Annotated in this window: 50 protein-coding genes, 1 tRNA gene and 1 other RNA gene; 24 read left to right on the plus strand and 28 right to left on the minus strand. The window is 65.6% G+C overall.

All coding sequences use genetic code 11. From position 1 onward, the window contains the following. The first annotated feature begins 428 nt into the window (after positions 1 to 428). Complete coding sequence (locus AC5Y49_RS22940; RefSeq protein ID WP_499891605.1) at positions 429 to 764, plus strand: hypothetical protein; 336 nt, start codon at positions 429 to 431, stop codon at positions 762 to 764. Positions 765 to 783: 19 nt separating this feature from the next. Here the strand turns inward: AC5Y49_RS22940 and AC5Y49_RS22945 are convergent, their stop codons facing one another. Both AC5Y49_RS22945 and AC5Y49_RS22950 read right to left on the minus strand, forming a co-directional pair. Next, the gene (locus AC5Y49_RS22945; RefSeq protein ID WP_499891607.1) at positions 784 to 1,104 is read right to left on the minus strand and encodes a DUF4333 domain-containing protein; all 321 of its coding nucleotides are present in this window, start codon (positions 1,102 to 1,104) and stop codon (positions 784 to 786) included. 483 nt (positions 1,105 to 1,587) lie between these two features. Then, a complete protein-coding gene (locus AC5Y49_RS22950; RefSeq protein ID WP_499891708.1) occupies positions 1,588 to 3,027 on the minus strand; it encodes a neutral zinc metallopeptidase in 1,440 nt (479 codons plus the stop codon). 231 nt (positions 3,028 to 3,258) lie between these two features. Here AC5Y49_RS22950 and AC5Y49_RS22955 point away from each other — a divergent pair, with 231 nt between their 5' ends. From AC5Y49_RS22955 to AC5Y49_RS22970, 4 genes are all read left to right on the plus strand, one after another. Then, the gene (locus tag AC5Y49_RS22955) at positions 3,259 to 4,632 is read left to right on the plus strand and encodes a DUF7159 family protein (RefSeq protein WP_499891709.1); all 1,374 of its coding nucleotides are present in this window, start codon (positions 3,259 to 3,261) and stop codon (positions 4,630 to 4,632) included. A gap of 113 nt (positions 4,633 to 4,745) precedes the next feature. Continuing rightward, positions 4,746 to 6,104 carry a WS/DGAT/MGAT family O-acyltransferase gene (locus AC5Y49_RS22960; protein ID WP_499891609.1) on the plus strand — a complete coding sequence of 453 codons (1,359 nt, stop codon included), beginning with the start codon at positions 4,746 to 4,748 and terminating at the stop codon, positions 6,102 to 6,104. 4 nt (positions 6,105 to 6,108) lie between these two features. Further along, positions 6,109 to 6,594, plus strand: a complete 486-nt coding sequence (locus AC5Y49_RS22965; protein ID WP_499891611.1) for an NUDIX hydrolase — start codon at positions 6,109 to 6,111, stop codon at positions 6,592 to 6,594. Positions 6,595 to 6,615: 21 nt separating this feature from the next. Beyond that, positions 6,616 to 7,518 carry a haloalkane dehalogenase gene (locus AC5Y49_RS22970; RefSeq protein ID WP_499891615.1) on the plus strand — a complete coding sequence of 301 codons (903 nt, stop codon included), beginning with the start codon at positions 6,616 to 6,618 and terminating at the stop codon, positions 7,516 to 7,518. A 21-nt stretch (positions 7,519 to 7,539) separates the two neighbouring features. On the opposite strand, the gene AC5Y49_RS22975 is transcribed toward AC5Y49_RS22970, so the two are convergent. Then, on the minus strand, positions 7,540 to 7,908 hold the full coding sequence (locus AC5Y49_RS22975; RefSeq protein WP_499891618.1) for a hypothetical protein: 369 nt from the start codon (positions 7,906 to 7,908) through the stop codon (positions 7,540 to 7,542). A 62-nt stretch (positions 7,909 to 7,970) separates the two neighbouring features. Between AC5Y49_RS22975 and AC5Y49_RS22980 the strand changes: the two genes are divergently transcribed. From AC5Y49_RS22980 to AC5Y49_RS22990, 3 genes are read left to right on the plus strand one after another with little or no spacing between them, the layout of a single operon-like run. After that, on the plus strand, positions 7,971 to 8,999 hold the full coding sequence (locus tag AC5Y49_RS22980; protein ID WP_499891621.1) for an ATP-dependent DNA ligase: 1,029 nt from the start codon (positions 7,971 to 7,973) through the stop codon (positions 8,997 to 8,999). Beyond that, a complete protein-coding gene (locus AC5Y49_RS22985) occupies positions 8,999 to 10,027 on the plus strand; it encodes a DNA polymerase domain-containing protein (RefSeq protein ID WP_499891624.1) in 1,029 nt (342 codons plus the stop codon). Before AC5Y49_RS22980 ends, AC5Y49_RS22985 begins: the two co-directional genes overlap by 1 nt. A 33-nt stretch (positions 10,028 to 10,060) precedes the next feature. After that, positions 10,061 to 10,519, plus strand: coding sequence for a DUF5078 domain-containing protein (locus AC5Y49_RS22990; RefSeq protein ID WP_499891626.1), 459 nt, complete (start codon positions 10,061 to 10,063; stop codon positions 10,517 to 10,519). Positions 10,520 to 10,527: 8 nt separating this feature from the next. Here the strand turns inward: AC5Y49_RS22990 and AC5Y49_RS22995 are convergent, their stop codons facing one another. The 3 genes from AC5Y49_RS22995 to AC5Y49_RS23005 are packed head-to-tail and all read right to left on the minus strand — an operon-like array spanning position 10,528 to position 14,603. Continuing rightward, positions 10,528 to 11,211: a TetR/AcrR family transcriptional regulator gene (locus tag AC5Y49_RS22995; protein WP_499891628.1), complete on the minus strand. Its 684-nt coding sequence runs from the start codon at positions 11,209 to 11,211 to the stop codon at positions 10,528 to 10,530. 57 nt (positions 11,212 to 11,268) lie between these two features. Continuing rightward, a complete protein-coding gene (locus tag AC5Y49_RS23000; protein ID WP_499891630.1) occupies positions 11,269 to 14,175 on the minus strand; it encodes an MMPL/RND family transporter in 2,907 nt (968 codons plus the stop codon). Beyond that, the gene (locus AC5Y49_RS23005; RefSeq protein WP_499891632.1) at positions 14,172 to 14,603 is read right to left on the minus strand and encodes an MmpS family transport accessory protein; all 432 of its coding nucleotides are present in this window, start codon (positions 14,601 to 14,603) and stop codon (positions 14,172 to 14,174) included. The genes AC5Y49_RS23000 and AC5Y49_RS23005 overlap by 4 nt, the downstream gene beginning before the upstream one ends. Before the next feature lie 335 nt (positions 14,604 to 14,938). Here AC5Y49_RS23005 and AC5Y49_RS23010 point away from each other — a divergent pair, with 335 nt between their 5' ends. Beyond that, entirely contained in the window at positions 14,939 to 15,277 is a 339-nt protein-coding gene (locus AC5Y49_RS23010) for a DUF732 domain-containing protein (protein WP_499891634.1), read from the plus strand. Between the two features lie 18 nt (positions 15,278 to 15,295). Here AC5Y49_RS23010 and AC5Y49_RS23015 read toward each other — a convergent pair whose 3' ends face one another. The 3 genes from AC5Y49_RS23015 to AC5Y49_RS23025 form a co-directional block, all read right to left on the minus strand. Next, the gene (locus tag AC5Y49_RS23015) at positions 15,296 to 16,354 is read right to left on the minus strand and encodes an NAD(P)H-dependent amine dehydrogenase family protein (RefSeq protein ID WP_499891635.1); all 1,059 of its coding nucleotides are present in this window, start codon (positions 16,352 to 16,354) and stop codon (positions 15,296 to 15,298) included. A 41-nt stretch (positions 16,355 to 16,395) separates the two neighbouring features. Then, complete coding sequence (lucA, locus tag AC5Y49_RS23020) at positions 16,396 to 17,184, minus strand: lipid uptake coordinator LucA (protein ID WP_499891637.1); 789 nt, start codon at positions 17,182 to 17,184, stop codon at positions 16,396 to 16,398. Positions 17,185 to 17,246: 62 nt separating this feature from the next. After that, positions 17,247 to 17,332, minus strand: a tRNA-Ser gene (locus tag AC5Y49_RS23025). Positions 17,333 to 17,399: 67 nt separating this feature from the next. Here AC5Y49_RS23025 and ffs point away from each other — a divergent pair. The 3 genes from ffs to AC5Y49_RS23040 all read left to right on the plus strand — a co-directional run bounded on the left by ffs (position 17,400) and on the right by AC5Y49_RS23040 (position 20,675). Next, positions 17,400 to 17,494, plus strand: an RNA gene (gene ffs / locus AC5Y49_RS23030) — signal recognition particle sRNA small type. Positions 17,495 to 17,554: 60 nt separating this feature from the next. Then, positions 17,555 to 18,850, plus strand: a complete 1,296-nt coding sequence (locus AC5Y49_RS23035) for an aspartate aminotransferase type Ic (RefSeq protein WP_499891711.1) — start codon at positions 17,555 to 17,557, stop codon at positions 18,848 to 18,850. Between the two features lie 103 nt (positions 18,851 to 18,953). After that, complete coding sequence (locus AC5Y49_RS23040) at positions 18,954 to 20,675, plus strand: DNA polymerase III subunits gamma/tau (RefSeq protein ID WP_499891639.1); 1,722 nt, start codon at positions 18,954 to 18,956, stop codon at positions 20,673 to 20,675. A 7-nt stretch (positions 20,676 to 20,682) separates the two neighbouring features. Here AC5Y49_RS23040 and AC5Y49_RS23045 read toward each other — a convergent pair whose 3' ends face one another. Then, on the minus strand, positions 20,683 to 22,005 hold the full coding sequence (locus AC5Y49_RS23045) for a class I SAM-dependent methyltransferase (RefSeq protein WP_499891640.1): 1,323 nt from the start codon (positions 22,003 to 22,005) through the stop codon (positions 20,683 to 20,685). Continuing rightward, positions 22,002 to 23,375 carry an FAD-binding oxidoreductase gene (locus AC5Y49_RS23050; RefSeq protein ID WP_499891642.1) on the minus strand — a complete coding sequence of 458 codons (1,374 nt, stop codon included), beginning with the start codon at positions 23,373 to 23,375 and terminating at the stop codon, positions 22,002 to 22,004. Before AC5Y49_RS23050 ends, AC5Y49_RS23045 begins: the two co-directional genes overlap by 4 nt. Before the next feature lie 92 nt (positions 23,376 to 23,467). Here AC5Y49_RS23050 and AC5Y49_RS23055 point away from each other — a divergent pair, with 92 nt between their 5' ends. Next, positions 23,468 to 23,905 (plus strand): SRPBCC family protein, encoded by a 438-nt coding sequence (locus AC5Y49_RS23055; protein WP_499891643.1) that lies wholly within the window; start codon positions 23,468 to 23,470, stop codon positions 23,903 to 23,905. A gap of 13 nt (positions 23,906 to 23,918) precedes the next feature. On the opposite strand, the gene AC5Y49_RS23060 is transcribed toward AC5Y49_RS23055, so the two are convergent. Further along, positions 23,919 to 24,614: an Rv3717 family N-acetylmuramoyl-L-alanine amidase gene (locus AC5Y49_RS23060; RefSeq protein WP_499891715.1), complete on the minus strand. Its 696-nt coding sequence runs from the start codon at positions 24,612 to 24,614 to the stop codon at positions 23,919 to 23,921. A gap of 166 nt (positions 24,615 to 24,780) precedes the next feature. On the opposite strand from AC5Y49_RS23060, the gene AC5Y49_RS23065 reads away from it, so the two are divergent. Both AC5Y49_RS23065 and recR read left to right on the plus strand, forming a co-directional pair. Further along, positions 24,781 to 25,116 carry a YbaB/EbfC family nucleoid-associated protein gene (locus AC5Y49_RS23065; RefSeq protein WP_499891647.1) on the plus strand — a complete coding sequence of 112 codons (336 nt, stop codon included), beginning with the start codon at positions 24,781 to 24,783 and terminating at the stop codon, positions 25,114 to 25,116. A gap of 11 nt (positions 25,117 to 25,127) precedes the next feature. Continuing rightward, on the plus strand, positions 25,128 to 25,739 hold the full coding sequence (gene recR, locus AC5Y49_RS23070; RefSeq protein WP_499891649.1) for a recombination mediator RecR: 612 nt from the start codon (positions 25,128 to 25,130) through the stop codon (positions 25,737 to 25,739). 16 nt (positions 25,740 to 25,755) lie between these two features. Here the strand turns inward: recR and eccCa are convergent, their stop codons facing one another. The 11 genes from eccCa to AC5Y49_RS23125 form a co-directional block, all read right to left on the minus strand. Then, positions 25,756 to 29,835: a type VII secretion protein EccCa gene (gene eccCa / locus AC5Y49_RS23075; protein WP_499891651.1), complete on the minus strand. Its 4,080-nt coding sequence runs from the start codon at positions 29,833 to 29,835 to the stop codon at positions 25,756 to 25,758. Positions 29,836 to 29,837: 2 nt separating this feature from the next. Then, positions 29,838 to 31,334, minus strand: coding sequence for a type VII secretion protein EccB (eccB, locus tag AC5Y49_RS23080; RefSeq protein WP_499891653.1), 1,497 nt, complete (start codon positions 31,332 to 31,334; stop codon positions 29,838 to 29,840). 2 nt (positions 31,335 to 31,336) lie between these two features. Continuing rightward, the gene (locus AC5Y49_RS23085; protein ID WP_499891658.1) at positions 31,337 to 32,260 is read right to left on the minus strand and encodes a transglycosylase SLT domain-containing protein; all 924 of its coding nucleotides are present in this window, start codon (positions 32,258 to 32,260) and stop codon (positions 31,337 to 31,339) included. Then, a complete protein-coding gene (locus AC5Y49_RS23090; protein WP_499891660.1) occupies positions 32,257 to 32,574 on the minus strand; it encodes a DUF2710 family protein in 318 nt (105 codons plus the stop codon). Before AC5Y49_RS23090 ends, AC5Y49_RS23085 begins: the two co-directional genes overlap by 4 nt. Positions 32,575 to 32,610: 36 nt before the next feature. Further along, positions 32,611 to 33,759 (minus strand): DUF5631 domain-containing protein, encoded by a 1,149-nt coding sequence (locus AC5Y49_RS23095; protein WP_499891664.1) that lies wholly within the window; start codon positions 33,757 to 33,759, stop codon positions 32,611 to 32,613. Between the two features lie 215 nt (positions 33,760 to 33,974). Continuing rightward, on the minus strand, positions 33,975 to 35,282 hold the full coding sequence (gene ltrA / locus AC5Y49_RS23100; RefSeq protein ID WP_499891667.1) for a group II intron reverse transcriptase/maturase: 1,308 nt from the start codon (positions 35,280 to 35,282) through the stop codon (positions 33,975 to 33,977). An 801-nt stretch (positions 35,283 to 36,083) separates the two neighbouring features. Continuing rightward, positions 36,084 to 36,395 (minus strand): DUF2694 family protein, encoded by a 312-nt coding sequence (locus tag AC5Y49_RS23105; RefSeq protein WP_499891669.1) that lies wholly within the window; start codon positions 36,393 to 36,395, stop codon positions 36,084 to 36,086. Further along, entirely contained in the window at positions 36,392 to 36,709 is a 318-nt protein-coding gene (locus AC5Y49_RS23110) for an ESX-1 secretion-associated protein (RefSeq protein WP_499891671.1), read from the minus strand. The genes AC5Y49_RS23105 and AC5Y49_RS23110 overlap by 4 nt, the downstream gene beginning before the upstream one ends. A 44-nt stretch (positions 36,710 to 36,753) precedes the next feature. Beyond that, positions 36,754 to 37,923, minus strand: a complete 1,170-nt coding sequence (locus AC5Y49_RS23115) for a DUF4226 domain-containing protein (RefSeq protein WP_499891673.1) — start codon at positions 37,921 to 37,923, stop codon at positions 36,754 to 36,756. 59 nt (positions 37,924 to 37,982) lie between these two features. Then, complete coding sequence (locus tag AC5Y49_RS23120; RefSeq protein WP_499891675.1) at positions 37,983 to 38,801, minus strand: C40 family peptidase; 819 nt, start codon at positions 38,799 to 38,801, stop codon at positions 37,983 to 37,985. A gap of 8 nt (positions 38,802 to 38,809) precedes the next feature. Then, a complete protein-coding gene (locus tag AC5Y49_RS23125) occupies positions 38,810 to 39,580 on the minus strand; it encodes a helix-turn-helix domain-containing protein (RefSeq protein ID WP_499891677.1) in 771 nt (256 codons plus the stop codon). A gap of 141 nt (positions 39,581 to 39,721) precedes the next feature. Here AC5Y49_RS23125 and AC5Y49_RS23130 point away from each other — a divergent pair, with 141 nt between their 5' ends. Beyond that, positions 39,722 to 40,135 carry a WhiB family transcriptional regulator gene (locus AC5Y49_RS23130; protein ID WP_499891679.1) on the plus strand — a complete coding sequence of 138 codons (414 nt, stop codon included), beginning with the start codon at positions 39,722 to 39,724 and terminating at the stop codon, positions 40,133 to 40,135. Positions 40,136 to 40,228: 93 nt separating this feature from the next. Next, the gene (locus AC5Y49_RS23135) at positions 40,229 to 41,608 is read left to right on the plus strand and encodes an acyl-CoA dehydrogenase family protein (RefSeq protein ID WP_499891681.1); all 1,380 of its coding nucleotides are present in this window, start codon (positions 40,229 to 40,231) and stop codon (positions 41,606 to 41,608) included. A 10-nt stretch (positions 41,609 to 41,618) separates the two neighbouring features. Here AC5Y49_RS23135 and AC5Y49_RS23140 read toward each other — a convergent pair whose 3' ends face one another. After that, a complete protein-coding gene (locus AC5Y49_RS23140; protein ID WP_499891682.1) occupies positions 41,619 to 42,299 on the minus strand; it encodes a hypothetical protein in 681 nt (226 codons plus the stop codon). A gap of 1 nt (position 42,300) precedes the next feature. After that, positions 42,301 to 43,134: a type VII secretion target gene (locus AC5Y49_RS23145; RefSeq protein ID WP_499891684.1), complete on the minus strand. Its 834-nt coding sequence runs from the start codon at positions 43,132 to 43,134 to the stop codon at positions 42,301 to 42,303. A 137-nt stretch (positions 43,135 to 43,271) separates the two neighbouring features. Here AC5Y49_RS23145 and AC5Y49_RS23150 point away from each other — a divergent pair, with 137 nt between their 5' ends. The 6 genes from AC5Y49_RS23150 to AC5Y49_RS23175 all read left to right on the plus strand — a co-directional run bounded on the left by AC5Y49_RS23150 (position 43,272) and on the right by AC5Y49_RS23175 (position 49,420). Then, positions 43,272 to 44,267 carry a pirin family protein gene (locus AC5Y49_RS23150; protein ID WP_499891686.1) on the plus strand — a complete coding sequence of 332 codons (996 nt, stop codon included), beginning with the start codon at positions 43,272 to 43,274 and terminating at the stop codon, positions 44,265 to 44,267. After that, on the plus strand, positions 44,257 to 44,598 hold the full coding sequence (locus AC5Y49_RS23155) for a GNAT family N-acetyltransferase (RefSeq protein ID WP_499891687.1): 342 nt from the start codon (positions 44,257 to 44,259) through the stop codon (positions 44,596 to 44,598). Before AC5Y49_RS23150 ends, AC5Y49_RS23155 begins: the two co-directional genes overlap by 11 nt. 144 nt (positions 44,599 to 44,742) lie before the next feature. After that, positions 44,743 to 46,092: a type VII secretion-associated serine protease mycosin gene (gene mycP / locus AC5Y49_RS23160; protein WP_499891690.1), complete on the plus strand. Its 1,350-nt coding sequence runs from the start codon at positions 44,743 to 44,745 to the stop codon at positions 46,090 to 46,092. Beyond that, entirely contained in the window at positions 46,089 to 47,477 is a 1,389-nt protein-coding gene (gene eccE, locus AC5Y49_RS23165) for a type VII secretion protein EccE (RefSeq protein WP_499891694.1), read from the plus strand. The genes mycP and eccE overlap by 4 nt, the downstream gene beginning before the upstream one ends. A gap of 39 nt (positions 47,478 to 47,516) precedes the next feature. Continuing rightward, positions 47,517 to 49,079 (plus strand): PPE domain-containing protein, encoded by a 1,563-nt coding sequence (locus AC5Y49_RS23170; RefSeq protein WP_499891697.1) that lies wholly within the window; start codon positions 47,517 to 47,519, stop codon positions 49,077 to 49,079. After that, a complete protein-coding gene (locus AC5Y49_RS23175) occupies positions 49,076 to 49,420 on the plus strand; it encodes a YbaB/EbfC family nucleoid-associated protein (RefSeq protein ID WP_499891699.1) in 345 nt (114 codons plus the stop codon). The genes AC5Y49_RS23170 and AC5Y49_RS23175 overlap by 4 nt, the downstream gene beginning before the upstream one ends. A gap of 24 nt (positions 49,421 to 49,444) precedes the next feature. On the opposite strand, the gene AC5Y49_RS23180 is transcribed toward AC5Y49_RS23175, so the two are convergent. Continuing rightward, entirely contained in the window at positions 49,445 to 50,212 is a 768-nt protein-coding gene (locus tag AC5Y49_RS23180; protein ID WP_499891702.1) for an EspK C-terminal domain-containing protein, read from the minus strand. Between AC5Y49_RS23180 and AC5Y49_RS23185 the strand changes: the two genes are divergently transcribed. Next, positions 50,211 to 50,756, plus strand: a complete 546-nt coding sequence (locus AC5Y49_RS23185; RefSeq protein ID WP_499891704.1) for a hypothetical protein — start codon at positions 50,211 to 50,213, stop codon at positions 50,754 to 50,756. The genes AC5Y49_RS23180 and AC5Y49_RS23185 overlap by 2 nt on opposite strands. 1,001 nt (positions 50,757 to 51,757) lie before the next feature. Here the strand turns inward: AC5Y49_RS23185 and AC5Y49_RS23190 are convergent. Next, a complete protein-coding gene (locus AC5Y49_RS23190; RefSeq protein ID WP_499891706.1) occupies positions 51,758 to 52,684 on the minus strand; it encodes an ESX-1 system-associated protein in 927 nt (308 codons plus the stop codon). A gap of 656 nt (positions 52,685 to 53,340) precedes the next feature. Next, positions 53,341 to 53,526 (minus strand): ESX-1 system-associated protein, encoded by a 186-nt coding sequence (locus tag AC5Y49_RS23195; protein WP_499891719.1) that lies wholly within the window; start codon positions 53,524 to 53,526, stop codon positions 53,341 to 53,343. Between the last annotated feature and the right edge of the window lie 20 nt (positions 53,527 to 53,546).

The following is a 53,546-nucleotide window of genomic DNA, read 5'->3' on the forward strand; positions in this document are numbered from 1 at the left end:
CAAGGATAATCACTCGGGATTTGGACACCCACGACAGCGTCAACGATGACGCGACTCACCGTGTCAACAATCACTGTCAACGATCACCCGACTCATCAGTCAACGATGTCGTGAAACCAGACACCTCCGCCACCGCCAACTTCTCAAATCCCCCGCGCTGGTAGCAGCGCGCCTTTGCGCGCTTTCGGCGTAGTTGGAATCGCTTTTCTTGCGGTCCGCCCGGTGCATTAGCCATAACGTCTAGCCAACTGGATGTCTGTGTAATAAAGTGCGCTTCTATTCGCGTCAAGGTGGCTAGCAGGGGTGACGCTGTTACAGACGGAGGAGCCCACATGCCCGCGAGCCGCCCTGGACCTGACTGCTATCCGCCTGCTGGTCCTCCGGCATCCCGGCGGCTGTACCCGCCAGGCAGGTCTGATGTCGCCGGCATGCCACGGATCACCGAGCAGCAGTTGGCGCTGCCACGCGAACCGAGCATCGCGGTCAGGGTTTCGACGGACACGTTTTTCGCCGCCCGACTCGACGTCGGCAGTGAGATTTCGCTGGTGTTGGGTCGCCCGCTATCCGACGGCAAGGGGCGTTTCGATTACGGGCGGCTGCCTGTCAGCCTGGCAGAGCGGCTGGTCGGCCATCTCGAAACGGTAGCCGGGAGCCTGGAGAGCATCGGCAACCCGAACTGGGACGACAAGACCGTGGCGCTGATGATCGCGGCCGTCCGCGACGACCAGCAGCGCATCGACAAGCAGATCGCCGAACAGTCGTGAGGCAGTTGCTGCCAACGTGTCACCGGGGCCGGTCGACCTCGTAGGTTCCGTTGTCGTCGCGGAACACCACAGTCACTTCGCGTTTGGTCCCGGCGATACTCACCTGACAGGTGAAGGTGCCGCCCTTCTGCACGACCGGGTTACGGCCGCCGTTGCAGGTGACTGCCGAGACATCGCTGCGCCCGTAGCCGTAGACGGGATCGGTGAGGATCTGCCGGACACCGGCCTGCGCTTTTTTGACATCGAGTTGGTTGGCGTGCAAAGACCCGGGCTGTCGCAAGACCAGAATCAGCGCCACCCCAAGGCACACAACGAAAACGGCGGCTGCTATCAGCAACATTCGCTCGGAGTACTTGTGCTGCCAGATCCAACTGCTAGGAACCTGCCTGTGCGGCAAGCGTCTTGGCTGTTCTGGCGAAACCTCGTGCCCGGCGGGCCGGGCAGCTGGTTGGCCGGGGGCGGGTTGGCGGTAGTCGCGAGGTGGCGCAACCGGCGGCGGGGGCAACGGCCCGCGGCGGATATCGTGCTGCGGCGGCCGCGGGCTGCTCGGCACGGCGGGCCTGCGCGGGTTTACTTCATGCCACTTCGGCGCGTTCTGACGTCGAGGCGGCATCGGCCGCTGTGGCGGGCCCTCTTTCGGTCTGCCGCTTGGTCTTTCGTCTCGGCGCGGCGGCTGCGTGGGCTGCTGCCAGCGGCGAGGAGGCGGCGGACGAAAAGGTTCGGTCGGGTCTGACCCGTGCGGACCGCTCATTGCCCCTCTTCTCTCGCGCCACCAACCATTATTGAACTGGCGCGCGGCACCGAAGGCACCAGAACCACCCCCTCAGGAGAACCGCTGGTAGCACTGCTCGGCACGGCTGAGCAGTCCGGAGTGAAACGCGAAAATGCGCGAGAAGCCAGCCGGCACCGGGGTGTTGTTCACATCGCTGGCGGCCAGCCCGTTGGTCAGCAGGCCGGAGATGGCTTCGTCGAGATCACCGGCGCCCAGCACGAGCATCTTGCCCGACGACAGCGAAATCGGCTCGGCCATATTGCGCTGCGCAACCCCGGTCAGACAGGCTGCGCGCATGCCCGCCAGGGCCGAATCCACCGGTAGCCCATGCTCACGCTGCAGCGCCAACGCATACCGTGAGGTGAAAACAGACAGGGCGGTGTTGTCTCCTTGCGGCAATCCCAGCTGTGATTCGTCGGACGGCGCTCCGATCCGCTGGAGCACAGGCATATTGACCGAGATGGTGTTGTCCGAGGGGCAGTAGACCACGGGCTGGGTCCCGTCTCCGCTGCAACCGGTGCCGGCCGTCGACAGCGTCGGCGGGTCGGACGGGGCGAAGATCTTTCCCAACAGCTCCATCAACGTCGACAGGGTGTCGTCGTCAATCGCGACGTCGCTTTGCTGGCTCTCGGACTCGAACAACGAACTCGGCAGGTCACCGCGACGCTGTTGAATCTCGTCAGTGTCGATCTCACCGCAGGCTTCGGCACCGCTGTCGAAACCGCGCTGCAACGCGGTAACGCGGTCAAGGGCGGTTCCATGCGGGTCTTCATTTGACGACGCCTCGGTCGGCGACGAAATCGGATCACGTATGACGATCGCGCCGGCCAGAATATGACCGAGATCGTCGCCAGTGCTCAACTGAAAACGCGGTGACTCACCACCAGCGACCCAACGGAGATAGACCCCCGACAGGCAGTCGGCCTGCTGTTCGCGGACCAGCGTCGGCGTCCAGTGGTGGATCAACTTCGCCTTGCGCTGGACGGCGTGCCCGTATTCGTGCGCGAGCAGCGCGTTGACGGCCATATCCCCGAAGTACTTGCGGGCGGTGGGGATCAAGCTGCCGCGGTCCCATGCCAGCGCATCTTGGCGGTGGCAGTACATCGCGTTGGTGAAGCCGTAGGCCTGGTTGCCGCACACTCGGGGACCGAACCGGTCGTTCGAGTCGTACGACAGCAGTGTGGAGACCGGGCGGAAGGCGCCGGAAAACGAATCGGAGTAATGCCGTCCCCAAAAGTCTTCGATGTCCTCGATCGCAAACAGCGCGAGTCGGTCGTCAGCACCGCCGTCCGTGTTTTGGACCCGATCGGTGACCGGCGGTAGTGCGCCGCGCGGACCGCTGGGACCATCGGATACGGCCAATCCCCCGACGCGGTGTGGGTCGTAGAGCATCGATACGGCGCGGCCGGACAAAACCGCATGACCGCAGCCTGCCAACAGCAGAGCCGAGAGCGCCGCACAGATCGCCGCTCTAAGTGTGATTGCCAACAGATCCTCGGCGGTCCTCGATGAAGCTGGTTTTGCGCCGCGTCCAACGGTTGCTGCCTGAACTTTACAATCCGTGTCCTCGACCAGGCTCTGCCCATTGAAGGTCTGTCGTGGCGGCCCCTCCCCGGGCTTGCTCGACCGAGTAGGGTCGAAGCACCGGGGGCCTGCGCGCGGTGGATTGCTCCCCGCGCAGACTCCTCAGCGGCCGGCAAACTGTTTGGAGGCGCTGTGGACATGGTGTTGGGCATGTCGATGGCCCCGCAGACCGTCCGCATGGTGCTGGTCGAGGGCGAAAGCGGCGAGGGTGCCACCGTCGAAGAAGACAACTTCCCGGTCGCAACCGGCGGAGACGCCCAAAGTCCCCCGACCCCCAGCGCAGCCGATCAAGTGGTCGCCGCCATCGTGGGCACCCGCGAAAGCGCCACCGAGGGCGGTCACCGGTTGGCGTCGACGGGTGTGACCTGGACCGATCCCATCGAGGCCAGCGCGCTTCGCGATGCACTGGCCTCCCGCAAAGTCGAGAACGTCATGTTGGTTTCGGCTTTCCTGGCTGCGGCCGCGTTGGCCCAAACGGTCGGCTCCAACCTTGGCTACGCCCATACCGGCCTGCTGTTCGTCGAGCCGGATTGCGCGACGCTGGCGGTCGTCGATACTTCTGATGGTTCGGTCGGCGACGTCCATCGCGAACGGTTACCCGACGATGACACCGACGCTGTCGCCCGGCTAACCGCGATGACCGGGTCCGCCGCCGGCCTCCAGTCGCGTCCGGATGGATTGTTCGTCGTCGGCTCCGGTGTGGACATCGCAATGATCAAGTCCGAGTTGGATGCCGCGACAACGCTGGCGGTCAGCGCGGCTGACGACCCGGAAACAGCACTTGCTCGCGGGGCCGCGTTGGCCTCCGCACACTCGCCGCTGTTCGACTCGTCCACCGCCGCGCTGGCATATGCCCAAGATCCGGGCACCGGTGCCGTGCACCCGGAAATGGCCCTGGCTGCCGGTCTGGCCGCGCCGGAGCCGGCCGGCGGCGATCAAGCTCTGGCTTACAGCGCCGACCCCGACTATGACGCCAACGCGTACACCGCGGATGCGCTCGCCGCTGACCCCGCCAGCCCGGAGCTTTTCAGCGACGAGGGCCGGCCCGAACGCAAACCGTTCCTGGTGGCTCTGGGTGTGCTGACGATCTTCGTCGTCGGTGTGGCCGCACTGGCGATCGCCCTGGCGCTTGAGATCCGTCCGCACGTCGACCAGCGGCCGAACCTGGGGCAAAGTGTCGTCGCACCAACCCAAAAGCCGCCACCACCGGCACCCCCACCGCAAGCGCCCACCCCGGCACCCGCAGCTCCGGCACCCGCACCCGCGGCACCCGCACCCGCGCCCGCCCCCGCACCCCCGCCGGCGCTTCCGCCACCTCCGGCACTCCCCGCACCTCCGATACCGGCGCCGCGGGTACCGGGTCCGGGAATTCCGGGTCCGGGGATTCCCGGGCCGAAGCTCCCGGGTCCGAAGATTCCGGGTCCGGGCATCCCGGGCATCGGCGGCGGCCACGGCGGCGGCGGGCCGCACGTACCCGGCCTTCCCGGCATCCCGGGCATCCCCGGGCTCTGATGCCCTGGGCCAGTTACGGTTTGGCGCTCCACCACTTGGCCCGGCTTCAACCCTGATACTGCCGGGCCGCTGAATCCGGCCGACGCTGCTGCGTGCCGCGCTTTAATGGGTTGATGGAGCTGATCACGCCCACCGACTCAATATTCTTGCTGGGCGAATCCCGCGAGCACCCCATGCACGTCGGCGGGCTGGCGTTGTTCGAACCGCCGGAAGGTGCCGGACCGGATTTTCCGCGGGAGACCTACGAGGCTCTCGTCGCCAACCGGGAATTCCAACCAACTTTCCGCAAGCGTCCGGCCAGGCTTCTCGGGGGCATCGCCAACCTCGGCTGGTCCTACGACGACGAGGACGACATCGACATCGACTACCACCTGCGGCGTTCGGCGCTGCCGGCACCCGGGCGGGTGCGGGACTTGCTCGAGCTGACCTCGCTACTGCACGGCAGCCTGCTCGACCGGCACCGGCCGCTGTGGGAGGGCCAGTTCATCGAAGGCCTGAACGACGGCCGGTTCGCGCTGTACACCAAGTTCCACCATGCGTTGGTCGACGGTGTTTCGGCGCTGAAACTCATGCAACGCTCGCTGTCCAACGATCCGAGCGACCTGGAGATGCGGGCGATCTGGAATCTGCCCCGCAGGCGGCACTCGAGCAGCCGGTCGCGTTGGCAGATGGTCAGTCAAATCGCGGGATCCATTGCAGCGCTTGGCCCGTCGACGTTGTCGTTGGCCCGCGCGGCGCTGCTCGAACAGCAACTGACACTGCCGTTCGCCGCCCCGCGCACCATGCTGAACGTACCGATCGGTGGGGCCCGCCGGTGCGCAGCGCAATCGTGGTCGCTGGACCGCGTCAAAAGCATCAAGCAGGCCACCGGGGTGAGCTTCAACGACGTCGTCCTGGCGATGTGCGCCGGCGCGCTGCGCCACTACCTGGCCGACCAGAATGCACTGCCGGACACGCCGCTGATCGCGATGGTGCCGGTGAGCCTGCGCAAAGCGGACGAGGCCGACAGCGGCGGCAACTTGGTCGGCACCATCCTGTGCAGTCTGGCCACGGACATCGACGATCCCGGGAAGCGGCTCGCGGCGATCAGCGAATCGACGCGCGGCAACAAGAAGGTGTTCTCCGAGCTGCCCCGGCTGCAAGCTTTGGCGCTGTCGGCGTTTTTGATGTCGCCGTTGGCGTTGGCCGTAGTCCCGGGGGTGGGCACGTCGGCCCCACCACCGTTCAATATCGTCATCTCGAACGTGCCCGGGCCCACCGAACCGATGTACTGGCGTGGCGCCCGCCTCGACGGCAACTACCCGCTGTCAATCGCCCTCGACGGGCAGGCGTTGAACATCACCGTGGTCAACAACGCCGGCAACCTCGACTTCGGTCTGGTCGGCTGCCGGCGCAGTGTGCCGCATCTGCAGCGACTGCTCGGAGACCTCGAGACCTCCCTCAAAGACTTGGAACGCGCGGTCGGGGTCTAGCCCGGTGACCAAGCTGAGCGCCGGGTTGCTGCTGTACCGCGTGCGCGACGGCATGGTGGAAGTCCTGATCGCACATCCAGGCGGCCCGTTTTGGGCTCGAAAGGACGAGGGCGCCTGGTCGATCCCCAAGGGGGAATACACCGACGGCGAAGACCCCTGGGTTGTCGCACAGCGCGAATTCGCTGAAGAACTGGGGCTTTCGGTGCCGGTCGGTGCGCGCACCGAATTGGGTTCGGTGAAACAGCCTGGCGGCAAGGTTGTTACGGCCTTCGCTGTGCTGGCTGATCTCGACGCCAGCGACACCCGCAGCAACACCTTCGAGCTGGAGTGGCCCAAAGGTTCCGGGATCACCAAAGAGTTTCCCGAAATCGACCGGGTCGGCTGGTTCACGGTGGCACAAGCCCGAGCCAAGCTACTCAAAGGCCAACGGCCCTTCCTGGACCGGCTGCCGGCGCAGCCCGCGTTGGCGAACCCACCCGAAGACACCTGATCCGGCGGTATGTTCGCACCCATGCAGACATTGCGAACCCCCGACAACCGGTTTGTCGATATTCCCGAATTTCCTTACCCGCCAAGGTATTGCGATATCCCCGACGATGACGGCGGCACGCTACGGATGGCCTGGGTTCAAGACGGGCCCGAGGACGCCGACCCGGTTCTCATGCTGCACGGTGAGCCGTCGTGGTCTTTTCTGTACCGCAAAATGATTCCGGTCCTGGTCGAGGCCGGGCATCGCGTCGTGTGTCCCGATCTGGTCGGGTTCGGTCGTTCGGACAAGCCGACCCGGCGTGAAGACCACACCTATGCCCGCCACGTCGAGTGGGTGCGCGCCCTGGCGTTCGACGTGCTGGATTTGCGGCGGGCGACCCTGGTGGGCCAGGACTGGGGCGGGCTGATCGGGCTGCGACTGGCGGCTGAACATCCCGACCGGTTCAGCCGGATCGTGGTGGCCAACACCGGACTGCCGACCGGTGACATCCCGATGCCCGAGATCTGGTGGCGCTTTCGCGAGGCGATCCAAAACCAACCCGCACTGGACATCGGCGGGTTCGTGCGGTCGGGCTGTCGCCGGCCGCTGAGCGATGCCGTTCGGGCAAGCTACGACGCGCCGTTTCCCGACGACACCTACTGCGCTGCGCCGCGCGCCATGCCGGGCCTGATCCCGACCTCGCCCGACGATCCCGCCGCCCCGGCTCAGCGGTCTGCGTGGGCGACGCTGTGTGCCAGTGAAACACCGATGCTGGTCGCATTCAGCGACGGAGATCCGATCACCGGAGCGATGGGCCCGATCTTTCAACGTGAAATGCGCGGTGCTCAGGGAATCGAGCATCCGGTGGTGCACGATGCCGGGCACTTTTTGCAGGAGGATGCCGGCGAAGAGTTCGCCGGTTACATCGTCGACTTTCTACGCTGACGCCCGGTAGCAGCGGAATCCTCAGTCACGCTCCCACGGCGCGGTTTCGTCCATTTTCTTGTAGTACTTCGCCAGGTGACTCTTGACCCGCTCGACGTCAGCTTTCGGCAGGTCGATGCCGCCTCGCGCGCCGTCCATGATCGCGCCGGCGATCATCACGCCCCGCGGCACCGCCTTGAGCTTCCCCCCGATCACGTCGGCAATCAGCAGCTTGTAGGCGGTGAAGTTGTCCTTCTTGCCGCTGTCGTACCAGACGTGGGCATCGCGATACTTCTGATTTGGCTCGTCCTGCGCGTCGGCCCACTTGCGGACGCGCTTCTCAGCGGCATCGCCATCCCATTTGCGATCGCGGTCTGCCAACGGCAAATCCTGAAACGCAGTCACAGACATGATTCTCGCGTGCCCGCTGCCGCCATCCGGTAAACGCCCGCCGCGGGTGCCAAGATGAACGCGTGGATCTTCCCGTCCAGCCGCCGATCGAGCCGATGTTGGCCAAGGCCGCCAGCAAGGTTCCCGCCGAGGCCGGTGTGTGGTCCTACGAACCGAAGTGGGACGGGTTCCGCGCACTGGTGTTCCGCGACGGCGACGAGGTGATACTGCAGTCCCGCAATGGCAAGGATCTCGGTCGCTACTTCCCGGAGCTACTGGAGGCGCTGCGCAACGAAGTGGCGTCGCGCTGTGTGCTCGACGGCGAGATCGTCGTTCCCCGTGACGTCGACGGACGGATCCGGCTGGATTGGGACTCCCTGTCCCAGCGCATCCACCCTGCGGCCAGCCGCATCAACATGCTGGCCGAGCAGACCCCGGCGCACTTCATCGGCTTCGACGTACTGGCCACCGGTTCGGCGTCGCTGCTTGGCGAACCATTTCGCATTCGCCGTGCGGCGCTGGCAGAGCTCGTCGCCGCGAAGGACTGGTGTCATGTCACCGGCGCCACCGAGGATCCCGAACTCAGCGCACACTGGCTGACCACTTTCGAGGGCGCCGGGCTCGACGGTGTTGTCGCCAAGCGACTCGACGGCCCCTACCTGCCGGGCAAGCGGGAGATGGTGAAGATCAAGCACGCCCGCGACGCCGACTGTGTAGCAATGGGCTACCGCATCCACAAAAGCGGCGAAGGCATCGGGTCGATTCTGTTGGGTCTGTACCGCGATGGCCGATTGCACATGGTCGGCGGCGCAGCGTCGTTCACCGCCAAAGACCGGCTCAAGCTGCTTGCCGAGCTGGAACCGCTGCGCGTCGGCGACGACGTGGTCTACGACGGGGAGCCCAGCCGGTGGAATGCTGCGGCCGACAAACGCTGGGTCCCGATCCGGCCAGAACGGGTGGCCGAGGTCGCCTACGACCAGATGGAAGGGGATCGCTTTCGCCACACGGTCCGCTTCGTGCGCTGGCGCCCCGACCGCGACCCGAAAAGCTGCACTTTCGACCAGCTCGACGTGCCGCTGAACTACGACCTCTACGACGTCTTGGAGTCGTGATGCCAAGTCCCGCTGAAGAACTCGACGTCGACGGGGTCGCGGTCCGGCTGACCAACCCGGACAAACCGTACTTTCCGAAGCTGGGCTCCGCCGGTACCAAACGCAAGCTCGTCGAGTACTACTTGACGGTGGCTCGCGGCCCGATGCTGACTGCGCTGCGAGACCGGCCCACACACCTGCAGCGGTTCCCGGAGGGCATCGACGGCGAGGAGATCTATCAAAAGCGGATACCGCAGCGCCATCCCGACTACTTGCACACCTGCCGGATCACGTTCCCGTCCGGACGAACCGCCGACGCACTCAACGTCACTCACCCGGCGGCCATCGTGTGGGCGGCCCAAATGGGCACGATCACCCTGCATCCGTGGCAGGTGCGCTGCCCCGATACCGAGCATCCCGATGAGTTACGCGTCGACTTGGACCCACAACCAGGCACCGGTTTTGCTGAGGCGCGCACCGTCGCGGTCGATGTGCTCAAGCCACTGCTCGACGAACTCGGCCTGGTCGGCTACCCGAAAACGTCCGGGGGCCGCGGCGTACACGTATTCCTACGGATCCAAACGGACTGGGATTTCATCGCCGTCCGCCGGGCCGGGATCGCGCTGGCCCGCGAGGTCGAGCGCCGCGCGCCGGATGCGGTGACAACGTCGTGGTGGAAGGAAGAAAGGGGCGCCCGCATCTTCGTCGACTTCAACCAGAACGCCCGCGACCGCACGTTCGCGTCGGCGTACTCGGTGCGGCGCACACCGATCGCCACTGTGTCCACGCCGCTGACCTGGGACGAACTCGCCGGCGCCGACCCCGACGACTACACCATCGGCACGGTGCCCGACCTGGTGGCCCGCCGTGACGACCCGTGGGCCCAGATGGATTCGGTCAAACAGTCGATCGCTTCGCTGCTGGAGATGGCTGCCGCCGACGAGCAACGCGGCCTCGGTGATCTGCCCTATCCGCCCAACTATCCCAAGATGCCCGGCGAGCCGAAACGGGTCCAGCCCAGCCGGGACGCCGATTATAAGTCAAACTAACCACGATCGTTACGAGCGCGTTATAGTGTCCGCATGCTTCGTTCTCGTCTGAGCCCTGTGGTCCGCGCCGGTGTCGCGGTACTCGCGCTTGCTGCTGCTGCGACGGCCTTTCCGCGGGTCGCCGCGGCCGACTCCACCGAGGACTATCCAATACCGCGGCGGATCATCAACACCACCTGCACCCCTGAGCAGCTGCTGGCCGCCGCCCGCGATTACGCTCCGGTGTATTACGAGCGGTACATGAACGACTACCACAATCACGCCAACTTCCACCAGGCAGTTCAGGACAAGGCGCACTGGTTCTTCTCGCTGTCACCGGCAGAGCGCAGGCAATACTCCGACCACCTCTACGAGGGCGACGTCGCCGACCCGATGACCAAAGCATGGGTCAACAACTTCAAGATCTTCTTCAACAACAAGGGCGTCGTCGCAAAGGAAACTGACCATTGCGCGGACTATCCCCCGAACGACATGTCCGTGTGGGATTGGTGAGCAGTAGCTCAGCCTGATTGCGCGATCAGCCCGACGCAGGTAGCGGTGAGCAGCCGGGTCAGCGCGGATACGAAGTCGATGTTCCACTCTGGCGAGATTTGGGTTTCCTCGGCATAGGCGTCGCTGAGTCCTTGTGGCGGGTGGGCGATCTGCCACAACGGAGCTGCCAACGAATAGGCCGCCAGCAAAACGTCGAGTGCGCCAGAGTGTCCCAACGCCGGTAAGGCTTGCTCGATGGCAGCTGCGAGCGACATCACGGCGCCGTCGCTGATGCGCTTGACCTCGATGACCCGGTCGATGTCCACCTCATGCTCGAGGTGCAGATGCAGATTCGCCAGCAGGTCGCAGAACAGCGGATCGGCGGCAAGGCCTTGGGCCAGCGTCTCGGCCACCCGAGCCGGTGACATCGGGCCCGGCTGGCGCAGTCGCTCGGCTACCGTGGCCGACCACCTCACCCAGCCTTCCGCCGCCAGGTGCAGCAGCACCTCCTTGTGAGAGGTGAAGTAACGACGCACGGCCGAGTAGTGGATTCCGGCACGTGCGGCCACGGCGGTCAGCGTCACCGAGGCGACACCGATTTCGAGCGCCAGGGAGCGCGCGGCCTCCACCAATGCGTCCGCACGCTGGCGTTTCTTGGCTGCGGTGCGGGCGCGCTGGAAGGTCAGTTGCGCCACGGCCAGAGGATAACGCACATCACGTGATTTCCGGCCCGATCGGCAGAGGTCAGGCGGGCGCGTGCACGATCCTGGTCAGCGCCGTTGATCCACCAATTCGCGTACTACCGGACGAGGCGGGTACGGCCGAAGCAGACCGCTGGCCGGTCGGGTGCGTACCCGTTGCGGCCACCAGAACCAGCGGCCGAGCAGCGCGGCGATCGAGGGCGTCATGAACGAGCGCACCACGAGGGTGTCGAACAGCAGGCCCAGCCCGATGGTGGTGCCGACCTGACCAACCACGGCCAAATCGCTGACCGCCATCGTCATCATGGTGAAGGCGAACACCAGGCCGGCGGAGGTCACCACCGAGCCACTGCCGCCCATCGCCCGGATGATGCCCGTCTTGAGTCCGGCGTGGATCTCCTCTTTGAACCGCGCCACCAGCAGCAGGTTGTAGTCCGATCCTACCGCCAACAGGATGATGACCGACATCGCTATCACCATCCAGTGCAGATTCAGCCCGATGAGGTGCTGCCAGATGAGCACCGACAGGCCGAAGGCACTGCCCAGCGACAGCGTCACGGTGCCCACGATGACCGCGGCGGCGATGACGCTTCCGGTGATGATCAGCATGACGATGAAAATCAGGCACAGCGACGCGATCCCGGCGATGATCAGGTCATAGGCGGACCCGGTAGCCAAGTCCTTGTACATCGGCGCCGTACCACCGAGGAACACCTTCGAACCCTCCAGCGGGGTGCCTTTGATGGCCTCGTGCACGGCATGTTTGACCGGCTCGACGCGCGAGATGCCCTCGGGCGAGGCGGGGTCGCCCTCGTGGGAGATGATCATCCGCACCGCGTGGCCGTCGGGCGACAGGAACATCTTCAGGCCGCGCTTGAAGTCGGGGTTGTCAAACGCTTCCGGGGGCAGATAGAACGAGTCGTCGTTTTTGGCCTCGTCGAAGGCGTGGCCCATCGCCGACTGGTTCTTCATCATTTCTTCCATCTGATCCTGCAGCCCGCCCATGGTCTGCTGCATGGTCAGCTGCATGATCCGCATGCTTTTCATGGTGGCGATCATCGGCGGCATGACCTGCAGCATCTGCGGGATCAGCGTGTCGAGCCGGTCCATGTCGGGCATCAGGTTCTGGATGTCATCGGTCATGATGTCGACACTGTCGAAGGCTTCAAAGACCGAGCGCAGCGACCAGCAGATCGGGATGTCGAAGCAGTGCTTTTCCCAATAGAAGTAGCTGCGGATCGGGCGCCACATGTCTTCGAAATCGGCCATGTGGACCCGCAAGTCCTGGATGTGGGCTTCCATGTCGTGCATCTTGGTGACCATGCTGTGAGTGGTCTCGGCCATGCCCCGGGTGATTTCGAGCATCTGTTCCATGCTGTCGATGGTCCTGGCCATGTCGTCGCCCATCACCAGCATGTCTTTCATGCGGTCTTGCATGTATTGCATGTTCAGTTGTTGGGTGGTGCCCTGCATGCTGATCGCAAACGGGATCGACGCGTGGTTGATCGGGGTGCCCAGCGGCCGGGTGATCGCCTGTACCCGGCCGATGCCTGAGGTGCGGAACACTGCTTTGGCGATTTTGTCGATGACCAGGAAGTCGGCGGGGTTGCGCATGTCGTGGTCGGTTTCGACCAGCAACAGGTCGGGGTTCATCCGGGCCTGGGAGAAATGCCGGTCGGCGGCCGCATACCCCTCATTGGCCGGGATATCGGTCGGCAGATAATCCCGGTTGTCATAGCCGGGCTTGTAGCCGGGCAGCGTGATCAGCCCGACCAGCGAGACCAGCACCGTCGCGACCAACACCGGGCCGGGCCAGCGCACCACGGCCGCGCCGATCTTGCGCCAGCCCCGAATCCGCATCGCCCGCTTAGGTTCCAGCAGTCCGAAGTGGCTGCCCACCACCACGACAGCAGCTCCCAAGGTCATCGCGGCAGCGACCATGGTGAGCATGCCGATCGCCAACGGGACACCCAGGCTCTGGAAGTACGGCAGCCGGGTGAAGCGCAGACAGAACGTTGCACCCGCAATCGTCAACCCTGAGCCCAGGATCACGTGACTGGTTCCGCGATACATCGTGTAGAACGCCGATTCTCGATCCTCGCCGGCGCTGCGTGCCTCCTGATATCGGCCGATCAGGAAAATCGCGTAGTCGGTCGAGGCCGCAATTGCCAGTGTCACCAGCAGGTTGGTCGCGAACGTCGAAAGCCCGATGAGGTTGTGGTAACCCAGGAAGGCCACCACGCCGCGGGCGGCGGCCAATTCCACAAAGACCATTCCCAGCACCAACAGCACCGTGCCGATGGACCGGTAGACGAACAGCAGCATGACGATGATCACCAAGAAGGTCATCCCGGTGATCAGCTTCAGGCTGCGGTCCCCGGCGATGTGCTGATCGGCCAGCAGCGGGGCCGCCCCGGTCACATAGGCCTTCACCCCCGGCGGTGGCGGGGTGTCCTTGATGATTTTCTGGACCGCCTCGACGGACTCGTTCGCCAGGCTCTCACCCTGGTTACCCGCGAGATAGACCTGGACGTAGGCGGCCAGGCCGTCCGGGCTTTGCGAGCCGGCCGCAGTCAGCGGGTCACTCCAGAAGTCCTGGACGTTCTCGACATGTTTGGTGTCCGCCCGCAGCTGAGCGACCAACTCGTTGTAGTAGTGGTGGGCTGCGTCGCCGAGTGGCTGCTGACCCTCCAGCACGATCATGGCCGAACTGTCGGACTTGAATTCTTTGAAGTCAGAACCGACGCGCTTGATCGAGATCATCGACGGAGCGTCCTTGGGGCTCATCGACACCGTGCGCATCTGGCCCACCACGTCCAATTGGGGGACGACGACATTCAGGACCACCGTGATCGCGATCCACGCCAAGATGATCGGGACCGCCAAGCGGTGGATCCACAGCGGCAAGCGCTCCCGCACCGCTTGGACCGGGGCGGGCAGGGCGTCGGTCGGCGCCTCGGTGACGTCGGCACTCATGCGGACTTCACCAAGCAGAAGGTCTGGGCGTTCACGCCGCTGCGAATCCTTTCATCTTTGACAACCCCGTCGACGGTGATACGGCAGCCGATGGTGTCGCTATGCCCCTGCGCCACGATGTTGGGGCTCACCGCAGGGTCAGTCGTCGACAACTTCAGCGACCACGGCAGGGGCGCGGAGTCCACCCGCTTGGGGTCGGCGTTGAGGTCGAGATAGTTGATGTCGGCCACGGTGCCGTTCGGGCTGAAGATCTCGTAGATCACGACCTTCGGGTTGAACGGCTTGGTGTCTTCGAAGACTTGGGACGTGCCACCGGCGTTGCCGTGCGCGCCGAAGTAACCGTGCACCCGGTAGACCGCGAACCCGCCGACGGCGATGACCACCACCACAAGCAACGGCAACCACACGCGTTTGAGAAGCTCAAACATCTGAAAACCTTGACCCTCTTTTCGTTACCGGCCCGCTGGTGATTTCCTTCGCACCTGGGCCAATCAATGACACGGTGCAGCGGTACGCGGCGGGTGGGTCATCGGCTCGGTCATCGTCATGGGTGCCTCCATCCTGAACGGGGGCCAAGAAACTCAACTAATTAGCTTGTGTGTAACCTTAGCTACTCTAATCGGAATAGACGATAGACAAAAACCGGGTGGGAAAGGGCATCGCAATGAGGTGGACAAGCTGGCGAATCGGTGGCGTCGACCGAGCTTGTCGGCCTATCCCAGATCGGTCTCAAAGTCCGAGAAGGGGCGGTACGATCCAGCGCATGAAGGTAGCAAGGTTCGCCTCGATCGCCGCCGTCGCCGTCGCCGCCGCAGTCGGCCTGGCCGCCCCGGCATACGCGGACATCGACACTGATTTCGACAACCAGCTCAACACCTACGGTCTTTACGGCGCGCACGACTACAACCCGTATCTGGCCAAGATCGCCTGCCGACGGCTCGGCGATGGGGTCGACCCCGATGCTGCCGCGTCTGCTCGGTTCGTGAAGAACAACCTGGCCAGGGGTACCAGCCAGGTGCAGGCGTACCAGTTCCTCGGCACCGCCGTCAGCTTTTACTGCCCCGAGCTGGCGCCCAAGCTGCAGAACATTCCCGCCAGCTAGCATTTTGCTCCCCGCCGGCTAGGTCGCTGGCACGACTCTGCGAGGCAGCGTCAGCGGCAGATCGGTGTAGGTCGCGATGCCCGGCGCCGCAGCGACCACTGCCGGGATGGCGTTGATGGTGGGCATCGCCGTCATGATGTGGCCCAGTGTCATGAAGTCGGCGATCGTCTCGGCCTGGAAATCCGGTGGCGGCAGAAAGCTCACAGTAGTTTTGACGCTCGGCCGACCGTCGACCTGAATCACCCAGCCGTCCTGGTCGATCTTCCAGTCCGGTTCCAGTGTCTGGCCCTTGCGCCAGCGGACATTGAGTTCCACGACGGTTTTGTCGCCGATGACGCCTTGCCAGCTGGCGTAGACGCCGGCGACGCACCCGGCCGGGATGGTCCAGGAACCCAGGTCGAGGTCTGCAGTGGTCTGGGCGTATTCAGCCGCACAGCGCACCTCGTCGAGTTCGACGCCCAGCGCATCGGCAACCAGCCGCACCGCCTCGCCGAATACCGCGGTGCCCTGAGCCGTCATGGTCGGCAGCTCGGGGTCGCCGATCGGTTTGCCGAAGCCCACCGGAATCTCGGTTGCCGGTGAGTCGTAAAAGGTGGTGTCGGCGGCTTCGTTGACGGTGATCTTGTCGACCCGGTCGCACACCATCGCCGAGACCACCGCCAGCAACTCGGCGAAGCCCGGGCTGACCCCGGACCCGAACATCGTCGACCCGCCTTTTTGGCACGCCTCGGCGATGCGGTCGCGGCCGGCACCGAGGTTGTGCCCGGTGATGAACGACGCGGTCGCGACGACGTTGGCGCCCGCGGACAAGATCCGCACCAGCTCGTCGACGTCGACCCACATCGGGTTGTAGACCACGCAATCGGGTTTCAGTGCGAGCAGCGCGTCGACGTCGTCCGTGGCGGCTACCCCCAGTGGCGCGATGCCACACAGCTCGCCGACATCACGGCCCACCTTGTCGCCCGACCAGGCGTAACACCCTACGAGTTCCAGCGTGGGGTTCGCGGCGATGGCCTGAACCGAGCTCTTACCGACGTTTCCTGTTGTCCATTGGACGACCCGATAGTTGTTTGGCACTCGCTCAGCATAGGAAACGACTGCCGCGGTTGATAGCCCGCCTAATCCTCGACGGTGACTCCGCCGCGCGAGCGCTTGCGTCGCCGCGACGACGACTTGCCGCTCGGTCGCTGGTTACGTAAACCGCCACGCGGCTTTTCGGCGGCGACGGTGTCCTCGGCGGCGGGCAGTTCGTCGGCGGCCGACTCGGGTTCCTCGGATGGTTCGGCCGCGGCCTCGACGGTCTCGTCATCGGCAGCGGTGGTTTCCGCCTCTTCGGTCTCCGCCGTCTCCGTCTCTTCCGCCTCCGCGGTTTCGGCTTCGTCGGTCTCGGCGGCTTCCTTCGCCGAGCCCTCCTCGCCGGCGCCCTTCTTGCCACGCAACCGCCGCTTGGGCTTCTTCGGCTTCAACGGCTTGGGCGGTGGCGGCGGCAGCTCGGCGACAAAGGACAGGTAGAAGCCGGCGATGCCGAGCAGCGCGATCGCGGCAGCCGCGCCATAAACCCCGAACATCCACTGCCCGGCGGCGTCCAGACTCAGCCAGATTTCGCTGATCGCAGTGCCGACGATCAGCACACCGGCCAGCACGTGCGCGACGATCGACCAGGTCCGCAGGCTGAGTGCCAGCGCAGGGGTCCCGTATTCCGGCTTACGGGTTCGCAGCAGCGTGAACACGACCGGCAACGCCGTCAGGGCGATCAGCGCGCCGGTTACGATCCGCAGCGCCGTGCCCAAAGTGTGCGTGGTCTGACCCATCAGCTCCGGCCAGCGCGGCAACACGAAGAAGAAATAGAGGACGCCAGCAGCAATCGAGAACGACGCGTGCCACAGTGTGGCGGCGGTGCGCCCCATAGCCCTCCTCAACTTGGTGGTCCGGTACGGCCATCGAGCCTGGTCGCACCACAGACCGAGCGCGGAGGATGCGGGATTTGAACCCGCGAGGGCTATTAACCCAACCCGCGTTCCAGGCGAGCGCCATAGGCCACTAGGCGAATCCTCCGTCGGCCATGGTAGCCGAGCTGTCAGGAGCGCCCTCGGTCACTGCGCAAGTCGGGTACTACACTCGCGATGGACCCCGCGCGGCGTTTATCCTGTGAACTCCCCCAGGGCCGGAAGGCAGCAAGGGTCAACGGGCTCTAGCGGGTGCGCGGGGTCCCCCTATGTCGGAGCCGGCGGGGCGGTCCGACCTTATGTACTCACGGCGATGACGATGAAAGGGCGCATGGTGTCGTTCGGCCCCTTTAGCACCCTCACCTCAACGGATCTCGCAGCTCTGCACGCGCGCCACCAGCAGGACTACAGCGAGTTGCAGGCCATGAAGCTCGCGCTGGATCTGACCCGCGGCAAGCCGTCGGGTGAACAGCTCGACCTGTCCAACGCGCTGCTGAGCTTGCCCGGGGAGGACTTCCGCGACGCCGACGGCACCGATACGCGCAACTACGGCGGTCTGCACGGGTTGCCGGAACTGCGAGCGATATTCGGCGAGTTGCTCGGTATCGGCGTGCCCAACCTGATCGCGGGCAACAACGCCAGCCTCGAGTTCATGCATGACGTGATCGTCTTTTCGATGCTGCACGGCGGCGTGGACTCGCCGCGGCCGTGGCGAGACGAGCCGACCGTGAAGTTTCTCTGCCCGGTGCCCGGCTACGACCGCCATTTCGCCATCACCGAGACGTTGGGCATCGAGATGATCTCGATCCCGATGCGCGACGACGGTCCCGACGTCGACCTGATCGAAGAACTGGTCGCGGCCGACCCCGCGATCAAAGGCATGTGGGCGGTACCGGTGTTCGCCAACCCGACGGGGGTGACCTACTCCTGGGAGACGGTTCGACGTCTCGTCCAGATGCGCACCGCGGCAAGCGATTTCCGGCTGTTTTGGGACAACGCTTACGCTGTCCACACGTTGACGCTCGACTTCGTCCGCCAGGTCGACGTGTTGGGCTTGGCCGCCGCTGCCGGCAATCCCAACCGGCCCTACGTCTTCGCGTCGACCTCGAAGATCACCTTCGCCGGCGCGGGTGTCAGCTTCTTCGGTGGATCACTGGGCAACATCGCCTGGTACCTGCAGTATGCGGGCAAGAAGTCGATCGGTCCGGACAAAGTCAACCAGCTGCGGCATCTGCGCTTCTTCGGCGACGCCGACGGGGTGCGCCTGCAGATGATGCGCCACCAGCAGATCCTGGCCCCGAAATTCGCATTGGCGCTGGAGATCCTCGACAAGCGCCTGGGCGATTCGAAGATCGCCTCGTGGACCGAGCCAAAAGGCGGCTACTTCATCAGCCTCGACGTACTACCCGGCACCGCGCGGCGCACCGTCGCCCTGGCCAAGGATGCCGGTATCGCGGTCACCGAGGCTGGCGCGTCGTTCCCGTACCGAAAAGACCCGGACGACACGAACATTCGAATCGCGCCGACCTTCCCGTCGCTCCCCGACTTGCGTAACGCGATCGACGGGCTGGCGACCTGCGCGCTGCTGGCGGCCACCGAGTCCATGGTCAAATCGCCGACCCCATGACGCCGAGCGTGAAAGTACGTTCACGTTCGCGCTCGAGCGTGAAGCCAGCTTCACGTTGGGCTGGGGCAGCCGTCCGTCGGACGGCGTCGGTAGCCTGCTGACTGTGGCTCTCTACCGCAAGTACCGACCGGCAACCTTCGCCGAGGTAGTGGGGCAAGAGCACGTCACCGAGCCGCTGTCGACCGCCCTGGCGGCGGGTCGCATCAACCACGCGTATCTGTTCTCCGGTCCCCGCGGCTGCGGAAAGACGTCGTCGGCGCGCATCCTGGCCCGCTCGTTGAACTGCGCGCAGGGGCCGACGCCCACCCCGTGCGGAGTCTGCGAATCCTGCGTCGCGCTGGCGCCCAACGGCCCCGGCAGCATCGACGTCGTCGAACTCGACGCGGCCAGCCACGGCGGCGTCGACGACACCCGCGAGCTGCGCGATCGCGCCTTCTATGCACCGGCCCAGTCGCGCTATCGGGTGTTCATCGTCGACGAAGCGCACATGGTGACCACCGCGGGATTCAACGCACTGCTCAAGATCGTCGAGGAGCCGCCCGAACACCTGATCTTCGTCTTTGCCACCACCGAGCCGGAAAAGGTACTGCCGACCATCCGGTCGCGCACCCATCACTATCCGTTCCGGCTCCTACCGCCCCGCACCATGCGGGCGCTGATCGAGCGGATCTGTCAGCAAGAGGGTGTCGTCATCGACGAGGCGGTGTATCCACTGGTGATCCGCGCCGGCGGCGGCTCGCCCCGCGACACGCTCTCGGTGCTCGACCAGTTGCGGGCCGGTGCCGACGACAACCGGATCGGCTATCAGCGCGCGCTGGGGCTGCTGGGCGCCACCGACGTCGCACTGATCGACGACGCCGTCGACGCGCTGGCGGCCGCCGACGCGGCGGCTTTGTTCGGGGCGGTGGAGTCGGTCATCGACGCCGGTCACGACCCACGTCGCTTCGCTACCGACCTGTTAGAGCGGTTCCGGGATCTCCTTGTGTTGCAAGCTGTTCCGGATGCCGCAGCGCGCGGGGTGGTGGACGCTCCAGAAGACGTGCTGGATCGGATGCGCGATCAGGCGAGCCGGATAGGTCCCGCGACGCTGACGCGATATGCCGAAGTGGTGCAGGCCGGGCTGGGTGAGATGCGCGGCGCGACGGCACCGCGGCTGCTGCTGGAGGTGATCTGCGCCCGGCTGCTGCTGCCGTCGGCCAGCGACACCGAGTCGGCACTGCTGCAGCGGCTCGAGCGCATCGAAACCCGGCTGGACATGTCCATCCCGTCGGAAACCCGACCGACCGCGCCGCCCAAGCCGGCCCCCCGCGCTGCTCAGCCGAAAGCACCGCCGCCGCAAGCGGACCCGGCCCCTGAACAACGGGCACCCGCAGCGGCCTCGGGTGTGCCCGCGGCGGCCGCGGGTGAGCCCGGCGCGGCCGCGGTGCGAACCTTGTGGCCCACGGTGCGCGACAAGGTCCGTCAACGCAGTCGCACCACCGAAGTGATGCTGGCCGGAGCCACCGTCCGCGCGGTCGAGGGCAACACATTGGTGTTGAGCCATGAGTCCGCGCCGCTGGCCAGGCGGCTCTGCGAGCAGCGCAACGCCGACGTCATCGCCGAGGCGCTCAAAGATGCACTGGGCGTGAACTGGCGGGTGCGCTGTGAACCCGGCGTGGCGGCGGCACCGGCCGAGGAGGGCGACGCCGGTCAGTCCACCGAAGAGGACAGCATGCTCGCCGAGGCCGGTCGCGATGACACGTCGGCGCCGCGCCGCGATCCCGAAGAGGCGGCCCTGGAGTTGTTGCAGAGCGAACTCGGCGCGCGCCGCATCGACAACAACTAGCTCCCAGTTACGGCTGCCACCACGGCCGCAGCGGCAGCCCCCCGTCGTTGCCGCGCGCGTCGGATTTGACTGCCAGCACGTGATGCAGCTGAATCTTGTTCTGCTCGAAGCCGACTCGCGAGGCCGCCATGTACAGCCCCCAGACTTTCGCGACCGGCAGACCGACTTCGGCGACCGCCTCGTCCCAGTGCGCCACCAGGTTGCGGCACCAGTCCCGCAAGGTCATCGCATAGTGATGGCGGAAATTCTCTTCGTGCAAGACCTCGAAACCGGTCTCTTGGATCTCGGTGGTGATCCGCCCCGAGCCGGTCAGCTCACCGTCGGGAAACACGTAGCGGTCGGTGAAGCCGCTGCCGCTGTACTTCGAGCGATTGTCGTGGCGGGTGATGCAGTGGTTGAGCAACAGCCCGCCGGTGCGCAGTTTCGTCTTGAGAAAGTCGAAGTACGCCGGGTAGTTCTTCACCCCGATGTGCTCGGTGAGGCCGATCGACGAGACCGCGTCGAACCCGCTTTCGCGGATGTCGCGGTAGTCGGAGTGCCGAACCTCGGCCAACTCGCCCAGTCCCTCTGACTCGATGGCCTGCTGCGCCCAGGCGGCCTGTTCAGCCGACAGCGTCGCCCCGATCGCGCGGACACCGTGGCGCGCGGCGTAGCGGACCATGCCGCCCCAGCCGCAGCCGACGTCGAGCAGCCGGTCGCCGGGCTGCAGGCGCAGCTTGTCGAAAATCAGCCGGTACTTGTTCTCCTGCGCTTCCTCGAGCGTGGCCTCGGGATCGGGATAGACCGCGCAGGTGTAGGTCATCGACGGCCCAAGGACCCACTCGTAGAAGGTGTTGGACACGTCGTAGTGGTGATGGATGGCCTCGGCGTCACGGGTTTTACTGTGCCGCAGGCCTTCTGCAATGCGGCGCCACCGCGGCAGCGCCTCCTGCGGCGGCGGCGCGGCCGGCAGCAGCCGGTCGAACCCGATCGAGCGGACGATGTTGGCCAGCATCAGCGGTGAGGGTCGCTTGAAGTCGAGTTTCTCGACCAGCGCTTTGAGCAGCTCGTACGGATCGCCGGGGTGTACGCCGTGGGCCTGCAGATCACCGGAAACGTACGCGCGTGCCAAGCCGAGCTCACCGGGCGCGGTGGCCAGGTAGGTCGTGCCGCGCGGGGTCAGCAGATCCAGGCCCAGCACGGCATCGTCGGGGCCGGCGCTGCTGCCGTCGTAGGCGGTGAACTTCAGCGAGTGTTTGCTGCCTTCGGTGAGGATCGCCAGGATCTCGGCCAAGCTCAGTTTGCCGTTTGCGGCGCGGGCTCGTGCCCCGGTCTCCTTGACCACCGTCATCGTCGTTGCACCGCCTTCGCGTAGAGGTCGAGCAGACGCCCGTCCGGGTCGTACATCTTCTTGACCGTTTTGTAGGCTTCCCCGCCGTAGAGTTCGTCGAACCCCTCACGGGTGTAATAGGACTCGGAGTACAGCGACTTGTGCCCGTCGAGTTCGGCGACCTTAGCCTCGATCAACCGGTTCGTCGCGCCCTCGGTGGCTCCGACCGGCACCGAGGACCAGAAGCCGGCGTTGACGTAGGTGTGTCCCGCGCGGATCGGGTACAGCGGCCAGCCGTCCTGGTCGCGCAGCCGCAGCGGGCACAGCCAGATCGGCGAGATCGGCACAGTGTCGAGGAACCACGTCAAGAATTCGTCGATGCGCTCGATCGGTACCTCGATGTCCTGCACCACGCGCTCACGCGGCGGGCGACCATTGCGCTTCTCGATCCGGTCGGCGATATCGAAGCGCTGGTCCAGGGCCACCAGCTTCCAGTAGAAGCTGCTGCGCCGGTAGCGCCGCGGCCACCACCGCCGCACCTGGGGGTTCTGCGCGCCGAACGAGCGTGAGCACCAGAACCAGTCGGTGTCCCAGCGCCAGAAGTAGTCGTGCATCGTCAACCGGTCTTCTTTGCTGCCGGCGTCGTGCTGGATCGAGCGGTAGTAGATGCTTTTCCCGGTGTAGTCGCTGACCGGGCCGGGGGTCGCGGTGCGCGCGCCGACACACAGGTAGCTCTCGTCGGCGCTGAACACCACTCCGTCGAGGTAGTCGACCGGTACGCCGTCCCATCCGCCGGTCTCGATGATGCGGTCCATCGCCGCCACCATGTCGGTCAGTGCATGAAATCGAAGGTGCCGCAGCGCGACGAAAGGCTTGACGGCTTCCAACTCGATCCGCAGCCGCGTCGAATAGCCGAGCGTGCCATACGAATTCGGGAATGCGCGATACAGATCGGGATGCTGTTGCGGCGAAACGGTGAGTAATTCGCCGACCCCGGTGAGAATGTCCATCTCGAGCACCGACTCGTGCGGGAGCCCGTTTCGGAACGACGCCGACTCGATGCCCAGCCCGGTGACCGCCCCACCGAGGGTGATCGTCTTCAGCTGCGGCACGACCAGCGGCGACAGACCGTACGGCAGGGTTGCAGCGACCAGGTCCTCATAGGTGCACATGCCGGCCACGTCGGCGGTACGGGACTCGGGGTCGACGGAAATGACGTTGGTCAGCCCCGAGGTGTCGAGCCCGGGCGCAGTCCGCTTACTGCGGGCGCGAAACAGATTCGACGTGGGCTTGGCAAGCCGGACGGACGCCGTCGCGGGAATGGAGCGATAGCTTCCCAATAACCGCTCGACACCCGCCCGATGTAAGTCGGCTTCGCGAACAGGCACCACAGTTACCCTAGTCCCCGACAGCGGCCAACGCACCGATAGAACAGCTTGCGACACGCAGTGTCAGCACATCCACAGCGAAGGAGTCTTGCCTGATGGGACAGGTCAGCGCAGCCAGCACGATCTTGATCAATGCGCAGCCCGAGGCGGTGCTGACCGCCGTCGCCGACTACCAGAACGTGCGCCCCAAGATCCTGTCCGAGCACTATCGCGACTACCAGGTACTGCAAGGCGGCCAGGGCCAGGGCACCGTTGCCAGCTGGAAGCTGCAAGCCACTAAATCCCGGGTTCGCGATGTGCAGGCCAGCGTCGATGTCGCCGGCCACGCCGTCATCGAGAAGGACGCCAACTCGACGATGGTCACCAACTGGACGGTGGCGCCGGCGGGCCCGGGTTCCAGCGTCACCGTGAAGACAACCTGGACCGGCGCGGGCGGGGTGAAAGGCTTCTTCGAGAAGACCTTCGCGCCATTGGGGCTGAAAAAGATCCAGGCCGAGGTGCTGGGCAACTTGAAGAAGGAACTCGAGAGCTGATTCGCGCGGCGATCTAGCTTCGGCTGGCTTGGCTGCCCAGGAACCCAGCGATGCCCTTGACCACGGCGTCGGCATACTTCTGCCTGCCGGCGGGCGTCTCCATCAGCGCCGAGTCGGCGGGATTTTTCATGTTGCCCAACTCGACGAGCACCGACGGGTATTGCGCCAGGTTCAGGCCGGCCAGGTCGGATCGTCCGTAAAGACCGTCTTGGCCGATGTAATTGGCCGGCGGAATTCCCGAGCCTTGCAACTGGTCGCGCATGATCCGGGCGAACTGCACTGACGGGCCGGCCTGGGCTTGGTTGAGCGGCGGCGCCGAGTAGTTGACGTGAAATCCCCGCCCGGTGGCCGGACCACCGTCGGCGTGGATGCTCACGATCGCATTCGGGTGCAGCGCGTTGGCCATTTCGGCACGCTGGTCGACGCAGGGTCCCAGCGCGTTGTCGTTACCCCGCGACAAGGCGGTGCGCGCGCCCAGCGCGTTGAGCGCGGCGCGGATCCGCAGCGTGGTGTCCCAGGTGAACGAGTGCTCTGGATACCCGTCGTTGCTCGATGTGCCGCTGGCCTGGCAGTCTTTGGTGCCGCCGCGGCCGGTGGGCACCTGACGGCCGATAGAGGCGTCGTTGGCTCCGTTGTGGCCGGGATCGAGGAACACGATCATCCCGGCGATGTTGGTCGGCACGGCGGTGGCTGGTGCCGGAGCAACCATAAATACGGCGGCGGTGATCGCGATCCCGACACGCAGGCAAACGACTGGTACGCGCACGGCGCCACGGTAGCCCCGCGCCGACTAGGCTTGATGTTTCGAACCGCCCGATCGACTTAGCTGAAACCGAGCCGAAACCAACTCGAGACCACGACGCAAGGGGACTGACATGCAACCCGGAGGCCAGCCCGACATGTCGGCGCTGCTCGCGCAGGCGCAGCAGATGCAACAACAACTGATTGCCGCCCAGCAGCGACTTGCCAATTCCGAGGTGCACGGCAAAGCCGGCGGCGAGTTGGTCGACGTCACCGTGAAGGGCAGCGGCGAGGTTGTGGCGATCAAGATCGATCCCCAGGTCGTCGACCCCGACGATATCGAAACCCTGCAGGACCTGATCGTCGGCGCGCTGGCCGACGCCTCCAAGCAGGTCACCACGATGGCGCAGGAGCAGCTCGGCCCGCTGGCCGGCGGAATGGGTAGCGCGCTGGGCATGCCGGAGTCCTGACTTGTATCGACATGTTTGAGGGACCTGTCCAGGACCTGATCGACGAGCTTGGCAAGCTGCCGGGGATCGGGCCGAAAAGCGCGCAGCGCATTGCATTCCATTTGCTGTCGGTCGAACCGACCGATATTGACCGGCTCACCGCAGTTCTGGGCAGGGTCCGCGACGGCGTGCGGTTTTGCGCGGTGTGCGGCAACGTCTCTGACGACGAACGGTGCCGCATCTGCGCGGATCCGCGTCGGGACGGCTCGCTGGTGTGTGTGGTCGAGGAGCCCAAAGATATTCAGGCGGTGGAGCGCACCCGTGAGTTCCGCGGCCGCTACCACGTGCTGGGTGGAGCCTTGGATCCGCTGTCCGGTGTCGGCCCCGAGCAGCTGCGGATCCGTGAGCTGCTGAACCGCATCGGCGAGCAGGTCGACGGGGTGGACATCAACGAGGTGATCATCGCCACCGACCCCAATACCGAGGGCGAGGCGACGGCCACCTACCTGGTGCGGATGTTGCGTGACATCCCCGGCCTGACCGTGACGCGGATCGCGTCCGGGTTGCCGATGGGTGGCGATCTGGAGTTCGCCGACGAGCTGACCCTCGGCCGGGCGCTGACCGGCCGGCGCGCCATGGCTTAGCCGCTGCACACTGGGCTCAGTCAGGTGCACCCACCAGCACGCCTTCGGTCGTGCCGTCGACCGATACCAACAAGCCGCGACCGGGCGGCAACTGCTGCGCACTGACCCGACCGAACACTTTCACCGCAGTCGGGTCGTTGTCCATGAACAGCGTCGGGGCCCGCGAGCCGATCATCTTCTGCAAGAACGGGTTCATCACCGACACGCCCGCCCAGTTGCCCGGCAGCCGGGAGGCGACGACATGCAAGCCGATATCGCGGCTGCGTTCGATCAAACCCCAGAGCGGCGTGGTCGCGGCGGGCTTACCGATTCCACCGTGCGGACGCAACTCCTGCTCGTCGTCGATCAGCACGAAATGGCGTGGGCCGTCCCAGCTGTGCCGGTTGAGCAGTTCGTCTTGGCTCAGACCCGACGGCGGCAGTCGCTGGATCAGGAGTTGCGCCAGCTCTTCGACCACCTCGTCGACGTCATCGGGTGTATACGCGTAGGCACGCACCTGCGGGCCGCGGATTTTGCCGATCAGCGAGGTCTTCGGGTCGATGATCGTGATCTGCGCCTGCTCAGGTCCGAACCGGCTGGTGATCGCCTGTCCCAACGTCGCCAAAGTCGCGGTTTTGCCGCATGATTGGCGCCCGACCACGAGGAAGTTGGACAGGGCCCGCATCGGCAGCGCCACCGGCTGCAAGGCGCTCTCACCGATCGCGAACGGAATGTTCAGCGGATCGGCTGCCTGGGCGCTGTCGGCATAGCGGGCGATAATCCGGTTCAGCGCAACACGTTCGGGCAGGCGGGCGAGGGCCTCGAGTCGCTGGATGCCGGGCAGTTCGGCGATGACGGCTCCCACGTCGCGCGTCGCCAACCGAGCGCCATCGGCGGCGGTGATCTCGGGCACCCCGACCAGTAGCTCGTATCCCTGTGTGGTCAGGCCGAACCCCGGCTTGTCCAGGGTGTTTCGCGCGGCCTTGCGGTGCTCGATGCCAGTACCCATCTGCGACTCGTCGGGATTGCTGAGCCGCAGTTGTATCCGGGCGTTCGACACGTTGAGCAACGCCTGCTTCTGCCCCACCAGCCATGCGTTGGCGCTCGTGATGACGTGCACGCCGTAGGACAGTCCCTGGCGGGCGATGGCGATCGCGCGGTCGCCGATGACGCTGTCCTTCTCATAGAGGTCGCCGAAGTTGTCGATCACCAAAAACACGTCGCCGAATCTGTCGCGGGGATCAGTGCGGTCACCGCCGGCCGCGCCGAAGCGGCGGTCGCGGAATTCCGCAATGTCGATCTGGTGGGTCTTGAACGACGCTTCCCGCGTTCGGATCATGGCCTCGACGGAGGCTACGGTGCGCGATACACCTTCGCTGTCGGTCAGACTGACCACCGACGCCACGTGCGGGATTCCGTCGGCCGGATACAGCGACGCGCCGATGCAGAAGAACGTCACCCGCTCCGGCCGGTACATCAACGCCGCAGCCGCCATCAACGTCATCAAGGTGGTCGACTTACCGCGTTGGGCGGTGGCGACCACCATGATGTTGTCCATCTCGGCGTCGATGGCGTGCACCCGCTGGGTGTGCTCGTCGGGCATGTCGACCATGCCGACTGGAAAGACCAGGCCGGGGTTTTGCCCGTAGTCCATCCGCCAGGGCCGGCCCCGCCAACGCGACACCAGCACGTCGACCGATTCGCTGATTTCCAGCGGCGGCAGCCAGATTTGATGCGGTGGACGCGCCGGATGAGCGGCCAGCGACTCTCGGATTACGTCAACCACTTTCTTCTTGCGGAAACCATCGGAATCGAAGAGAAATTCATCGGGCGGCTCGGGCTCATCAGCGCCCGCCAGCGCTGCGCTGTCGGCCTCATCGAGCGGCTGATACTCCCAGGTGAGGGTGCGGGGTTTGGAAAAGCCGACATTGACAGTGCTATTGGGTTCAGCTGGCATTTTCGGCAAGACGAACGGCGCCGAGACATAGAAGCATCGAAACTGCTCCAAGTCACGTGGCCCGACCTTGAGCAGTGCGTAACCGTTCTCCTTCGACGGCAGGTGCAGGGCCGCATCGCTCCCGATCACGTCGCGGGAGTCCTCCGCGGTTTCGGCGCGCAGCGCCACCCGAAACGCGATATTACTTTTGACCTTGCTCAACGAGGACAAGTCCAGCCGTTGGCCACCGAGCGTGAAGAACACATTGCAGCCGCGGCCCTCTTGTCCGATGTGGATGACCAGGTCGATCCACTGGGGATGGTGGACGAACAGCTCGAGGTATTCGTCGATGATCACCAACAGGATCGGTACCGGCTCCAAATCGCGTCCAGCCAGTAGCATCTCCTCATACTCGTTGGCGTCCCGAGCACCGGCATCCTTGAAAAGTCGGTAACGCCTGGCGATCTCGCCGTTGATAGCCTTGCGCATTCGCTCGGCAAGGTGCCGATCATCCTTGCCCAGGTTGGAGAGCGAACCGGCGACGTGGGGAAATCCCGCCAGGTCCTGGGCCGCGGATTCGAACTTCATGTCGACGAAGATCACGATGAACGCCTCCGGTGAATGCGTCAGCGCGATCCCGTTGCACAACGACAAGAAGTACTCCGACTTGCCCGATCCCGATGTGCCGATCACCACCGAGTGGAATCCGTAACCGCCGAAGTCTTTGGCGCGCAAAATGACATACTGCAGCTCGTTGCCGCGTTTCACCCCAACGGGCACCATCGCCCAGTTCGGATCGCCACGTCCGCGGCTCTCGGCCCAAAGACGATCGACATCGAGTTCGCGGGGATCGGTGATGCCCAGTGCGCGCAGTAGCTCACCGCCCTGGCTCTCAGCTTCGGACGATTCTCCAGGGCCGCCCGGTGACCACCGTGCCAGCGCCCGCGCGTAGCGGTCGGCGGTGCCTGCGGCGAGCGAGTCAGCGACGGCGTAGAACGCGTCGCGGTGCCGCAGCTGGCCGCCACGGAGCGTGAAGCGCTCGCTTTCGTCAGTAAATCCCACCCCCGTGCCGGGGCGGGTCGCCAACCGCAATAACGTGATTCCGGCCATGCCTTTCTGTCCGATGACGCTCTCCCACTGTTCCGGCATTCCGACGCCGTCGTCGATGATCAGCCAATGCGGACCCAACGCCTGCCCGCCGCCGGCCTCGAGGGGCGCCGCCATCGTCGTTGGACTTGCTCCGATCGGCGGGGACCACGGCCCGCGCCCTTTACGATGCAACTCCGCGTCGAGCGTCTCCTCGAGTTCGGTGGGTGTGGCGAACACCAGTCGTCGCATCCCGCACGCGTCGACCATGTCGTCATGCTGGTTGTGCGGCAACCAGACCAGCCAAGACCACAGCCGCGGGCGCCGGGTGACCAGCAGGACTTTCAGCTCGCGGGGGCTGTGATACACCGCCAGCGAACACACGATCGACCGTGCCACCGTATGCAGCTCGCCGGAATCGTCGCCGGTGAAACTGAAGCCGGGCCGCGAGAGCAAGCTCAGCACCTTGCCGATGCCGCGGATCTTGGACTGCTCCACAATGAAATCCCGTAGTGCGCCGCCGGTGACCGGCTCGAGCTCTTCACCGACCGGGATGTCGGGCCACTGCAACGACACCGCTGATTCACTGGTCTGCTGGACACCGATCCCGAGGCGGACATCGAGGAAGTCCGGATCGCTGGGCCGGCGCTCCCACATTCGCTGGCTGCCGATGACAGCGTCCAGGCGCCGGGGATCAGCATGGACGAACAGTTGGCTGCGCCGTTGGTGCTGCACGGCGTGCTGAACCTCGTCGCGGTCCTCATCAAGTTGATGCAGATAAGCGCGGCGCTGCTTTTCCTGCTCGCCCCAACTGATCCGGCGGCCTCGGGCGAAACGACCGGTGAACATCAGCGCGCCGAAGCCGAACAATCCCATCATCGGGAAGACGCCCGACTGCAGCGAGCGGGCGCCGGAGGCGTACATCACCACCAGCGTGCCGACGATTCCGACCAGCAACGCAGGAAAGGCAATCATCAACAGGATGTTGCGCGGTTCGCGCTGCGGTAGTGCCAAGGGCGAGGCGACCGCCACGCGGGTGGGCCGGACAATCGGCGGCAGCGTGCGTGGGCCGCTGACGAAACTGCGTTTCGACACGACTAACCTCCTGCCCTGCGATCGTCGGCTTCCGCGATCGGCGCCACAGCGCCGCCGCCGGCGATGGTGTCGCGCGCCACCAACGCGCTGTCGCGACTGATTGCCGGCCCGGCCGCGAAGGTGCGCACGATCGGCCACGGCGCCTGCACCGCAGCACGCGGATCCAAAGCCAGCGCGTGCAAAGTCGGTCGGTCCCATTGGATTCCATACCGCACACCTTGCGGCGACAGCCAGTACAGGCTTTCTCGGCTATCGGATGTGACCGCGCCGCTGGTGATCGCCACCAGATTCGCCGCCCCCCGCAACACCAACGTTTGGTCGGCTTCTACGGAATCGGGGCTACGGTCATCGCGCACCAACCGAACCAGGTGCGAGTCCGCGCCGAGCGGGACCGGTAGGCGTCGGCCGCTGACAACGGCGATCTCGGCCTGCGGGTCGCCGGCGTGCTTCTGCCACGCCAGGCAGGTGACCGGATCGGCGGTCGTGTCGACGAAAGTCAACTTGCCCGAAGGGTAGTAGTCGACGTCGAGCACGTCGACGGTCGGGATGTTGACCAGTTTGTCCGGTGCGATCAACCTGGGTGTGGCCGAGCCCTGCGAATCGGCGGTGCGCAGCAGATCCGCGACGAAACTGCTGATCTTCTGCACACCATTCGTCAGCAGCACATAGAAGCCGCTGATGGTGCCCGTGGCGTCACGCGTTTCCAGCACGCTGCCCACGGTCAGGTCCGATAACCACGTCGACGGGGCGCCGTCGTCCGGAATCGTGGGCACCACAAGTGGTTCGGTGGCCGGCAGGGCGTCGTACAAGGCATTGGAGATGCCTATCGGACGTGTCGCGGCGGGATCGAGTCCCAGGTTGAAGGTCACTGCTCGATCGCTGAGGTCGATGCGTGATCGGCGGCCGTCCCAGATCACGTACGTCGCATCGCGGTGGCCGGCCAGGATGGCCTGTGTCGGCCTCATCGGAACGGCCCGGTCCTCGTTGGAGAGCAGGCCCGCGATGGACGTCACGATCGGCGCTGTGCTGCTGCCGCGGGCGGGGGCGGTATCGCATATCGACCATGCCGATGTAGCGGTCAACCTGACATTGAGGTTGTCGGGTACGCCGGGGATACCGATCATCGGTCCGGTTGGGTACTTGGCGATCTCGCTGGCCTTGACCCAGGCCGGGGCAGCCGCGCTGCCGACCGCGAGGCGCGCAGAGGCAAGGTTGAGGGCGGGATAGAGGCGATCATCGACCTTGGCGTAGATCGCGCCGGTGCCGCGGTCACCGACAATTGCTGACTGTCCCACCAACCCGGCCGGTTTCATGAAGTGCAGCAACGCCATCCACCCGATTCCGAGGATGACGAACACCACCGACAACGCCAGCGCGGCCTGCTGTTTGCGGTCGTCGTGCTTCATCCGGACCGAATAGCGGGTGATCGCGGCGCGCAGCCGCCGGTTGTAGAACAGGTGCCCGGAATTCTGCTCGCGATTCGACAGGTTGAGCGGCACGGTCAATATCCCTTCGGCAGCCGGTGTGGATCTGCCTGCTGGACCAGCGCACCAAGGTTCGCCCCGTTTGGGGCGACGCCGTAGCGTCGAATCACGTAGTTGATTGAGGCGCAGATATTGGCGATCGGGTCATAGATGTTGGTCGACGTTCCCGGTTGGTGATACCGCGCGAACGTCGCCGGAATGGTCTGGGTGATACCGCGGGCATAGCCGAGTCGGTGGCCATCAGCCTGCACAGCTCCGGGTTGGGCCGCCGGCTCCGATGCGATTGCCGATGGCTGCCCGCCGGATTCGCGGGCGATCAACGTCTCGTACCCGCGGATCCAGTTGCGTCGAGCGGCGGGATCGACGATGCCCAGGTGATCGAGTGCGGCACCGATGCGCGCTCGGACATGGCCGCGCTGAAACCCGCGCTGGTAGCGCAGCGCGTCGAGAGAGAGGGCGACCGAAGGCGATCGTCGCGTCCTCGGAGTCGTCCGGTGCAGGTAGCCGAGTCGTCTGAGATGACGGGTGAGCATCCGGGCCTGGCGGTGGGAGCGATGAATGTGCCGCCGCTGCTGGCGAAGTCGGGCTGCCATGCGACGCAGGAATTCCCGCCGCCCCACCGGGGTGTCGCCGGCCGGCATCGGGTCGGCGTGCGCCGCGTCGAGAACGGCGCGGGTGTGGTGGCGGGCCTGGGCGTGGTGTGTTTTCGCGTGGGCCAGCACGGTGGCCAGTTCGGTGTCGGTGGCCGCGGCATGGCGCAGCCCTGCTGCCATTCGCCGCATTGCCGGGGCCGTGAATTCCGGTGTGCCGTGCGCCTGCGCTCGGCGCAGCAGTGCGCTCGGTGGGCGTGGCAGCGTGGCGTCAACCCGTCGGCCGGCGTAGAGCGCGTGCCCACGGGCTAACAGTTCAAGTGCCTGCCCAGTCAGCGGATCGAATGTCACCGAAGATTTCCGCTATAGCGCGCGTGGTTGTCGGCCTCGGCCTCTTCACGCAAGGCGGTGATCGCAAGGTTGAGTCGGTCGGCCAGTTCGCCGTGGCTATAGCCAGTCATCACGTCGGGGTGCAGGCTCAACTCGATCAACTTGCCGTCGGCGTTGGCGACGGCCTGGACATCGCCCAAGTCGACGCTGTAAGTGATCGTCTCCGCCTCGGTGACCAGGGCCTCCCATCGGTCGGCCGCCTCGCGCAAATCCCGTAGAACCGACGCGACGAGGCCGGTTTCATCCAGCTGCGCGCGACTCCCCCGCCCCGACATCGTGCAAGTATGTGATCGCCTGCGAGCAGCGTCAATTCACGCGTTGCGGCCTGGCGCGGACCGTCTGATGACGGGGGTTGTATTGAGCGCCTGATACCACGCGAAATGGTAATTGGCCGTCAACCGGTCGCCGCTGGCGATGCCCTCGGTGGCGGCCAGCAACAGGCAATTGAGCAGCAGGGCGTGGTCGACACGCGGATATTGGGCCAGCAGTTGGAGCCGCGCGGTGTCGAGGTGTTCCCGCAGTTCATCGATCTCGGGTTCCAGGATGCCTGTCCTGGCGGCGCCTGCCTTGGCCAACGTGTGGACCAGGGGCGGCAAGCCGTCCCGCCAATGGGTCGCCCCGCACAGCAGCCATCCCAGATCCTCGACGGGCGGCAGTCGACGGGGCTTCAACGAAGACACGGTGGGATCGAATTCGGTTGCCCAACCGAACGACCAACCCAAGTGGTCGCCGGGCGCATAGCTCGCCGAGACCGTGGTCAGGCCCAAAAGTTCTGCCGCGTTGCCGCTACGACGCTGTGGGGGAAGCAACCGCACGTCGGCCGGCACCGAGATGCCCGGTGGTATCCAGCCATGGGCGATGTCGGTGGCGACGAAGGTGGTGCGATTCTCAAGATCTCCGGCAGCCCAACGCAATCCGGGCTCCTGCCGGGCCATGAACTCCACCAGCCGCTGCAACCGGTCGTGATCGGATTCCGGTTCGATTTGGGGATCCCGCGGGGTTGGCGGATCGGTGGTCGCCGCCGGGAAACCCGCCGTCGGCTGCCGACTGGACCGATACGACTCGAAGGGTACGGCGGCATCGGTCGCCCCGCCCGGCGGTGGCCGATCTGCCAGCGGGGCGGTGATGGCGGGGAGTTGCTGGGTGTCGTCGTCGCTTGGCCCGTCGGTGGGCTCGGCCGCGACGGGCGGTAGGTACTGGGTGGGAAGGTCTTGCAGCTTGTTGGCGAGTTGGCGAAGCGCTGCCGCCACCCGCGCGGCGGCGACCCCGCGGGCAGTGTCGACGACGCGGGACTCTTCGGCTTGCCGGGCCGGCCCGGCGATTCCGGCTCGCCGGATGCTGCGGAGCTCCTCGTTGGCCGACCGGGAGATCCGTTCCAAGTCAGCCTTGAGATACCTTGCGACCGTGGCGTTTTCGGGGGTAATGGGCGAAAGCTCGGCAGGCCAGAGGCCCTCGGTCACCCATGGCGTGCAGTCAACCGCAGAGCCGAAAGCGGGGATCGCGAGGGATTCCCGGGCGGCTCTCCGAAGGCGCCGCCGGGCGCTGTTTCGACCGAAGATCGCCATTGGTAGTCAGGGGCGCGGTGCCCGCAGTGCGGGTCCGTTTCCCCATCCCCCTTTCAATCCGTGCGTGCGGTTTTCCCGCACACGGCTTACCGATGATCTTCTTGACATGGTTACGCAGCCTTCGGGTAGCGGATGGTGCCACGGAGTCGGTGCAGGCCGTGCCCGTTGAACCACACTTCAGTCCACTGATCGGCTTGCCCGGCACGTAGGTTGCGGCCCCGCTTCTTGACCATCAAGCAGAACAGCCGATGCACCACGTACCAGTCGGCCTGGCGGAACTTGTTGGCAGCATTGCCGGTGCGAAAGTAGTTGCCCCAACCCCGCAAGATCGGGTTCACATCCGCGATCACGTCACGGATATCGAGCCCGACCCGGTTGCGACCAGTACGGTCACGGACCTTTGCCCGCAACCGTTTCATGGCCGTTTGACTGGGCCAGCGGTGCAGGTAGTAGCGGATAACCCGCTGCTGTTCCCATAACCGCCCCGACATGCGCGCCCGGAAATGGCAGCCCAGAAAATCCAGGCCTTCAAGTCCGTTGCGCAGGTCGACCACCTTCGTTTTGTCCGGATGCAGCCGCAACCCCAACCCGGTCAGGATTTCTCCCACCGCGGCCAGGGCGTGCTCAGCTTGCACCGCACTGCGGCACAGCACCACACCATCATCGGCGTAGCGCACCAACTCCCCCACATTCCTGCAGGAGAGTTCGGTGTCAAGCACGTGCAGAAAAATGTTGGCCAACAACGGCGAGATCACCCCGCCCTGCGGGGTGCCCGCGACCGTCCGCTTAGACACCCCCTCAACCAGCACTCCTGCTTGCAGCCACAAGCGCAGCAGTTTGAGCACCCGCCGATCCGAGACCCGCCTACCCACCAACTCAAGCAGGCGTTCGTGGTCGATCTCGCCGAAAAAATTAGCGATATCAAACTCGACCACAAACCGGTAGCCCTCGATGAACCCAGTCCGCAAGCGTTCCATCGCCATCGTCGCCGACCGCTTCGGCCGAAACCCATACGAGCACGACAAGAAATCCGCCTCGAAAATCGGTTCCAGCACGATCTTGGCCGCCGCCTGGGCCACCCGGTCTCGCACCGTGGGAATCCCCAACGGCCGCTTACCACCGCGTGGTTTCGGGATCTCCACCCGACGCGCCGGCGCCGGACGATATGTCCCTGCGCGAAGGTCAAGGCGCAACTCACGCAACATGCGGTCCACGCCGTAATCCTCCACCGCGGCCAAGGTGATCCGATCCACCCCGGCCGCGCCTCGATTCGTCCGCACCCGCTCCCACGCCTCCCACAGGACGTCACCCCTGTAGATCCGGTCATACAGGGCGTGGAAACGCCGACCCTCAGACTGCTTGGCCGCAGCCCATAGCGCACGTTGCAGTTGTCGCACTTTCACCGGCGAGAAACTCAACGGCTCCTCAACGGCTACGGCAGACGATGGCCTGCCGGGGTTATTGGACCGGGCAGACCCGGTCATGCCCTCACGCTTACCCACTTCGCGCGCGTGATCAAAGTTGGGGCCCTTTCCTCCCGGCGCGTTATGTTGCACGCCGATCAGCGGTACTACGACCCCATCGGACTCCCGCTGCCCTCCAGAGGATTTCACCATCGGCTTATACCCCTGGTCTTTGCCCGACGCAGGCCAGGCAGACGGGTCTCTCCTGTTCCGAACCAGACTGTGTGCACGTGCCGCCTCCCGTACCCCGGAAGGACCCGGCGAGCTGACCCCGGACCAGGGCCCGCCGAACATGGCCTTCGCCGTGAAATGAGCGGCTCGGCTCCTCCGTTGTATCTGTGACGAGGCTGCAGAGTTCGCTTAACGCTACGGCCCGCGCACTTGCTCCCTCCGAAGAGGCTCTTGACGCCCCGCTTAGCCCGCCGCGTCTCCACGACGAACCGGGGCCTGCTACCCGGCGCTCCGATGCTTACCGGGACGGGACTTCCACCCGCTAGTCCAGTCCAACTTGCAGGACGCAACACCGGCCCAGCGTACCGTCGCGCCCGGGCTTTCGACCGGCCGTCTATACCGGCCCATGCCGGACGGTGAATTGTGGGCGTGGGGTGGCCGACGTAGCGTGGGGCTATGGCTGATTCTGCGTTGCAGCTGCAGCTGGACGAAGTACGCCTGTTGCTGGGCCGCGCGCGAGAGTTGTTCGGAGCCAACCCGATCGAGCCGCCTACCGATATTGCACCGCATCCCGACACGGGTGGGTTAGTCCAGCGGCGCGCGGTGACGCAGCCGATGCCCCACTAGCTTTTCGATCGCCGCGTCGAGGTCGCCGGCCGTGGGGACTTCGGCTGACGGGCTGTGGCCGGCCGCAACGATCTCGCCGCGTACTTGCAACGACGCCTTGAGGTGGGAAACGTCGGCGGCCAGCAAGATGGCTTTCGCCAGCGTTTCGGCGTCGGTGTCCATCGCCGCGGCGCTGAGCGCCAGGCTGTGCAGATAGCCGCCGCGGCAGGAGCGGACCAGGATGTGTCCGCTGGGGTGGACGGTGTCGAAGGCGGGAACGGCGTTGCTCATCGCGCATCGTCGGCGATGCTGCTTAGGTCTCGCGCGGCGTCGGCCTCGTGCTGTTCCCATAGGCTCGCCGCCGCGCGCAGCCTGCCGGCGATGTCGGCATGGTCATCGGCCTGCTGTTCATAGCACCGCCGCCGTTGGTCGAGCAGTTCGCGTCCGGCATCGCGCAGATTGCCAAAGACCGGACCCAGCGAGTCGAGGCTTTCCTGGATCGCCGCATGCGACGAGGGGACCGTTCGCAGATATTCCGCAACCTGTTCGTGGTGGTTCGCCGAGTCGCGCAGGTTCGCCGGCTCCACGTGGATTCGATCTGCCATCCGATGTCTCCTGGTGACGTGCCGGACCTGTGCCCGGCGGTGCTTCACTGTGCGGTGCCGGCCGGCCTGGTGGGCGCCGGGCTGCCGGTCGCGGGTGGTGTGGTAGCCGGCAGCGATGCCGGCGGGTGCTCCCAGCCGAGGAAGCTCGGGCCGTTGACGGTCGAGATGTGTTGGATCTGGCCGTTGAGCAGGGCTTTGCTGTTGCCGAGAGCAAGCGCGTGGCGGTTGGTGAACATGCCGATATCGCCTGGGGCCAACCGCGCCGCGTCGATTGGATCGACCACGGCGGTCCCCGGCGGCGGGATAGTGATGCCTTGCTGGCGAAATGCATCCGAGATGGGTGTCCCACCGGCGGCGGCCTGGATCGCGGCGGCAAGCTGTGGGCTGGCCGCCGTGACCGTCTCGCCGTTGGGCACCGTGACCGTCGTCGGGCCGGCTGCCGGCGCCGGCATCGATTCTGGCTGCGACGCGTCGCCCGGCTCGCTGTCATCAGGGGGCTCCCCGTGCTCGTCGGCTTCGGGGATCAGGTCGTCGTCCGGTCTGTCGTCGGGAGGCTGCGCTGAACGCTCAGTTCCTCCGTCGTGCACATCGGGCAGCGGTAATCCGCCCGGCATGCCCCAGCCGGGCATCGCTCCCCCGCCAAGGCCGGGGATGCTCGGCATCGCCGTGGGCATCGGCATCGACACCGCAGGGGTCGGCGCCGGCCCCGACGGCGGGACGAGGCCGGGATCGTCGGCAAAGAGCGAATCCAGCAAGGGGTCGATGTCGGCATCCGCCGTTTCCGCGCTGTCGTCTGGCGCGGCCGCGACGGTCCGTGGTGGCCGGCCGTCCCTGGGCTCGTCGGTACTGGCCCTCGACGCGTCGTAGAGCGACGTCCACGCCGCCATCAGCGCTGACTTCGACGTGTCGTCGAGGTTCGCGTTCGCCACCACCGCGCGAATGTCCCTGAGCTTGCCGACGAGGAACCGCTGGAAGTCACGGGCTCCGGAGGGTGTGTCCAGGTCGGTCCGGGTGCGCACGGCCGCCTGGATCTCCTGCTGCAGGTTATCCAGTCCGACCCGGCTCTCCACCGTCTTCAGGTGCGCGTTCATGATCGCGCTGACCACTTGCAAGTCGAGCTGAGCTGCGGTCGAGTTCTGGTGTGCCAGAAACGATTCAGCGGCCCTGATGGCATCGGCAGCGTCGCCGAGGTTTGGCTGCTGCAGCCCCTCCATGCGGCGACAGTATCCAGCTGCGTCTCCGCCGACAATTCACTTCGGCCGGCTGCATCCGGCTACGGCAGTGGGCGCCTGATCTGCACATTGCTGCCCAGCGGGCTGATTCGCACCGTGGCCCCCGCATGAGGTGCCTCGACGACGAGGTTGTTGCCGATGGCCATCTGCACATGCCCGGCGTGCGGGAAGACCAGATCACCCGGTCTCACCTGCCAGCGCGGTATCGCGATGCCCTCGTGTATCTGCTGATAAGTGGTGCGGCTCAAATGGATTCCGGCCTGGTTGTAGGACCATTGCGTCAATCCGGAACAATCGAACTGGTTGGGGCCAGTAGCACCCCAAACGTATGGTCGGCCCAGCCGCGACAACGCTGCCCGAACGGCGATTCCGGCCCGGCCGTTCGGCGACGAGAGCCGCAACAAGCCCCTCGCGCGCTGTCGTGTTGTTCGGTACCGCAGTGCCCGCAGCACCGCCAGGTGGCGTCGTGCCCGGGAGCGGGCGGACAACACGTGCATGCGTTGGGCGCGCAGACGCGCCACCCGTCGGCGCATCGCCTCACGTTGAGCCAGCGGGGCAGCCGCTGTGCCCGCGGAGTCAGCGCGGGCCTCGTCGACGATGCTCTTGGTCTGGCCGTGGGCAGTGGCGTGATCGCCGTGCGCCCGGGCGATAAGGGCGGCCACCGCCGCGTCGGTGCGGGCGGCCGAGCCCAGCGCCGCGCGACCGTTGTGCAGCGCGAACCGATAACCGTCGTTGAGCGCTGACGTCGGCTGCGGCAATCCGTCGCCCTGAGCAATGCCCAGCCTCGGCTGTGCGGGTTGACCGGCGCCGGCGAACAGTCGATGGGCGCGATTGAGCAGCTCCAGTTCGCTTCCACTCACGGCCTCCCCTAACCGTCGTTCGGGTCTGTCGTTGCAGACTGGAAGATCGTGTCGGCGAAGGCGCGGACCCGCGCCAGCGCGCCCGGAGGTATCACCCCCCGATTCCGGATTCCCCACATTTCTGCGCCGGTGACCCCGAGCAAAGTCGCGATAACCGGTTCCGGCAGCGACGAATGCGCGCAGGCCTGGTCGAAGCGGGCGCTCAAGCTTTTCGGCATGCGCTGCAGAAGTGCGCTGCGAGTGGCTTCCAAAGCTTGCAGATGCTGCATCAGTCGGTTGGCGGAAGCCCCGCCGGCGTTGACCGCCACCCGCCAGGAGTTGGCCGCTAACAGCTCCGCCTTCACGCACTGCCCGATCACAGAAAGAATATACGTCTCATATTCGTTTGATGTCACCGCCGGAAGACGCTCGATAACCGAGTTCAGCGCGTCGAGCTGTGCTTCCGCATATCCCTCGAGCACTTCGGTATCGCTGTGGCGGTCCACGACGATTGCGTCGGTCGGCCGAGCGGGCATCGCCTCGACCGGCTGCGTGGCGAGCAGCCGGCCCAGTTCAGCCTCCGAATCCTGCGCCACCACCAACCGGGAGTAGGTCCCCGGCGGCAGCCCCAGCCCATTTTCAACCTTTTGAACTGTGCTTTTGTGTGGTTTGCGGGCTCCGCGTTCCAGATAGCTCAGCCCCATGACGCTGACCCCGGTCTCGGCGGACAGGTCGGCCAGCGACCAGTCACGCGATTCACGCAGAGCCCGGATGACCGCGCCCGCCGATTCGCGGCTCACCCTCGGGCTCCGGCCATATCCGGATACTACACAGAGCATTGTATATCCCGAATATATTCGTTTCTATCGCGGTTCCTTGCGCAGCGCTTCAGCATGTGTATACGCTTCCGGCTACGTTTCAAGCGCGGAGGAGGCGCCTCGATGGGATACCCATGCTCGGTCAACCCCGATCTATGGTTCGGCTATGCCGATGACGACGGCGGCGACGGCGCGGCGAAGGCGCGCGCATACGAGCAGTCGGCCACCGAGGCGCGGCTGCAGTGCCTGCGCCGGTGCCCGGTGGCGCAGCAACGCCGTTGTGCTCGCTACGCCGTCCAGCACCGGGAGGAGTACGGCGTCTGGGCCGGCGTCAAGCTTCCGGGCGGGCAGTACCGCAAGCGCGAACAACTCGCCCGCGCCCACGACACACTGCGCCGCATCGCGGCCGGCGAGATCAGCTCTCGGCAGCTGCCCGAAAACGCTGCGCTTCTCGAGCGGCGTGAGTCTGACTCCGTTGCGGCAACTGCCACCGTGTTTCATCTGCCGACCTCGCTGGGTCCGCAGTCGGCCGCTTGACCGATCGCGTTTGAGCCAGCCGCAAAGCGGCAACAGTTCGGACGAGGTGATCGGCGACATCGGGCCGAACGCTGTGACCGCAGGGGCGCACTGATGAGCTTCGACTTGACACCGACGGCTGCACAGCACGACCTGGCGCAGCGCACCCACGAATTCGCCGAATCGGTGATCCGCCCCGTTGCACTCGACTACGACCAGCGCCAGGAATTTCCGTGGCCGGTGCTGGAGGAAGCGGCCCAGCAGGGTTTCTACAGCCCACTGTTCTACCGCGACCTCATCGGTGATCCGACCGGCCTGTCGTTGCCGATGTTCATGGAGGAGCTGTTCTGGGGTTGCGCCGGAATCGGTTTGGCGATCGTCATGCCGGCGTTGGCGCTATCGGCCATCGGCCAGGCCGCGTCGCCGGAGCAGATGTTGGAGTGGGCCCCCGAGTGCTTCGGAGAGCCCGGTGACCTCAAACTCGCGGCCCTGGCCATCTCCGAACCCGAGGGCGGCAGCGATGTGCGCAATCTGCGGACCACGGCCCGGCGCGACGGCAGCGACTGGATCATCGACGGCCACAAGATGTGGATCGGTAACGGCGGTATCGCCAATGTGCATGTGGTCAACGCGGTTGTCGACGAAGAACTCGGCCACCGCGGTCAAGCGCTGTTCGTAGTCCCGGGCGGCACACCCGGGCTGGAGTTGGTGCGCAAACTCGACAAGCTGGGGTGCCGCGCGTCGCACACCGCAGAACTACGCTTCGACGGAGTCCGCATCCCGGAAGCCAATCTGCTTGGCGGGCAAGACAAACTCGAGCACAAGCTCGCCAAGGCGCGCGAAGCCGCCGCCGGCGGCAAGCGTTCGAGCTCGGCGACATTGGGCACCTTCGAGCAGACCCGCCCGATGGTGGCTGCCCAGGCGATCGGAATTGCGCGTGCGGCGCTGGAATACGCCACCACCTACGCCACCCAGCGCGAGGCGTTCGGCGGGCCGATCATCGACAACCAGGGCATCGCGTTCCCGCTGGCCGAAATCGCCACCCAGATCGATGCCGCTCGACTGCTGACCTGGCGGGCCTCGTGGATGGCGGCCAACGGGATCGCGTTCAACCGCGGCGAAGGCTCGATGTCGAAGATGGCGGCCAGCGAAACCGCCGTTCGAGCTACCGAACGGGCCATTCAGACGATGGGTGGCTGGGGATACATCACCGACCACCCGGTGGAAAAGTGGTACCGAGATGCCAAGCTGTACACCATCTTTGAGGGCACCAGTGAAATCCAGCGGATCGTCATCTCGCAGGCATTGGGCGCATCGGAAGGAGCGCTGCCGCTGCATTTCGAGATCGAGCCGTCCGGCGGTCCGCTGAACCGCATGTTCGGCCGCGGCACTCCGCTGCGCTCACGTGCGGCCAGCGCCGCACTATCAGTGCAGGACCGAATCCCCGAACCAGTGAAGCGCATCGCGATGAAAGCGCTCCGGCCGCCGCGCTAGCGAGCGCCGGTCAGCATTCCCACACCGTGCACAATTGCGGATTCATCGCGGCGAACACACCCTCGTCGCTGGTATCCGTCCAAGCCACGCTCGGTGTGCCGGTCGACCACACCGTCAACTCGGTCACCGAACTGCCGACACTGGTCAGATACACATGCGCGCTGGTCTGCTGTGCCGGGACGTCGACGGTAGCCGCTATCTGACTGCAACCGCCGCGTTGGCTGCTCGGGCAGTGCGAACGCGGAGTTGTCACCGTCACCTGTGCACCCGGCGCGGTCGAATCGCAGTTGTCCAACGTGTTTCGCAACGAATTGAACAACGCATCAGCGGTTTGCCCCATTCGCCAGGTGTCGCCGGGGTAGTGAACGATCTGCTGCTGCAACGACCATGTGCTTTGGCCCCGGTCCACGCCGGCGCGTCCGGCATCGATACCAGTGGCATCCACCAATCGGTGTTCGGGCGCATCGACCCGGCACAGCTGCTCGATCCGAAAGGCATTGTCGGTCGGTGGTTCTGCGATATCCGGCAAGTTTGGCCAGTGCTGGGTGTCGTCCAGCGGCAGCCGGGCGGTGCTGATCCACGCTGCAGCGGGCACTGCGGTCGCCGCTGCACTCACCGCCGACTCGGCGACCGCACCGACGATCAGGCACAGCGTCAGAGCTGCGGCGCACCGAAAGCTCTTCGGCCCCACCTCAATAGCCCTGAGGATCTGCGTCAGGGTTGGCCTGCGGCACCAGCGCAGCCAGATTCATCCCGTCCCTTTCGACGCCGTAGCGCCCCATGACGTAGTTCATCGACGCGGCGATATTGGCGACAGGATCATAGATATTGTTCGACGTTCCCGGCTGATGGTATTGCGCGAACGTGGCGGGGATACATTGCGCCAGGCCTCGCGAGCAGCCGTTCCCGTAGCCGTCGGAGACACCATGGGTTGAATTCGGCGGTTTTGAGTTGATATCCCAGTCGTTGACCGCGTTCGGGTCATAGCTCGACTCGCGGAGGGTCATGGTCGTATACCCGTCCATCCAGCGCTGTCGCGCAGCGAGATCGGTGATGCCGAGCTTGTCGAGCGCCTCGTCGATGTAGCCGCGGGTGGCCTCGGCCCCGCCCGCGGCGTTGCCCTGGTCGTAGTCCACGTGACCCACCGGAATCGGCGCCGGGTGATTAGCGGGCGAGGCAGGCACCGACAGCGGCGGTGGCGGGGTATCGGCGTGCTTGCCGTCGATCTCATGCGCGGCGTTGTCCAGACCGCCGCCCAACTGCTCGTCGGCATGCTCATACTGTTCGGCCGCCGACCGCAACTTCTCCGCCAGTTGAGAAAAGTCGCTGCTCACCTGTTTACATGCCTCGTCGATCGCCGTCCCTGCCTGTTGGCACACAGCGCCGCTTTGAAAGCCGCGCATAGCGCCGACCAGCTCGCTCAGCGCGGGACCCAAACCCATTCCGGACAGGTCGCCGCCGACGTTCGCCAGCACAGATCCGGTTGATCTGAGAACCGCTGGATCGACACGCAAGCTCTGCGCCATTCGAGAAATCCTATGGCATCTCAACGCCCTGTTCCGACACCAAAGGACAATCCCTCACCTGCACACCGCGGGGCCGTGTTCATCCGCGGGTAGTGTCGAGGTATCGGCCCGTATCGCCAACGCACGAACGTTGAACGATGAGTAATCTCGATCCCGCACCCGTTGAAGTCGCCTGTGCCGCTACACAAGTCGCTGGTGTGGAGGTGCTGCACCCGCGCGAGGTGCCGTTGGGCGGGCCGCGAGCCATCGGGGTCCGGCGCACGATCCCGCAGCGGCAGCGCTCGCTGATCGGCGCCTGGTGCTTCGCTGACCACTACGGACCGCACGATCTGCGCCACTCGTCCGGTATGGATGTGCCGCCGCACCCGCATACCGGTCTGCAAACCGTCAGTTGGTTGTTCAGCGGCGAAATCGAACACCGCGACAGCGCCGGCATGCTGGCACGGGTGCGGCCGGGCGAACTGAACCTGATGACGGCCGGCGCGGGCATCTGCCACTCCGAGGTCTCGGTCGACGCCGATACGGCTCCGATTCTGCATGGTGCGCAACTGTGGGTGGCCCTGCCCGACTCCGATCGCGACACCGCCCGCGATTTCGTCCACTATGTTCCCGAAGCCGTCGCACTGCCCGGCGGCACCGCGCGGGTTTTTCTCGGCGCACTGGCGGGAAGCCGCTCACCGGTGCACACGTTCACCCCGCTACTGGGCGCCCAGATCGACCTCGACGCCGGCGCCGCGGTGTTGCTCGACGTCGACTCGGCCTTCGAGCACGGCGTGCTGTGCGACCACGGCGTTCTCCACCTGGCTGGGATCGCGCTGAACGTCGCCGATCTGGGCTATCAAGGCCCGGCTCGCTCGTCGCTGCAGCTGCGCAACGCCGGTGACCGACCGGCCCGCGCGCTGGTGTTGGGCGGCACGCCGTTCACCGAGCAACTGGTGATGTGGTGGAACTTCGTCGGTCGCAGCCACCAGGAAATCGTCGAGTATCGCCGGCTGTGGGAAGCAGGCGATCAGCGTTTCGGCGCCGTCGGGGGCTACCAGGGATCTCCCGCACGCCTGCCCGCGCCTCCGCTTCCGAACGCCACGCTCCGGCCGCGCCCGCTGCCGGACAGAAAGGAGCACCATGACCACTGATAAGACCGGCGCCCAAACCACGGTCAGCGCCGCAGACGGCAAGTACAGCATCGCCGTCGACGGCCAGACCGTCGGGCATACCGCCGTCGCCGACCGGGACAACCAGCGCGTTTTCTACCACACCGAAATCGACGACGAGTTCGGCGGCCGCGGCCTGGCGACCATCCTGGTGCGTGAAGCGCTCGAAGCCACGCGCGCCGACGGCAAACACGTCGTCCCGGTGTGCGACATGGTGGCCGGCGTGCTCAAAAAGCATTCCGAATTCGCCGACATCGCCGACCCGGTCACGCCCGAAATCGTGCGGTGGGCGGAGACTCTCCCGACGGGCTAACCGGCTCGTCGAGCGAAAAAACCGGAACCAGCGTTGTCTGCGCCGCCTTAGGATTACCGGGTGCCTGCACGCCGTCACGGGGTGAGACTATGTTGCTCTACCGGCGGCCGGTCTGACCAGGCCAGCAGGCGAAAGGGGCAGTCGATGGTGCGGCGTATCGCCGTAGTAGTGGCGGCGTTGGCACTAGGGCTGCTGACGGCGCCGCCGGCCGTGGCGATCGCACCTCCGGCAATCGATCCGGGCGCCATGCCGCCGGACGAGACCGGGCCGGACCTGCCGATGGAACAGCGCCGAATCTGCTCGGCGCCGACGTCATTCCCGGATGCGAAATTCGCCGACGCGCCGTGGGCCAACGACTACCTGCACGTCGCCGAGGCGCAGAAATTCGCCACCGGCGCCGGGGTGACGGTCGCGGTGATCGACACCGGGGTCAACGCCTCACCGCGAGTGCCCGCCGAGCCCGGTGGAGATTTCGTCGACGCCGGCGGCAACGGGCTGTCCGACTGCGACTCCCACGGGACATTGACCGCCTCGATCGTGGCCGGACGACCGGCCCCCACCGACGGTTTCGTCGGCGTGGCACCCGAGGCGCGGCTCATCTCGCTGCGACAGACGTCAGAAGCTTTCCAGCCCAAGGGCGCCCAGGTCGACCCCAACGATCCCAACACCACCCGGACGGCCGGATCGATCCGCAGCCTGGCCCGCGCGGTGGTGCATGCCGCCAATCTCGGCGCCAACGTCATCAACGTCAGCGAGGCCGCCTGCGTCAAGGTGACCCGGCCGATCGATGAGTCGATGCTGGGTGCGGCCGTGAACTATGCGGTCAACGTCAAAAACGCGGTGATCGTCGTCGCCGCGGGCAACACCGGCCAGGACTGCACCCAGAACCCGCCGCCGGACCCGTCGGTGCCCAATGATCCGCGTGGCTGGAAGCAGGTCCAGACCATCGTCACGCCGGCGTGGTATGACCCGTTGGTCTTGACGGTCGGCAGCATCGGTGAGACCGGGATACCGAGCAACTTTTCGATGCACGGGCCATGGCTGGGCGCGGCGGCGCCGGGGGAGAATATCGTCGCGCTCGGCTATGACGGCGCGCCGGTCAATGCGCTGCAAGGCCAAGACGGCCCGATCCCGATCACCGGCACGTCGTTTTCCGCGGCGTACGTCTCCGGGGTGGCGGCGCTGTTGCGGCAGCGGTTTCCCGACCTGACGCCGGCGCAGATCATCAACCGGATCACCGCCACCGCACGACACCCCGGCGGCGGAGCCGACGACACGGTGGGCGCGGGTGTCATCGATCCCGTCGCCGCGCTGACCTGGGATGTTCCGGTCGGCGCTAAGAAGGCTCCGTACAACGTGAAGCAACTGCCGCCGCCGGTGTACATCCCGCCGCCGGACCGTGGCCCGATCACCATCGTGGTCGTGGGGGCAGCGGCCCTGGCGTTGATCATGGGGCTCGGTGCGCTGACCCGACGAGCGTTGAGGCGCCGATGAGCAGCGCAGTGTCTTTGCGATTCACCAGCGGCCATGCACTGGTAGCAGCGGCGCTGGCGCCGGCATGCATTGCGGCATTCATGAGCCTGGGCTACCTGTGGGCCGGAATAACGCTGGCGGTGCTGGTGGTGCTGGCGTCGGTGGTCACCATCCGCGGCAGGCGCATAACCGGCTGGGTAGCGGCGCTGAACTCGTGGCGGCGCCGGCACCGCAGCGCTCCCGATCCGCCCTCGGAGCCCGCCGTGGGCGCCACGGTGATGCCCGGAGATCACGTGGCGGTGCGGTGGCAGGGCGACCATTTGGTTTCGGTCATCGAGCTGATCCCGCGGCCATTCACGCCCACGGTCATCCTCAACGGGGAGGCCCAAACCGACGACGTGGTGGACACCGAATTGGTGGAACAGTTGGTGGCGGCGCACTGCCCCGATTTGGATGCCGACGTCGTCTCAGCGGGATATCGAGTGGGTAAGACGGCTCCGGCCAACGTGGTGGGCCTCTACCAACAGGTGATCGGCCCCTATCCGGCTCCGGCAAACCGCCGGACGTGGATTGTGCTGCGTGCCGACCCTGAGACGACTCGCAGATCCGCGCAGCGCCGGGCAACCGGTCTGGCAGGCCTGGCGCGGTATCTGGTGGCATCGACAACGCGAATCGCCGATCAACTGGCCAGCCATGGCATCGATGCCCGGTGCGCACGCAGCTTCGACAGTTTCGATCAGGCCACCGAGATCAGCTTCGAACGCGAGACGTGGTCGGCGATCAAAGGGCGCAGCGCGTTCACCGCGGCTTACACCGCTCCCGGCGGTCCCGACGTGTGGTGGTCGGCACGCGCCGACCACACCATCACCCGGGTCCGGTTGATTCCCGGCATGGCGCCGCAGTCGACCGTTTTGTTGACCACGTTGGCCAATCCCAAGACACCGCGCGGATTTTCGTGTCTGTTCGGTGGACAACGCGCCGCAATCCAGGGTCAGACGCCGGTCAGCGACAAGCACTACCAATTGCCGATCGGGTCGGCGGGTGTTCTGGTCGGCGAGACGACTGAGCGTTACCCCGTTTACATGCCGTTCGACGACATCGACGTGAGCATCAACCTGGGCGATGCGCGACTGTTCACCCAATTCGTGGTGCGCTCGGCGGCGGCCGGGGCGGTCGTCACGCTCGAACCGCGGTTTCGGGAGTTCGCCGGCTACGTCAACGCACGCATCGGCTCGGTGAACAAGGTGGCGTGGCCGAACGCGACGACCTACCTTGGCCCGCAGCGGGGTTTGAGCAGGATCATTCTTCGGCACAACTTCATCGGCACACCGCGCCACCGTCAATTGCCGATCCGGTTGATTCACCCGCGCGAGGAAAGTCGCTTCCAGACGGCGCTGGAGAACTAGCTACCGGGCTTGCGGGGCGGCGCATTCCGAGGAGGAAGTATGGGAGAAGAACTCAGAGTCGATACGAATGACCTGCGGGGCAAGGCGAACGACATCAACGGGATCGAGTGGGCCAACCCATCAGGTCAGCCGCCGATCACGCCGCCATCCACGCTGAAAACCTCCCTGGACGCGACCGCCAATCTCGTGCGCAGCGCACAGTCTTTGTGGGAGTACCAGAACTGGGGTGTCACCGAAGGGAAGCGGCTGGCGGAGTCGCTCTATCACGTGGCGAAGGCCTACGACGAAACGGATTTGCGGGCTACCAGCGAGATCAACGCGGGCAAGCCGATATCAAGCGGCGCGGTCAAGCCCGACGACTGCTCGATCCCGGCGCCGCCACATCCCACCGCACCGGGGATGCCGACCAAAGCGGGTCACGCCCACGGTGACCCGGAAGAAATAGAGAACGAGTTGGCAAACGGCGATCAGGGAGCCGCGCTTCGCGCGGTGGCCGGCCATTGGCGCACTATCGCGAGCAATCTCCAGACAGCAGCCCAGCATTTCCACGTCAAGATCCGCGACTGGGAGGGCGCCGCCGCCGAGGAGGCATATGGACGTTTCAACGAATTCGGCGGGTGGTTAAGTGGCCTCGCCGGTTCCTGGCAGGAACTCGCCGCTGAAGCCGACAAGATCGCCGACGCCCACACCACAGCACGTGCGGCGCACACCCCGATAGCCGAGCAGTGGAAGCAGCTCAAAAAGCAAATGGAGTCGTCGGAGACGACCGACGAGCAGAAGGGTGAAATCGCCAAGCAGCTGCTCAAGCTGTACGCGGCGTCCGAACACGTACGTGGGCAGTACGAGTCGGCCGCCACCATCGATAAGGTCTCACCGCCCGAACCTCGCGACGGGGCCCTTCCAGCCACACCCGTCTACACGAACGGCGACCCACGCCGGCGGGCGGTACCGGCCGGAGACGACGAGGCACAACAGCCCGGCACGGGCGGCGCTGGCCCCGGGGGCGGCGGCGGCACGCCCGGCGGTGGCGCACCGGGTGGTGCACCGTCGCCGATGGGTCAGCCGGTCACCCCGCAGCAACCGGCAGCCGCACGAACCGGAGGTACGCCCGGCGGTATGCCCGGCGGCGGCCAAGGTGGCGGCCAAGGTGGCGGGAAACCCGGCGGCATGCCGGGCGGCCTGCCCGGGGGGATGCCAGGCGGTATGCCGGCCGCGGCGAAGGCCACGCCGCACCTGCCCAAGGGGCCCGCAGTCAAACCCGCTGCACATGGCGGCGGCGGGGCAGGCGGTGGTGGCGGCGCACCACGCTCGCCGCTGCAGCCGGCGGTAGGCGCCAACGCAGTCGCGCCGGCGAATGCCGCCGAAGCGGGGCCGGGAGCGCAAGCAGGCCAAGGCATGCCTGGCGGCGCCATGGGGGGCGGCATGGGGGGTATGCCGATGGGGGGTCACGGTCAGGGCCAAGGTAAGGAACGACGCCGGGCGCCGGGGCTTTCTCCCGACGAGGAGCTCTACAAGGAGGATCGGTCCTGGACCGAGGGGGTCATCGGTGCCCGTCGTCGCAAAGACGTGCCGGATGCCAAAGAGGGCAAGGAGTCGAAATGACCTCGGACATGCACCCGCACGTGGCAGCGGTATTGAAGCAGGCGCAGCGACTACAGTCCGCGCTGGACGAGCAGCTGCACAAGATGGAGACCGAAAAGTTCACGGCCACAGACGAATCCGAGACCGTCGAAGTGACTCTCAACGGACATCATTGGCTCACCGATGTGTTCATCAAGGCCGGGTCGCTGCGGTTGGGATCGAAAACAGTCGAGCAGCGGGTCAACGAAGCGCTGCAAAACGCGACCACGCAAGCCGTCGCGTCGATCGAAGCTGATCGGGAGCGTCTTGATGCGGTACTGGTCGACATCACCGATGAGCTGAGCGACACGTCCGAAAACTGACCGGCGAGGCCGCCTCTGGTGCGCTTAGGGCGCGGCGGATCCGGCCAGCGCCTCGGCCATCAGGATGCTCAGCTGTTGCCAGTACAGCCAGTCGGCGACCGCCGAGCGCTGCTCGACTGCGTGCACGGCGGTGTGAGCGTGATACAGCGCCAGCTCCTGGGCATGGGCGGCGTAGGTGACGAACGCCTGCAAATGGTGCGCCCCACGATCGGGATCGCTGCTCATGAGGTGCTTCATCACTTCGAACCACAGCGTGCCGCGCTGGTCGGCCGGCGGATTGGTGTCCACCGGGGCCGGCGGCAACATGTCGATCAATCCCAGGTCGCTGACCCCGGCCAGTTGCGCCGCCTGCCCGGGCGCCACCACCTCTAACCTCGACCGGCCGGTCATCTTGCCGCTGGCAGGGATGTCTTCGTCACGCAGCACCTCCCGGTAGACGCCGGGATCGAACTCGCGGAATTGCGCCTCGGTGGCGATCACCGCCCGCATCGTGGTGTCGTGGGCGGCCGCCCAGCCCTGGATGGCCAGCATCGGGTAGGTGGCCCAGCGGGCCCGCTCGGCGGCCGGGACGGTGGCATCGACCGAGACCAGCTGAACACCGTCGGGCAGCGCCACCGGCTCGGGGATGTAGCCCATTCCGTAGCTGTTGGCGACGACGATCTGGCCGTCGTTGGTGACAGCGGTGATCCAGAAGAACTGGAAATCGCCTTTGTTGAGCAAATCGGGGGCGTTGAGTGCTGCACCGAGGCGGCGGGCTGCCCGTAAAGCGTCGCCGCCACCACGGCGGTTCATGGCATCAGCGACTGCGTCCTTTTGCGCCCGCGCCGACGACACCGGGATCGGCGCTGGCGCGGCGTCGGCGTGTGACGAGGTCATCGATCCACCGATACCGCCCTGGGAGGAACCGCCGGTGGCGGAGGCCGGATGTACACCGGGGCCGCCCGGCGTGCCGGGTGCGCCCGGGGTGCCGCCACCTGGTGACACCGGTGCTGCCGGCGGCGGAGTCGCCGGCGGCAGTAATGGCATGGGCGCCGAGCCGCTGCCCCCTGAACCCGACGACATTGAGGGCATGCTGACTCCCCCGCCGCCACCACCGGCGAAGCCGCCACCGCCGCTGCTGTCGATGGCGTGGCCGCGTGGAGCCGACACCGCGCCCCCGGTGTGCTCGACCGGTGCCGACGGTGCCACGGATGGCGCACCGGCAGCGGCAGCGGCCGACGCCGCGGCGGCAGCTGTAGACGCCGCGCCAGCGGAGGCGGGCAACACCGCCGGCGATGCGGATCCTGCTGCCGCAGCCGCCGCGATGCCTGCGTCGGGATTGCCCGCCGCCGGTTGAGTCGGCTGGCCGCCCGAACCCGCCTGCGACGGTGAGGTATCGCCCATGCCCTGCGGCGTAGCAGCTGGCGTCGTGGGCGCCGCACTTTGCCCGCCTCCAGAACCAGACGACCCCATCCACTGCGAACCACCGGTCGGGCTGGAGGACGTGCCGCCGGCGCTCGGAGCGGACGGGATCGAGGGTCGCGGCGCAGATGCTGCGGCCGAGATGCCGGGCCCTGCTGGGCCGGGCGCGCCGGGATTGGGCCCGGCACCGCCTGCGGGGAGATTGGAGGGAGCGCTTGTATTTCCCGCCGGCTGCACAGGCGCAACTCCAGGCGGTGGACCAGCAAAGGCGCCGCTAGCGGGCCCGCTTGTATGCACTGCGGCTTGCACGGGTGTCGCGCCTGGTGGCGGGCCCGCTAAGGCGCTGGTAGCCGGTCCGCCTGTATTCGCAGCAGGTTCCATAGGTGCGTCATCCGCCAGCGCCTCGCCGTCTGGTCTGCCGACGTCAGAAATTTTGGGCGGCGTTTCCGGCATCTCCAACGAGAGGCCCAGTTTGGAACCTGCACTGGACACCGTTTCCGAATTCTCATTCCAGGCCGCGGTAATCTCGTTTTCGATCTTTGTGTCACGATCCTGGTCGTTATCGGCAAGGCGGCCGATCGCGTCTTGATGATGATGCACAGTCTGGACGATCTGGTCTTTGGCATCGCGCACCGCGTGGTACGCATCCTGATACCACTTCGCGGCGGCGTCAATTTTACTCCGCATATCCTGCATCAAGTTAAGTCGCCGCTGCAAAACATTGTCGGCCGCACTTGCTGCGCCACCCGACCAAACACCATCATGAAAAATCATGTGATGCTCACGCGCCCAATTCTCGATCACCTGACCAAGCTGGGAACTGGCACGGGAGAATTCATCGCCGCGAGCCTGCAGCTGATCTTCGTCAGCCTCTGGCCACAACCCATCAGTCATCTGCGTAGCGTAATCGCCCGACGGCGGAGCAATCGTCATTATCTAGCCTCCAACCGCCAAGCAGGCTTGGTTGATTATCTCCTTCGTGAAATTAGCTGCAGCGGACAAATAGCTATCAGACGGGCCGTACGTCGATAGCGCTTTGACATACGCGCGGATATACGCTGCGCTCAGAAATGCAAAGTCTTGGACTATCGGATTGCCGGTGCGTTGGCCTTCTTGTTGAATATTGTTGGCGAAGGTCGACATCACCGGCTTCACCGCGTCGATCACAGCACGTTGCTCGGGCGTCCACTGGGTCGCAGGGATCCGGGAATCAAGTTCTGTCCAAGGCTGGATATCTGTACCGTATTGCTTCGCCAATGACGTCCAGTCGTTGCAGATGGGATCGCGTGCCATGAGGAACTTTTGCGGCTGAGCCGGATCATCGATCGCAGCGGGATGCGACGGCATTGGCGCCTCTGGGACCGATGGCCCCCACGTACTTGCCGACCCTTGTGAAATGGCGGTACAGACTGCGTACATCGCTGATGATGCCTGCAGAGCCACCAGCGCTAATTGATTGTCCGAAGCAGTATAGGTAGGGATCCTGTCAGCATAGGCTCGCGCGTAAGCGATGAACTGTTCGTAGATCTCGCGAACCACCCGGTGCGGCGTCTGTTTGGCCAAAGCCACGAACTGGTCTGCGGTATTGCGCATCGTGGATCCCATGGCATCGTATTGGACGCGCTGCTCTGGGCTCCAGTCCGTCGCCGGTATTGACGGATCGCGGTCATTCCAACCATTTTCTCCCTGATTGGCAAAACCGTAATTGATGGGTACGAATTTGTCGCAGGTCGGTTCATCGGTAATAACGGCGACTGGGCCGGTATCGTTCGCGCTGGCGATCCCCGCTGCCGGGCGCGAATTGCCTCCATTAGCCGGTCCTTCGTCTGAACCGTGGCGGGTGAAAGCCAACGTCACCGCCACAGCGACTGCGATGACTGCGACGAGAGTGACTACGCCCAACGCCCACTTCAGGGCGTTGCTCTTCTTTGGCGGGCCAGGCGGCGGCCAACCTGGATACTGGCCGGGCGGCGGCCCATATGGCGGGCCCTGTGCGGGCTGCCCGGATGCTTGCCAGGGCGGCTGGCCAGATCCGGGCGGTGGGGATTGCCACGGGCCCTGCGGCGGCACACTCAATACACATACCTCCGGGTCACGTCTGTTCACGGTTCACGATTCAGGCCGCCAAGCTGAGCGCCTGACGCTACTCTGCGCACCGTCGCCTACAAGGTTAGGCGACAAACCGAGCGGTCTGGCGCACCAAAAACTATTACGTGCGCACGTCACGAACTCCGGCAAGCGCCGTCTACGGTCGGGCGGATGTACTAACGCTGCCTGGTGCAGCGGCTATGCAGCACAGCCGCGCCCGCCTCCAGCATCAGGCGTAGCACTTGAGCAGATCCCGGCTGGAAATCATGTTGTGCTCACGCGCCCAATTCTCGATCGCTTTCGCGAGTCGCGAACCGGCCCGTGAGAAAACATTCGCAGCGTGCTTGCAGTTAGCCCTCATCGACCTCCGGCCAGAGTCAATCAATCATCTGCACAGCGCAATCGCCGGACGGTGGAGCAACCGCCATTATCTAACCTCCAACCGCCAAGCAGGCCTGGTTAACCAATTCCTTTGTCACATTCGCTGTAGCTGACAAGTAGCTATTGGAAGGAACATAGGTCGACAGTCCTTGAACGTAAGCACGCATGTACACGGCGCTCAGAAATGCGAAGTCTTGCACGATCGAGTTGCTGCTGCGTCGACCAAGCCGTTCGATGTTGTCGGCTGTTCATGGCC

This window comes from Mycobacterium sp. NGS62 (genome assembly GCF_059812285.1).

What these genes read in the sequence shown, in the direction of transcription:
- AC5Y49_RS22940 (WP_499891605.1), top strand. Translation starts at nt 429, where the DNA reads ATGCCACGGATCACCGAGCAGCAGTTGGCGCTGCCACGCGAACCGAGC.
- AC5Y49_RS22945 (WP_499891607.1), bottom strand. Translation starts at nt 1,104, where the DNA reads ATGTTGCTGATAGCAGCCGCCGTTTTCGTTGTGTGCCTTGGGGTGGCG.
- AC5Y49_RS22955 (WP_499891709.1), top strand. Translation starts at nt 3,259, where the DNA reads ATGGTGTTGGGCATGTCGATGGCCCCGCAGACCGTCCGCATGGTGCTG.
- AC5Y49_RS22960 (WP_499891609.1), top strand. Translation starts at nt 4,746, where the DNA reads ATGGAGCTGATCACGCCCACCGACTCAATATTCTTGCTGGGCGAATCC.
- AC5Y49_RS22970 (WP_499891615.1), top strand. Translation starts at nt 6,616, where the DNA reads ATGCAGACATTGCGAACCCCCGACAACCGGTTTGTCGATATTCCCGAA.
- AC5Y49_RS22975 (WP_499891618.1), bottom strand. Translation starts at nt 7,908, where the DNA reads ATGTCTGTGACTGCGTTTCAGGATTTGCCGTTGGCAGACCGCGATCGC.
- AC5Y49_RS22985 (WP_499891624.1), top strand. Translation starts at nt 8,999, where the DNA reads ATGCCAAGTCCCGCTGAAGAACTCGACGTCGACGGGGTCGCGGTCCGG.
- AC5Y49_RS22990 (WP_499891626.1), top strand. Translation starts at nt 10,061, where the DNA reads ATGCTTCGTTCTCGTCTGAGCCCTGTGGTCCGCGCCGGTGTCGCGGTA.
- AC5Y49_RS23000 (WP_499891630.1), bottom strand. Translation starts at nt 14,175, where the DNA reads ATGAGTGCCGACGTCACCGAGGCGCCGACCGACGCCCTGCCCGCCCCG.
- AC5Y49_RS23005 (WP_499891632.1), bottom strand. Translation starts at nt 14,603, where the DNA reads ATGTTTGAGCTTCTCAAACGCGTGTGGTTGCCGTTGCTTGTGGTGGTG.
- AC5Y49_RS23010 (WP_499891634.1), top strand. Translation starts at nt 14,939, where the DNA reads ATGAAGGTAGCAAGGTTCGCCTCGATCGCCGCCGTCGCCGTCGCCGCC.
- lucA (WP_499891637.1), bottom strand. Translation starts at nt 17,184, where the DNA reads ATGGGGCGCACCGCCGCCACACTGTGGCACGCGTCGTTCTCGATTGCT.
- AC5Y49_RS23035 (WP_499891711.1), top strand. Translation starts at nt 17,555, where the DNA reads ATGGTGTCGTTCGGCCCCTTTAGCACCCTCACCTCAACGGATCTCGCA.
- AC5Y49_RS23045 (WP_499891640.1), bottom strand. Translation starts at nt 22,005, where the DNA reads ATGACGGTGGTCAAGGAGACCGGGGCACGAGCCCGCGCCGCAAACGGC.
- AC5Y49_RS23055 (WP_499891643.1), top strand. Translation starts at nt 23,468, where the DNA reads ATGGGACAGGTCAGCGCAGCCAGCACGATCTTGATCAATGCGCAGCCC.
- AC5Y49_RS23060 (WP_499891715.1), bottom strand. Translation starts at nt 24,614, where the DNA reads ATGGTTGCTCCGGCACCAGCCACCGCCGTGCCGACCAACATCGCCGGG.
- AC5Y49_RS23065 (WP_499891647.1), top strand. Translation starts at nt 24,781, where the DNA reads ATGCAACCCGGAGGCCAGCCCGACATGTCGGCGCTGCTCGCGCAGGCG.
- recR (WP_499891649.1), top strand. Translation starts at nt 25,128, where the DNA reads ATGTTTGAGGGACCTGTCCAGGACCTGATCGACGAGCTTGGCAAGCTG.
- AC5Y49_RS23090 (WP_499891660.1), bottom strand. Translation starts at nt 32,574, where the DNA reads ATGTCGGGGCGGGGGAGTCGCGCGCAGCTGGATGAAACCGGCCTCGTC.
- AC5Y49_RS23105 (WP_499891669.1), bottom strand. Translation starts at nt 36,395, where the DNA reads ATGAGCAACGCCGTTCCCGCCTTCGACACCGTCCACCCCAGCGGACAC.
- AC5Y49_RS23110 (WP_499891671.1), bottom strand. Translation starts at nt 36,709, where the DNA reads ATGGCAGATCGAATCCACGTGGAGCCGGCGAACCTGCGCGACTCGGCG.
- AC5Y49_RS23115 (WP_499891673.1), bottom strand. Translation starts at nt 37,923, where the DNA reads ATGGAGGGGCTGCAGCAGCCAAACCTCGGCGACGCTGCCGATGCCATC.
- AC5Y49_RS23130 (WP_499891679.1), top strand. Translation starts at nt 39,722, where the DNA reads ATGGGATACCCATGCTCGGTCAACCCCGATCTATGGTTCGGCTATGCC.
- AC5Y49_RS23135 (WP_499891681.1), top strand. Translation starts at nt 40,229, where the DNA reads ATGAGCTTCGACTTGACACCGACGGCTGCACAGCACGACCTGGCGCAG.
- AC5Y49_RS23145 (WP_499891684.1), bottom strand. Translation starts at nt 43,134, where the DNA reads ATGGCGCAGAGCTTGCGTGTCGATCCAGCGGTTCTCAGATCAACCGGA.
- AC5Y49_RS23150 (WP_499891686.1), top strand. Translation starts at nt 43,272, where the DNA reads ATGAGTAATCTCGATCCCGCACCCGTTGAAGTCGCCTGTGCCGCTACA.
- AC5Y49_RS23155 (WP_499891687.1), top strand. Translation starts at nt 44,257, where the DNA reads ATGACCACTGATAAGACCGGCGCCCAAACCACGGTCAGCGCCGCAGAC.
- mycP (WP_499891690.1), top strand. Translation starts at nt 44,743, where the DNA reads ATGGTGCGGCGTATCGCCGTAGTAGTGGCGGCGTTGGCACTAGGGCTG.
- eccE (WP_499891694.1), top strand. Translation starts at nt 46,089, where the DNA reads ATGAGCAGCGCAGTGTCTTTGCGATTCACCAGCGGCCATGCACTGGTA.
- AC5Y49_RS23170 (WP_499891697.1), top strand. Translation starts at nt 47,517, where the DNA reads ATGGGAGAAGAACTCAGAGTCGATACGAATGACCTGCGGGGCAAGGCG.
- AC5Y49_RS23175 (WP_499891699.1), top strand. Translation starts at nt 49,076, where the DNA reads ATGACCTCGGACATGCACCCGCACGTGGCAGCGGTATTGAAGCAGGCG.
- AC5Y49_RS23185 (WP_499891704.1), top strand. Translation starts at nt 50,211, where the DNA reads ATGGCATCAGCGACTGCGTCCTTTTGCGCCCGCGCCGACGACACCGGG.
- AC5Y49_RS23180 (WP_499891702.1), bottom strand. Translation starts at nt 50,212, where the DNA reads ATGAACCGCCGTGGTGGCGGCGACGCTTTACGGGCAGCCCGCCGCCTC.